Below are 56,274 nucleotides of genomic sequence, written 5' to 3' on the forward strand. Positions count from 1 at the left end.
TCACGCTGGCCGACGCGCTGCTCGAGAAGTTCGGCGGCGACTCGGTGGCCGAGGTCAAGCGCAACATCGCGTCCTACGAGGCCGCGATCCCGGACCACCTGCGCTGATGCCTGGACCGCGCATCGTCCTGATCGGCCCGCCCGGCTCGGGGAAGACGTCCGTGGGGCGCCGCCTCGCCGAGTCGCTCGAGCTCGCGTGGCGCGACACAGACGATGACATCGCCGCGACAGCCGGCAAGTCCATCCCGGACGTCTTCATCGAGGACGGGGAAGCCGCGTTCCGCGCCCTCGAGCGGGAGGCAGTGGCGACCGCGCTGGCGGAGCACGACGGCGTCCTGTCGCTCGGTGGCGGAGCGATCCTGGACGCGAGCACTCAGAACGTGCTCACTGCCTACACCGACGCCGGAGGCTGCGTCGTCTTCCTCGACGTGTCGCTCGCGGCCGCCGCGCCGCGCGTGGGATTCAACCGCTCGCGGCCGCTGCTCGTCGGCAATCCGCGCCAGCAGTGGCAGGCGCTCATGGACGCGCGCCGTCCGCTCTACGAAGGGCTGTCGACCCTCACCGTGAAGACCGACGATCTCACTCCCGAGCAGGTGGCCGAGGCGATCGAGGAGCTGGAGGCACGGCGATGAGCGCATCCATCGACACCCGCACCGTCGACGTCGCCACTGCCGCGCCGTACACCGTCACCATTGGCTCGGGCCTGCTTCCAGCCGCGGTCGACGCCCTGCCGGAGGCCGCCGTCCGCGTGCTCGTGGTGCACTCTGCGCCGATGCGCGAGCCGGCCGACCGCCTGCGTGCCCTCATTGAGGCGAGCGGCCGCACCCCGGTCCTGGCCGAGGTTCCCGATGCGGAGGCCGGCAAGACCGCCGAGGTCGCCTCGTTCTGCTGGCAGGTCCTGGGCAAGTCCGAGTTCACCCGCACCGACGTCGTGGTCGGCCTGGGCGGGGGAGCGGTGACCGACCTCGCGGGCTTCGTGGCCGCGTCGTGGCTGCGCGGAGTCGCCGTGGTGCAGATCCCCACCACGGTGCTCGCGATGGTGGACGCCGCCGTCGGCGGCAAGACCGGCATCAACACCGGGGAGGGCAAGAACCTCGTCGGGGCCTTCCACGAGCCGCTCGCCGTGTGGTGCGACCTTGACTTCCTGACAACGTTGCCTGCGAACGATCGAGTCGCCGGCCTCGCCGAGGTCGTCAAGGGCGGCTTCATCCGCGACCAGCGGATCCTCGAGCTGGTAGGCGAGCACGCATCGGCCCTCCGTGCGCAGAGCCTCACCGAGGACGCCATGGCCGTCCTCGCGGAGCTCATCACGCGCAAGGTCCAGGTCAAGGCAGACGTCGTCGGACAGGACCTCAAGGAGTCGCACCTGCGCGAGATCCTCAACTACGGGCACACCTTCGGTCACGCGATCGAGTACACCGAGCGCTACCAGTGGCGGCACGGCGCGGCCGTGTCGGTGGGCATGGTGTTCGTCGCGGAGCTCGCGCACCTCGCGGGCCGCCTCGACGAGGACGGCGTCGCGCTGCATCGAGAGCTGCTGACGTCGCTCGGCTTGCCCACCACGTACCGCAGCGACAAGTGGGACGCCCTCCACACCGCCATGCGCCGCGACAAGAAGACGCGCGGAGCGCTGCTGCGCTTCGTCGTGCTCAACGGCATCGGCAACCCGGTGCGGCTCGAAGGGCCTGACCCGGCGCTGCTGCTGGGCGCCTACGACGCCGTGTCCAAGGCTCCCGAGTCCGGGAACGCCGTGGCACTAGGCTGACGGACATGTCTACGGTCCTCGTCGCCAACGGCCCCAACCTCAACCGCCTGGGCACCCGCGAGCCCGAGAAGTACGGCTCGACGACCATGGACGAGCTCGCCGCTCACGCGATGCAGTGGGGGAGCGAGCTCGGGCTCGAGGTCGTCGTCCGGCAGTCGAACGACGAGGCCGAGCTCGTGGGCTGGATGCACGAGGCCGTCGACAACGGCTGGCACGTCGTCCTCAACCCCGCCGCCTTCACGCACTACTCTTACGCGCTGCGCGACGCGTGTGCGCTCGTGACGACGGCCGGCAAGCTCCTCGTCGAGGTGCACCTCACCAACCCGCACGCGCGCGAGGAGTTCCGCCATACGTCGGTGATCTCCGGCGTGGCCACCGGCACCATCGCGGGCCTCGGCATCGACTCGTACCGCCTGGGCCTCGAGGCCATCGCCGCCAAGGTGAGCTGACAGCCCCAGCCAGCGAGCGCATCGGCGCTACACAGGGCGAAGGCCCCGTCCGCTAGAATTGTCGACGGCCTCCGCGCGGCGCGCGGACTGACGCTGACACCTGACTGACAAGGACTTCACCCGTGGCGACCTCGAACGACATCAAGAACGGCTCCGTGCTCAACCTCGACGGGAACCTGTGGTCCGTCGTCGAGTTCCAGCACGTGAAGCCCGGCAAGGGCGGCGCCTTCGTCCGCACCAAGCTGAAGAACGTCCTCTCGGGCAAGGTCGTCGACAAGACCTTCAACGCTGGCACCAAGGTCGACTTCGAGACCGTCGACCGCCGCACCATGCAGTACCTGTACAACGACGGCGCCGGCTTCGTGTTCATGGACCCCGACACGTTCGACCAGGTGTCGGTCAGCCCCGAGGTCATGGGCAACGCCACGGACTACCTGCTCGAGAACGAGAACGCGACCATCGGCTCGCACAACGGCAACCCGATCTTCCTCGAGCTGCCCGCCTCCGTGGTCCTTGAGGTGACCTACACCGAGCCCGGCCTCCAGGGCGACCGCTCGTCGGGCGGCACCAAGCCCGCCACGCTCGAGACCGGCAAGGAGATCCAGGTCCCGCTGTTCCTCGAGCAGGGCACCAAGGTCAAGGTCAACACCGAGTCCGGCGACTACCTGGGCCGCGTCAACGACTAGTGGGCGCACGCACCAAGGCCCGCAAGCGCGCTCTCGACGTCCTCTTCGAGGCCGAGCAGCGCGGGGAGAACGCTGGGGACGTCCTGACGCGTCGCCTGCTCGACTCCGGGCGCGAGACGCCGCTTCCTGACTACAGCGCCGAGCTCGTGCGCGGCGTCGTGTCGCGGTGGGGCGAGCTCAACGCCCTGATCACCGACGCCTCGCCGGACTGGCCGCTCAAGCGCATGCCCGCGGTGGACCGCAACCTGTTGCGCATCGGCGCGTGGGAGCTGCTCTTCAACGCCGACGTGTCGGTGGCCGTGGCGATCGACGAGGCCGTCGAGCTCGCTCGCGACCTGTCGACCGACGACTCGCCGCGGTTCGTCAACGGCGTGCTCGGTCGCATCGCGCGAGAGGCGCCCGCGCTGGGCTCCGTGCCCGCGGAGGACGTCGAGGACTGACGTTCTCGTCGACGGCCGCATGAGGCGGCCGTACAACCTCCCGCCGCCCTCAGGCGTCTTGAGGGTAGGCAGCGCCGAGCCTCGGCGTGCGCCGTGGGGGAGGGCCGATGCGCTCGCTGGGTGCCGTGTCAGGCGTGGGTACCGCTGCTGTCCTGGTTCTCGCCGGGTGTAGCGGGGCGGGGGAGTCGCCGTCGGCGGGTGACGAGGACCTGGCTGGGGTGGTGACGACGAGTGCCTCACCGAGCGCTCCGCAGAGTGCCTCGGCTAGCCCGTCGCCGAACCCGTCGCCGAGCGCTGAGGCGACGGCGGAGGAGGGCTTGGCGAGCGCATCGGCTTCCTACCCGGCCGAGGTCACGCTGGTCCCGTCGCTGACGGACGAGCCGAGCGCGTACCCGTTCGGCATCCCGCCGCGCATGGTGCTGACGCTCGGTCCCGGGCGTGCGCTGACCGATGCCGAGCGTGAGGAGCTGCGCGGCGCACTCGACGCCGAGTGGCGGGAGGCCACCGTGACGGTTCTGGATGGGGATCACGCGGGCATGGAGGTGTCCTTCGGTGAGGTCGCCGTGCCGACCGCGTGGCACGAGGAGGACCTCGCCGAGCGCGACATCATCAACTACACGCCGCTGATGGTCGACTCCGCGGAGACGCCTGTGCTCGTCGACGGCACACCCGTCGCGGACATCGCCAAGGTGGACGACGAGACCTACGCCGGGTACGTCGTCGCGGGGCCGGGCGTGATGACGCTCGGCTTCCCCTTCGCTGGTCTTGAGGGCCAGCCAGGCGTCGCGGTCGGGATCCAGCTGGGCTGGGACGGTCCGCTCGAGTGCGTGCTCGTGGACCCGCTGCCGGCTGCGGCGGCCGAGGTCGACGAGTTGCCCTGCGAGGCCGAGGACGACACCTTCTGGGACTGGGGTGTTTCGAGCGTCTGGTTCGGGTGAGCGCGGTCGGTCTGTGAGGGCCGATGCGCTCCTTCCGGGGCCTGTCGTGTCGCCCCCGGTTGTGCCTACTGACTGCATTACCTGGGGTTTCTGTCGTTGTCAGACCCTGGTGGTGTGATGAGGGTATGAGTTCTTCGTCCCCTTCGACCGGCCTGGTTGGCACGGATGTGCTGGGCTGGGTGCGGGCTGCGTTGGGGTCGGGCACGGGGCTCGCTGGTGTGGATCTGGACGGTCTGGCGCAGTCGGATTTGCGGGCACTCGGTGAGGCGTTGGGGCGTGCCCGGCGTGAGCTGGATGTGATGGTGGCGAAGGTTGCTGCCGCGCAGGCACGCCGCTCCACGTCTGAGGATGGTGCGGCGGGGATGGCGCGTAGGAATGGCAAGCCCAGCCCGAAGGGGTTGGTGTCGGGTCAGACGGGAGGGTCGGAGTTTGATGCGGGCCGGCTGATCGATGTGGGCGAGATCCTTGACGACGCCGCCAAGCCGGCGCCAGAGCCGACCACCGGAGAGCGCTCTGGCGACGGTGGTGGTTCCGCGCCTGCGGGCGAGGAGCCGCCTGCGGGACCGAGGTTTGTGGTGTTGCCTGCGGCGGTGGAGGCAGCCGAGGTGTCCATCGAGGCCGCCTCCACGATCTCCCGGATGCTGAAGAACGTGTTCGAGACTGCTGATCCGGTCGCGTGGGTGGCCGCCGAGCGTGAGCTGGTGGCCAAGGCGAAGCTGCTGAACCTCAAGCAGCTGTCCCGGGTGGTCCGTCAGGTCGAAGCCGATCTGGACCGTAAGAGCCTGGCTCAGCGGGAGATGATCCAGCACGCCGACAGGTATCTGCATGTCATCGAGGAAGCCTCCGGCATGGTCAAGATCATCGGACTTCTCGATGTCGAGACCGCCGCCCCCATCAAAGCCGCACTCGATGCGATCGTCGGCAAGAGCTTGCAGGCGAAGCGTGACAAGACTGCTGTGACCGCCGATGAGCGCACTGTGCCGCAGATGCGTGCCGACGCCCTCGCACTGGTTGCCCGCCACATGCTCGCCGCCGACGACACCGTCGTGCCCCGCGGAGCGGCGACGCTGGTGATCCGCACCACCACCAACGACGTTCAAGACGCGATCGATGCTGCAGGACGCGGAGAAGCATCCGATGGTGTGGCGTCGGTGGATGGGTTCGGACAGCCCATCACCGCCGCCACCGCACGGCGCCTGACCGGCGACAGCGAACTGATCCCCGTGTCGCTGACTGCTGACGGTGCGGTGTTGAACCTGGGCAGGTCCAAGCGGCCGTTCAACCGGGCACAACGCCTCGCCCTGGTCGAACGCGACGGAGGATGCGCGATGTGCGGTGCACCGCCGAGCCACTGCGAGGCCCACCACATCCGCGAATGGGTCAAAGACAAAGGACCCACCGACCTCGACAACGGGCTCCTGCTGTGTTCGAGGTGTCACCACGACCTGCACCGCCAAGGCTGGACAGTGCACGCCACCCCCACCGAAGTGTGGTTCACCCCACCGAAAACAATCGACCCCGAGCAGAGACGCCGACCCGGCGGACGGATGCTCCACGACCACATCCCGCTCACCCCCGAAGCGCTCGAGGAACTCGAGGCCGCCGGCACCGACAGTGTTGGTGCCGCCACCAGCCGACGCCACACCACCACACCCATCGCCGGCACCAACCCCACCCACGACGGGCAGGAGAACTCCGCCCACGCTCAGCAAGCGAACTCTGCCGAGCCGGGCGTCAACGGGCAGAACGGCTCCACCCACCACGACTCCCAAGCACAGCACGGCTCGACCCACGACAAGCAGGACGGCTTGGACCTCGACGCCCTCACGGCCACGCCGAACGCCGAGCACCCGGCCAAGCACAGCTCAGCCTCGTGCGCCGCCGACGCGGGCATCGTCTCGATCCCAGCGGATAGTTCGGATGCACCGGCTCCCCGACGCGACGCTCGGGGGAGTGTTCGTGGCGTTACGAAGCCCAACGTCGCCAGCCAAGACCGAATCCGAGGCGCGCGAGACCGCACCCACCCGGCCCGGAACAGTGCGGTGAGGGCTTACGGCAGCGGTCGCACGGCGAACCCACGCTGTGCTTCGCCCGTGGAGGCGCGGTTCGCGCCGCACCTGGGACGAGCAATCGACGTCAGGGCAGGCGACATGGTCGGCGCCGGCGCCCGTGTCCAGGTAGTCTTTCCCGAGACAAGCACCGACATCCTTTAAGGACCGTCCAGAGAGGCGGGGAAGGAGGTCGCCAGGTGACTGGCACCGTACTCGGCGCGCCCGACATGGCGCGCGCCCTCACTCGCATCGCGCACGAGATCCTCGAGCGCAACGAGGGCCACGAGTCCCTCGTCATTCTCGGCATCCCGACCAGGGGAGTGCCCCTCGCCCAGCGGCTCGCGCAGCGCATCGCCGAGGTCGAGCCCGGCTTCGACGCCGCCGCCAACGCCGGCGCGCTCGACATCACCATGTACCGCGACGACCTGCACCGTCAGCCCACGCGCGCGATCGGCGAGACGACGCTGCCGGAGGCCGGCATCGACGACGCGACCATCGTGCTGGTCGACGACGTCTTCCACACGGGCCGCACCATCCGCGCCGCTCTGGACGCGATCAAGGACCTCGGCCGGCCGCGAGCGGTCCAGCTCGCCGTGCTGGTCGACCGCGGCCACCGCGAGCTGCCCATTCGCGCCGACTTCGTGGGCAAGAACCTCCCCACGGCGAAGTCCGAGCGCGTCGACGTCCACCTCGAAGAGATCGACGGGGTCGATGAGGTGCTGATCTCCGGCGCGGGTTTTAAGGACGCTGCTTCGAAGGACGCTGACGCGAAGGATTCCGGCTCGACGGAGGGGGAGAGCGCGTGAGGCACCTGCTCGACACCGACTCGCTCAGCCGCGAGGACGCCATCCGCATCCTCGACACTGCCGGACAGATGGCCGCCACGCAGGAACGGGAGATGCGCAAGCTCCCCACGCTGCGCGGCCGCACCGTCGTCAACCTGTTCTTCGAGGACTCGACGCGCACGCGCATCAGCTTCGAGGCCGCCGCCAAGCGCCTGAGTGCGGACGTCATCAACTTCTCCGCGAAGGGCTCGAGCCTGTCGAAGGGCGAGTCCCTCAAGGACACCGCCCTCACCCTGCAGGCCATGGGTGCCGACGCCGTCGTGGTGCGCCACTGGGCCTCCGGCGCCGCCCAGCGCCTGGCCGAGAGCGGCTGGATGCACGGCCACGTGCTCAACGCCGGCGACGGCACCCACCAGCACCCCACGCAGGCGCTTCTGGACGCGTTCACGATGCGCCGCCACCTGGTCGGCGGCGGCAAGGACTCCGGCGCCAACGGCAAGGCGCTCGAGGGTCTGACCTTCGCCATCGTGGGCGACATCCTGCACTCGCGCGTCGCCGGCTCGAACATCCCGCTGCTGCGGACGCTCGGCGCGAACGTCGTGATCGTCGCTCCGCCGACGCTGCTGCCCTACGGCATGACCGACCGCTCCGACATCGCCGTGCACTACACGCTCGACGAGGCCATCGAGGCGCACGACCTCGACGGCATCATGATGCTGCGCGTGCAGCGCGAGCGCATGACCGGCGGCGGCTCCGGCTTCTTCCCGAGCCCCGAGGAGTACACCCGGCTCTTCGGCCTCGACGGCGAGCGGCTGCGACGCCTGCCCGACCACGCCATCGTCCTGCACCCCGGGCCCATGAACCGCGGGCTCGAGATCTCTGCCGAGGCCGCCGACCACCCGCGGTCCGTCATCGTCGAACAGGTCAGCAACGGCGTCGCCGTGCGCATGGCCGCCCTGTACCTGCTACTTGCTGGAGAGGAGGCCGCGGAGTGAGCGCCACCACCGCGTCCCGCGCCTATGTCATCGAAGGGGCCTCGCTGTACGGCGAGACCACCGCGGACCTGGTCCTGGTCGACGGGGTCATCGCGTCTCTGAGCGCAGCCGATGCGCCCGCTGACTCCGTGCGCATCGACGCGTCCGGACTGGTCGCCCTGCCCGGCCTGGTCGACTTGCACACGCACCTGCGCGAGCCCGGTCGCGAGGACGCTGAGACCATCGAGACCGGCTCCCGCACCGCCGCGCGGGGCGGCTTCACCGCGGTGCATGCCATGGCGAACACGACGCCCACCGCGGACACCGCCGGTGTTGTCGAGCAGGTGTGGAGCCGCGGCCGCGAGGTCGGCCTGGTGGACGTGTTCCCCGTCGGCGCCGTCACCGTCGGACTCAACGGCACCCAGCTGTCCGAGATGGGCGCCATGGCCAACTCCCGCGCCCAGGTGCGCGTGTTCTCCGACGACGGCAAGTGCGTCCACGACGCGCTGCTCATGCGCCGCGCCCTCGAGTACGTCAAGACCTTCGGGGGAGTGGTGGCGCAGCACGCGCAGGACCCGCGCCTCACCGAGGGCTCGCAGATGAACGAGGGACTGGTCTCGGCCGAGCTCGGCCTCGCCGGCTGGCCGTCCGTCGCCGAGGAGTCGATCATCGCCCGCGACGTGCTGCTCGCCGGCCACGTCGGCTCCCGCGTGCACATCTGCCACCTCAGCACCGCAGGCTCCGTTGAGATCATCCGCTGGGCGAAGTCCAAGGGCATCGACGTGACCGCAGAGGTCATGCCTCACCACCTGCTGCTGACCGACGAGTCCGCACGGGGCTACGACCCCCGGTTCAAGGTCAACCCGCCGTTGCGCACCCAGGCCGACGTCGACGCGGTCCGTGCGGGCCTCGCCGACGGCACCATCGACATCGTCGCCACCGACCACGCGCCCCACCCCGACGAGGACAAGGACTGCGAGTGGGGCGCTGCCGCGATGGGCATGATCGGCCTGGAGACCGCCCTCGGCATCGTCCAGAGGACGATGGTGGACTCGGGCGCCCTGTCGTGGCGAGATGTCGCCCGCGTGATGAGCGAGACCCCTGCGCGCATCGGCCTCGACCACGGCCACGGCCGCCCCCTCGAGGTGGGCGAGCCGGCCAACGTCACCCTCGTCGACCCCCAGGCGGCGTGGACGGTCGAGCCGTCCGCCACCGCCTCGCGCAGCAACAACTCGCCCTTCGGCGGGATCGAGCTGCCCGGCCGTGCCGTCGCGACCTTCCTGCGCGGCGCCGCCACCCATCTTGATCAGCGCTTCGAAGGAGTGACAGCGTGAACGCCACCCCCGCAGTGCTCGTCCTTGAGGACGGGCGGACGTTCGAAGGCGGCGCATACGGCGCCACCGGCCTGACCCTCGGAGAGATCGTCTTCAACACCGGCATGACCGGCTACCAGGAGACGCTCACCGACCCGAGCTACCACCGCCAGATCGTCGTGATGACGGCGCCGCACATCGGCAACACCGGGGTCAACGACGAGGACAACGAGTCCCGCCAGATCTGGGTCGCCGGCTACGTGGTGCGCGACCCCTCCCGCCGCGCGTCCAACTGGCGCGCCAAGCGTGGCCTCGAGGACGACCTGCGCGATCAGGACATCGTCGGCATCTCCGGCATCGACACCCGCCAGCTCACTCGCATCCTGCGCGAGGGCGTCATGCGCGCCGGCATCTTCTCGGGCGACGCGCTCGCCCCCGGCGGGGAGCGCCTGAGCGCCGATGCGCTGGTCGCCCAGGTGCGCGCGGGGCAGGAGATGGCGGGGGCCCACCTCGCCGACGAGGTCTCGGTTCCCGACGCCTACGTGGTCGAGCCGCCCGAGGGCACCGAGACGATCGCCGAGGTCGTCGCCGTGGACCTGGGGATCAAGGCCATGACCCCCGAGCTGATGGCGCAGCGCGGCATCCGCGTCACCGTGGTGCCGTCGACCTGGACGGCCGAGCAGATCCTCGAGACCAACCCCGATGGAGTCTTCTACTCGAACGGACCCGGCGACCCCGGCGCCGCCGCGGGCCCGGTCGCCGCGCTCAAGCAGATCCTCGACGCCAAGGTGCCGTTCTTCGGGATCTGCTTCGGCAACCAGATGCTCGGGCGCGCGCTCGGCTACGAGACCTACAAGCTCCAGTTCGGCCACCGCGGCATCAACCAGCCGGTGATGGACCGCACCACCGGCAAGGTCGAGGTCACCGCGCACAACCACGGCTTCGCGGTCGACGCCCCGCTCGACGGCGACAGCGTGAGCCCCGCCGGCTACGGCCGCGTGAAGGTCTCCCACGTCTGCCTCAACGACAACGTGGTCGAGGGCCTCGAGTGCCTCGACATCCCCGCGTTCTCCGTCCAGTACCACCCCGAGGCCGCCGCCGGCCCCCACGACGCCGGTTACCTGTTCGACCGCTTCGTGGACGTCATGAAGGGAGCGCGCTGACGTGCCCAAGCGCGACGACATCACCTCCGTCCTGGTCATCGGATCGGGCCCCATCGTCATCGGCCAGGCCTGCGAGTTCGACTACTCCGGCACCCAGGCCTGCCGCGTCCTCAAGTCCGAGGGCGTGCGCGTGGTGCTGCTCAACTCGAACCCCGCGACGATCATGACCGACCCCGAGTTTGCCGACGCGACCTACGTCGAGCCGATCACCACCGAGGTCATCGAGTCGATCATCGCCAAGGAGCGCCCCGACGCGCTGCTGCCGACCCTCGGCGGCCAGACCGCGCTCAACGCGGCCATCGCCGCAGCCGAGGCCGGGATCCTCGAGAAGTACGACGTCGAGCTCATCGGCGCCAACCTCGAGGCCATCAACCTGGGCGAGAACCGCGAGCTGTTCAAGGGCGTCGTCGAGCGCTGCGGTGCGGACTCCGCGGCCTCGCGCATCTGCCACACCATGGACGAGTGCCTCGCCGCGGCCGAAGAGCTCAACTACCCCGTCGTGGTGCGCCCCTCGTTCACCATGGGTGGCCTCGGCTCGGGCTTCGCCTACGACGAGGAGGACCTGCGTCGCATCGCCGGAGCCGGCCTGCACTACTCGCCGACCACCGAGGTGCTCCTCGAGGAGTCCATCCTGGGGTGGAAGGAGTTCGAGCTCGAGCTCATGCGTGACCGCAACGACAACGTCGTGGTCGTGTGCTCGATCGAGAACGTGGACCCCGTGGGCGTCCACACCGGCGACTCCGTCACCGTCGCCCCCGCGATGACCCTGACGGACCGCGAGTACCAGCGCATGCGCGACGTCGGCATCGCGATCATCCGCGAGGTGGGCGTCGACACCGGCGGCTGCAACGTGCAGTTCGCCGTCGAGCCCGACACCGGGCGCCTCATCGTCATCGAGATGAACCCGCGCGTGTCGCGGTCCTCCGCGCTCGCCTCGAAGGCCACGGGCTTCCCGATCGCCAAGATCGCCGCGAAGCTCGCCCTGGGGTACACGCTCGACGAGATCCCCAACGACATCACGGGCTCGACGCCCGCGAGCTTCGAGCCCACGCTCGACTACGTCGTCGTGAAGGTGCCGCGCTTCGCGTTCGAGAAGTTCCCGGCCGCCGACCCGGTCCTCACCACCACCATGAAGTCCGTGGGCGAGGCCATGAGCATCGGCCGGTCCTTCACCGAGGCGCTCGGCAAGGCGCTGCGCTCGATCGACAAGCGCTCCGCCAACTTCCACTGGGAGGGCGAGGCGCCGTCGGGGGAGCAGATCGACGAGCTCCTGCAGGCCATCACCGTCCCCACGGAGAAGCGCTTCATCCAGGTGCAGCAGCTGCTGCGCGCGGTCCTCGCCGGCGACACGACGCTCGAGGCGATCTTCGACGCCTGCAAGATCGACCCCTGGTTCCTCGACCAGATGCTGCTGATGAACGAGGTGGCCCTGGCCACCGCATCGGCCCCCAAGCTCACCGCCGAGGTGCTGCGGGAGGCAAAGCGCCACGGCCTCGCCGACGCCCAGATCGCGGACCTGCGCCACTTGCCCGTCGAGGACGTGTACGCCGCCCGCGCCGAGTTGGGCGTCCTGCCCGTCTACAAGACGGTCGACACCTGCGCCGCCGAGTTCGAGGCCCGCACGCCGTACCACTACAGCTCGTACGACGCGGAGACCGAGGTCGCCCCGCGCGACCGCGAGGCCGTCCTCATCCTCGGCTCGGGCCCCAACCGCATCGGCCAGGGCATCGAGTTCGACTACTCGTGCGTGCACGCCGCGCTGTCGCTCAAGGACCGCTACGAGACCGTCATGGTCAACTGCAACCCCGAGACGGTCTCGACCGACTACGACACCGCGAACCGCCTGTACTTCGAGCCCCTGACGTTCGAGGACGTCATGGCGGTCTACGAGGCGGAGAAGGCCGCGGGCCCGGTGAAGGGCATGTTCGTCCAGCTGGGTGGGCAGACCCCCCTGAGCCTCGCGAAGCGCCTCGCCGATGCGGGCGTGCCGATCCTCGGCACCTCGCCCGAGGCGATCGACAACGCCGAGGACCGCGCCGCCTTCGGACGCGTGCTCGAGGAGGCCGGCGTGCCGGCACCCGCGTACGGCACCGCCCACGGCATCGACGAGGCCATCGACATCGCCGAGTCCATCGGCTACCCGGTGCTCGTGCGCCCGTCGTACGTGCTCGGCGGCCGCGGCATGGAGATCGTCTACGACCGCGAGCAGCTCGCCGACTACGGCACGCGCATGGCGGACATCGGCGACCACGCCACGGACGCGCCGCTGCTCATCGACCGCTTCCTCGACGACGCGATCGAGATCGACGTCGACGCCCTGTACGACGGCGAGGAGCTCTACCTCGGCGGCGTCATGGAGCACATCGAGGAGGCCGGCATCCACTCGGGCGACTCGGCCTGCGTGCTGCCCCCGGTGACGCTCTCCCTCGAGGAGCTCGAGCGGATCCGCCGCTCCACCGAGGCACTCGCGAAGGGCATCGGCGTGCGCGGGCTCATGAACGTGCAGTACGCGCTCGTGAGCGACGTGCTCTACGTGCTCGAGGCGAACCCGCGCGCGTCGCGCACGGTGCCGTTCGTGGCGAAGGCGACGGGCGTCCCGCTCGCGACCGCGGCCTCGCTGGTCATGACCGGGACCTCGATCGCGGACCTCAAGCGCGACGGCATCCTTCCCGAGATCGACGCGGCGCACATCGACATGAGCCAGCGCCTCGCGGTCAAGGAGGCGGTCCTGCCGTTCAAGCGCTTCCGCACCCACGACGGCCTCGTGGTCGACTCGGTGCTCGGCCCCGAGATGCGCTCGACCGGCGAGGTCATGGGCTTCGACGACACCTTCCCGCTCGCCTTCGCGAAGTCGCAGGCCGCGGCATTCGGCGGCCTGCCCACCGAGGGGGCGGCGTTCGTGTCCGTCGCGGACCGCGACAAGCGTTCGATCGTGTTCCCCGTCGCGCGCCTCCACGAGCTGGGCTTCGAGATCCTCGCGACCGAGGGCACCGCGCAGGTGCTCGGCCGCCACGGCATCCCCACCCGCGTGGTGCGCAAGTACTCGCAGGGCAGGGGAGCGGACGGCGAGCCCACCATCGTGGACCTCGTCAACGCGGGCGAGGTTCCGCTCGTCATCAACACGCCCTCGGGCCAGGGCGCGCGCGCCGACGGCTACGAGATCCGCGCCGCGGCCACCGCCGCCGACGCGGCCATCGTGACCACCACCCAGCAGCTCGCGGCGGCGGTGCTCGCCATCGAGGCGCGCCGCCGCGGACCCTTCGACGTCCTGAGCCTTCAGGATGCCGCCGGTGCCCGTGCGAGAAACGTCATCGCAGGTAACATGGCCTGAGAAGGCCGTACCCCAAGGAGGACCGCATGCGGTTCGGAGCCCAGCTCACGGACGCGATGGACCGGCTCGGTCCGTTGTGCGTGGGCATCGACCCTCACGCCTCGCTGCTGCAGGCGTGGGGTCTGGACGACACCCCCACGGGCCTCGCGGCCTTCGGCGAGACCGTCGTCGACGCCGCGAAGGGGACGGCCGCCGTGCTCAAGCCCAACGCCGCGTTCTTCGAGCGCCACGGCGCCAAGGGCATGGCCGCGCTCGAGTACGTGCTCGGCAAGGCGCGCGAGGCCGAGGTGCTCACCATCCTCGACGCCAAGCGCGGCGACATCGGCTCGACGATGGAGGGCTACGCGGACGCGTTCCTGCGTCCGGGCGCACCCTTCGAGTGCGACGCCCTGACCGTGTCGCCGTACCTGGGCTTCGGCTCGCTCGAGCCGGCCCTGTCGCTCGCTGCCGAGCACGGCAAGGGAGTCTTCGTGCTCGCGCTCACCTCGAACCCCGAGGGCAAGAGCGTCCAGCACGCGCGCTCCGCGGACGGCGAGCTGGTCGCCCAGTCGATGGTGCGGCAGGCGGCCGAGCGCAACGCGGGCGCGGAGCCCATGGGAGATGTGGGGCTCGTCGTCGGTGCGACGGTGGGCTCGGCGGTGTCGGATCTCGGCATCGGCCTCGAGGGTCTCAACGGCCCCATCCTTGCGCCCGGCGTGGGCGCTCAGGGCGGCACGGCGGAGGAGTTGTCCCAGGTATTCGGGAACTCTCGGCACCTCGTGCTCGTCAACCAGTCGAGGGGTGTGCTCCAGGCGGGCCCCTTCACCGAGAAGCTGCGCGGCGCCATCCAGGCGGCCGCACAAGCAGCGCAGCACGCGCTGCGGGCGTGACCCGCACGCGAGGAAGGAGGGACCGTGGCGACACCTGAACTGACCGACGAGCAGCGTGCGGCGGCCCTCGTGAAGGCGACCGCCGTGCGCAGCGCACGTCGCGTCTTCAAGGAGGAGCTGTCGCGTGGAGAGATGAGCCTTCAGGAGGCCATCTCCCGCGCCAAGGCCGACGAGGCTCTCGCCGGCATCCGCGTCCGTGATCTCCTGCAGTGCCTGCCGGGGATCGGGCCCAAGCGTGCGGAGTCCGCGATGGAGGAGATCGGCATCTCTCCCGCGCGCCGCATCCGGGGGCTGGGGACGCACCAGGTCGAGGCGCTCGTCGAGCGCGAGCATCGATGACCCGACTGGTCGTGCTCGCTGGTCCCACCGCGGTGGGCAAGGGCACTCTCGTGAGAGCCCTGCGTGAGCGCAACCCCGACATCTGGCTGTCCGTCTCCGCCACCACCCGGTCGCCGCGACCGGGGGAGGTGGATGGCGAGCACTATCACTTCGTCAGCGATGACGAGTTCTCCCGCATGATCGAGCGCGGCGACCTGCTCGAGTGGGCCACGGTCCACGGCACGCACCGCTATGGGACGCCCCGCGCGGCCGTCGAGGAGAACCTCGCCGCGGGAGTCCCGTCCCTCCTCGAGATCGACCTCCAGGGCGCGCGCCAGGTGCGCGCGGCCATGCCGGAGGCGCTCTACGTGTTCGTCGAGCCGCCGTCGATGGACGAGCTGGTCCGCCGGCTCGTCGGCCGCGGCACCGAGGACGACCTCGAGCGCGAACGTCGTCTGCGCACCGCCGAGGTCGAGATGGCGGCGTCGAAGGAGTTCGACGTCATCATCATCAACGACGACCTCGACACTGCCGTCAGCCAGCTCGAGGCGCTGGTCCTGAAGCCCGGCAAGCCGCGCGGCAATCGCGGCTGACGCGCGCCTCGCCCGCCCTCCGACGCATGCGCGGTACACTGGACGGCGGACTTTCCCCGATACGACAACTTCTGGAGTGAACCGTGGCCGGAACCGTGGCACAGCCCGAGGGCATCACCAACCCCCCGATCGACGAGCTGCTCGAGAAGGTGGACTCGAAGTACGCGCTGGTCATCTACGGCTCCAAGCGCGCCCGCCAGATCAACTCGTACTACGAGGCGCTGGGCGAGGGCCACTTCGAGAACGTGGGCCCGCTCGTCGAGGCCGACTCGACCGACAAGCCGCTGTCCGTGGCGCTGCGCGAGATCAACGAGGGCTCCCTGCTGGAGCTCGGCGACTCCGCCGAGTAACCCTCCACCCCCATGCGCGTCCTCCTGGGCGTGACCGGTGGGATCGCGGCCTACAAGGTCGCGTCCGTGCTGCGCCTGCTCGCGGAGGACGGCCATGACGTCCGGGTGCTGCCCACCGCGGCGTCCCTGAACTTCGTGGGACGCGCGACGTGGGAGGCGCTCTCGGGCAACCCCGCACCGACGGAGACGTTCGACGACGTCCCGTCGGTGCAGCACGTCCGGCTCGGGCAACGGGCCGATGCGGTGCTCGTCGCCCCCGCGACCGCCGACTTCCTCGCGCAGATGGCCGCGGGGCGCGCCACCGACCTCCTGGGCAACGCGCTGCTGGCCACCGAGGCGCCCGTCATGGTGGCGCCGGCGATGCACACCGAGATGTGGCGCGATCCGGCGACCCAGGCGAACGTCGCGACGCTGCGCGAGCGCGGCGTGCACGTCCTCGAACCGGCCGTCGGCCGGCTGACGGGCCCCGACTCCGGGCCGGGCAGGCTGCCCGACCCCGAGGACATCGTCGCAGCGCTGTACGCCCTGCTTGACGGGAGTCGCGCGGCGAACGGCGAGATCGCCACCGGCGCCGCCGCGGGCTGGGGCGACCTCGAGGGAGTGTCGCTCGTGGTCTCGGCCGGCGGGACCCGCGAGCCCATCGACGCGGTCCGCTACCTGGGCAACCGCTCGAGCGGCCATCAGGGCTTCGCCATCGCGGAGGCCGCACGGGAGCGTGGAGCGAGCGTCACCGTCGTCGCCGCCAACGTCTCGCTTCCGCTGGGGGAGGACGTCGAGCGTGTCGACGTCGAGACCGCTGCCGAGCTCGAGGAGGCTGTCACGGGCCTCGCGGGGAGCGCCGATGCGGTCGTCATGGCCGCCGCGGTCGCGGACTTCCGTCCGGCTCAGGCCAGCGACGTCAAGCTGAAGAAGTCCGGCACGGACGGCATGACGCTCGAGCTCGTCCAGACCGCCGATGTGCTCGCCGGCCTGGTCGCCGCCCGTCGCCCCGGTCAGGTGATCGTCGGGTTCGCCGCGGAGACCGGCGACGACGCGGCGAGCGTCCTCGAGCACGGCGCCGCCAAGGCCCGCCGCAAGGGCGCCGACCTGCTGGTGCTGAACGAGGTCGGCGACGGCAAGGGCTTCGGCACCGCGACCAACACGGTCACGCTGCTGTCCGCCGACGGCACCGTCGTCGGCGAGGCGAGCGGCACCAAGCTGTCGGTCGCGCACGCGGTCCTCGACCGCATCGGCGCTCTGCTGTCGCGCGACTGACCGTTCCCGGCGCCAAGCTGTCGGTCGCGCACGCGGTCCTCGACCGCATCGGCGCTCTGCTGGCGCGCCACTGACCGGTCCCCGCGCCCGCTACCCGTCGCCGGGTGCGGCAGCGTGTCAGACCGTCGTGGCGGAGCGTAAAGTCCGGCGGCGTGGAGGAGGCGCAACCCCACGTGTCGGCAGTGGCGGTGCGGACCGCATCCCTGGGGCGGGTCGCTGAGACCAGGTCAGTCGCGATCGCTCGCGAGCACGGCGGCGACGAGGTGAAGCGCCGCGTCGTACCCCTCCGTCCACTCGCTGGCTCGGGGACCCGCCACGTTGAGGATGAGCTCCGACCCGAGCCCGTCGAGCCAGGCGAGCACGCCCGGGACGTCCTCGTCCACGAGCACCGGACGCGTGAGCTCACGGGCCGATGCCACGGCGAGCGCGGTGCCGGCGGACTCGGCGCCGCCGGTGAGCACGAGCGTCGCGTGAGAGTCGCGCACGTTGAACCGGGTGCGCGTGGCGGGATCGGCGTCGACCGTGGGCTTGAGGCCGGGATAGTCGACGAGCACGCCCGGGTGGTGCGGCTTGTCCTCGGCCCAGCCCCTCGCAGGGCACCAGCCGCCGTGGATCACGCCGGCACGGATGGCCGCGTCGAGCGCTCCCCGGTCGACGCCCGTCTGGCCGCCCGAGATGATCCGCGAGACGCGTGCCATCGCCGTCTCCCTTCCCGCTTCCTGAGTGGCGGTTGAGCGCCGCCTGTTCGCGACGCTAGCAAGCAGGGCTCGACGGCGTGGGTGTCAGCAGTCCCGACTAGGCTGGCGTGCGTGACGAATCTTCGACTGTTCACCTCAGAGTCCGTGACCGAGGGCCACCCGGACAAGATCTGCGACCAGGTCTCCGACGCGATCCTCGACGAGATGCTGCGCCAGGACCCCGCCTCGCGCGTCGCGGTCGAGACGATGGTGACGACCGGGCTCGTGCACGTGGCCGGCGAGGTGACCACCGAGGCGTACGTCGACATCCCCGGCACCATCCGCGAGGTGGTGACCGGCATCGGCTACACCTCGTCGCGTGACGGCTTCGACGGCGACTCGTGCGGCGTCTCCGTGTCGATCGGCGAGCAGAGCCCCGACATCTGGCAGGGCGTCGGCCACGCGACCGACACGGACGGGTCAGAGATCGGCGCGGGCGACCAGGGCCTCATGTTCGGCTACGCGTGCTGCGACACCCCCGAGCTCATGCCTCTGCCCATCGCCATGGCGCACCGCCTCACCCAACGCCTCGCCCAGGCGCGCCGCGACGGCGCGGTCGAGGGCCTGCGCCCCGACGGCAAGGCGCAGGTGACCATTGGCTACGAAGACGACGTCGCGCGCACCGTCGACACGGTCGTGCTGTCGAGCCAGCACGCCGAGGGCATGGACATGGGCGACCTGCGCGAGGCCCTCGAGTCCGAGGTCATCGCGCCCGTGCTCGCGGGCTTCGACCTCGATGCCGGCGGCCACCGATCGCTCATCAACCCCACCGGGAAGTTCGAGATCGGCGGGCCCAAGGGCGACGCCGGCCTGACGGGACGCAAGATCATCGTCGACACCTACGGGGGCATGGCGCGCCACGGCGGCGGCGCCTTCTCGGGCAAGGATCCGTCGAAGGTGGACCGCTCGGCGGCGTACGCGATGCGGTGGGTCGCCAAGAACGTGGTCGCGGCGGGACTCGCGGACAGGTGCGAGGTGCAGGTCGCGTACGCGATCGGCACGGCGCGTCCCGTGGGGCTCTACGTCGAGACCTTCGGCACCGAGACGGTCGACCCCGCGCGGATCGTGGGCGCGATCCGCGAGACCTTCGACCTGCGCCCCGCCGCCATCATCGACGCGCTCGACCTGCGCCGTCCCATCTACCGCCAGACCGCCGCCTACGGGCACTTCGGGCGCGAGCTGGCCGACTTCACGTGGGAGCGCACCGACCGCGCGGAGGCGCTCGCCGCGGCATGCGCCTAGGACCACGGCCGTGAGCGGCGACCAGGCGCCCTCCGGAGACGCGCTGTTCGAGCTCGCACCGTCCGCCGCGGCTCCGGCCACCGACTCCGGCTCCGACCCTCGCGCCGGAGCCGGAGTCGGAGCCGAGGCGACGCGAGAGGCGCAGGCCGCTGGCGCGGTCGCGACGGTATGCATCGACAGCCCGCTGCCGCATCTCGACCGCCCGTTCGACTACATCGTGCCGAGGAAGCTCCGCGGCCAGGTGGGCGTGGGCTCGCGCGTGCGCGTGCCTTTCGCCGGCCAGCTCGTGAGCGCGATCGTCACCGAGCTCGGAACCGGCAGCGGCTTCAAGGGATCGCTGAGCGCCGTCCGTTCCGCGAGCGCGCGACCGGTGGTGAGCGCCGAGGGGATCGACCTCGCGCGTCGCGTGGCGCGGCGCTATGGCGGGTCGCTGTGGGACGTTCTGCGACTTGCGGTGCCGCCGAGGGTGGCGGCGGTCGAACGCCGCGACTGGACGGCTCGCACCGAGGACGACCGCGCAGACTACGCGGCGGCCCTCGAGGCGGCGGCCGGCTCGGGCGGCTCGGGCGGGGACATCGAGAGCGGGGGGTCCCTCGTCGGCGCGTGCGAGCGCGTCGTGTGGCAAGCGCTGCCCGAGGCGGAGCCTCGCGCGTCGGCGCCCGTGCACGCACTGGTGCGCGCCGCACTCGAGGCCGTCGTTGGGGAAGGTGGCACGGGCGCCGGTGGCACGGGTACCGGTGGCGTAAGTGCCGGTCGGACAGACGTCGCGCGTACGGAAGCGTCAGCCGCAGAAGCGCCACACGGACCGTCTGCCGCATCGGCGATCCTCGTCGTTCCCGATGCCCGCGCCATCGCGCTGGTGCTCGCGGAGCTCGAGCGGGTCGGGCTGCGGCGCTGGACGTCCCGCGGGGGAGGCCACGTCGCCGTCCTCGACCACGACGATGGGCCGTCGGCCCGCTTCGGCTCGTACCTCGCCGGGTTGCACGGTCACGCCCGCATCGTGCTGGGGACCCGGCCCACGGCGATGCAGCCCGTGCCGCGCCTGGGTCTCATCACCGTCTGGGACGAGGCGAACGGTGTGTACGAGGACCCCCACGCTCCGTACCCGCACGCGCGCACCGTGGCGGCGATGCGGGCCGAGGGCGGGTCGGCGCTACTGCTCGCCGGCTACGCCCTGAGCGCCGATGCGGTGGCGCTCACCGCGTCGGGGTGGGCGCGGCTGGCCACCGCGCCGACTGCCTCGGTACGAGACGCCGTCCCGGCCGTCGACATCGTCTCCGCCGAACGACGCGACCGCGAGGGCGGCGCCGGCTGGCACTGGATGCCCGGATCGGTGTGGCGGCGCGTCCGCGACGGCCTCGCGCGCGGCCCGGTCGGCATCGTCGTGCCGCGAGCGGGCTACGTGCGCGCCGCAGCGTGCGCCCGCTGCGACGCGTGGGCCCTGTGCCGGGAGTGCGACTCGCTGCTGATGGTCGCTGCGCACGGCACCGACCCCCGCTGCCAGGACGCCGGCCACCTCCAGCCCGACTGGCACTGTCCCGAGTGCCACGGCGCCGAGCTCAAGCAGGTGCGGCAGGGCGCCGACCGCATCGGCGAGCAGCTCGTGCGCATGCTCGGCGACGTTCCGCTCACCGTCTCGACGGCATCGGCTGGGGTGTCGGCCGACGGCGAGGTCGGCGAGGGCGTGGTCCTCGCCACTCCCGGAGCGCTGCCGGCGGTGGAGGGCGGATACGCGCACCTCGTCATCATCGATGCCGGCGTGGCCGCGAGCGCGTCGCTCGGCGGCGAGCTCAACGCTCTGCGATGGTGGCTCGGCGCGGCGTCCCTGGTGCGGTCGCGCCGCGACGGCGGCATGGTCTCCGTCGTGGGCCACCTACCTCCCGAGGTGGAGCGCGCCCTGAGCAGCTGGAGCCCCGCGGACGCCGCGACGACCGAGGTGGAGGAGCGGCGCGAGCTCGGTCTTCCACCGCATCGGCGCTACCTCGCCCTCTCGGGGGACGCCGACCTGGTGCTCCGCGCGACCGAGAGGGTGGCACTGGTGGCTCGTGACGCGCAGCGACCGCTCGAAGCAGCGGGCCCTGCGATTCCGTCCGTGACCGAAGTGCCGATCGACGGCGGCACCGGTCTGCTCGTCTCTCGCGGCGTCGCGCAGGGCGCGATCGACACCGTGCGGGCGCTGCAGCGCGAGGCATCGGCCGAGGGCAAGGAGCTGAGGATGAGGGTCGACGGACCGCTGGTCCTGCCGCGCTGAGGCGACTCGGCCTCGCCCTACGATGGACGCATGCGTCTGATCTTCGCCGGCACACCCGAGATCGCGATCCCCAGTCTCGAGGCCCTGGCCGAGCGGCACGAGATCGTGGCCGTGGTCACCCAGCCGGACGCGCGCGGCCGCCGAGGCAAGACGCTCTACCCGTCACCCGTCAAGGAGCACGCGCTCGAGCACGGGTACCCGGTCCACACCCCCGAGACGGCGAAGGATCCCGAGTTCATCGCCGCGATCGCGGACCTCGACGCCGATGCGGCCGCCGTCGTCGCGTACGGGCAGATCCTGGGTCCGCAGCTGCTCGAGGCCACCCGCCACGGCTGGGTCAACCTGCATTTCTCCCTGCTTCCCGCGTGGCGCGGCGCCGCGCCCGTCCAGCGCTCGATCATGGCTGGCGACGAGGTCACCGGAGCCTCGGCCTTCCTGCTGGACGCAGGCATGGACACCGGGCCCGTGATCGGGACGGTCACCGAGGCGATCCGCGGCTCAGACACGTCGGGCGTCCTCCTGGAGCGGCTGGCAACCATTGGCGCGCCGCTCCTGGTGCAGGCGATCGAGGCGCTCGGGGCCGGCGCAGCCTCGCCGGTCGCGCAGCCCGCAGACGGCGTGAGCCACGCCGCGAAGCTCAGCCGGGAGGACGCGTACGTGCGGTGGGACCGGCCGGCGCACGTCGTCGACCGTCAGATCCGCGGCTGCACGCCGGCTCCAGGCGCGTGGACCACGCTGCCCGACGGGTCGCCCCTCAAGCTCGGACCGGTAAAGGTGCGCGCCGACCTGCCGGCGACCGTGCCTGGCCAACTCGCGCAGCACGGCGACGCCGTGACCGTGGGCACGGGCGGGCACCCCGTGCAGCTGTCGTGGGTCCAGCCGGCCGGCAAGGGACAGACGGCGGTCGACGCCTGGTGGCGCGGCGCGCGCCTGGGCAGCGACGCGATTCTGGGAGAGGCATGAGCAAGAAGCAGCGGCCGCGGAAGCCCACCGGTGGTGCCGGGCGGGGCGGCGTCCACGGCAAAGGCGGTTCGGGCGGGGGCCGTCCCTCGCCGGCTCGCGAGGCTGCCTTCACGTGCATCGAGTCCGTGGTCTACGACTCGGCGTACGCGAACCTCGTGATGCCCGACATCGTCGCGAAGGCGGGCCTCGACGGCCGTGACGCGGGCTTCGCCACCGAGCTCGCCTACGGCGCCCTGAGGATGGAGCGCCTGTACGACGCCATCATCGCCTCGGCCGCGCGCCGCCCCGCCGAGTCGGTCGACAACTCGGTGCGCATCTGCCTGTGGCTGGGCATCCACCAGGCCCTCGCCATGCGCGTCCCCGCGCACGCAGCCGTGTCCGAGACCGTGGATCAGACCCGCCGTCACGCCGGCGCCGGGGCAGCCAAGTTCGCCAATGCCATCATGCGGCGCGTCACCGAGAAGGAGCGGGACGCGTGGCTCGCGACCGTCGCCGCCGGCACTTCACGCGAGGCGATGGGCGTGCGGCACTCGCACCCCGACTGGGTGGTGGCGGAGCTCGAGCGCGCCCTCGAATTGGACGGCCGAGCTGGCCAGATCGAGCAGCTCCTGGCCTCGGACAACGAGCCCGCGAAGGTGACGCTCGTGGCGCGGCCGGGGCTCGCCGACCGCGATGCGCTCGCCGCCGAGGTGGACGGCACTCCGGGCGAGCACTCGCCGTGGGCCGTCACCCTCGCCGGCGGCCGCCCGGGAGCCATCGCCGCGGTGTCCGACGGGATGGCGGCGGTGCAGGACGAAGGCAGCCAGATCGTCGCAGGCGCCCTCGCCGCGGCGCGCGACATCGTGCCGGGGGAGCGGTGGCTCGACATGTGTTCCGGGCCCGGCGGCAAGGCGGCGCTGCTCGGCGCCATCGCGGCGGAGAATGGCGGGTTCCTCGATGCGCTCGAGCTCCACCGCCACCGCGCCGACCTGGTGCGCCGCTCGGTGCGCGCGATCCCCGACGGAGTCGTCACCGTGCACGAGGCCGACGCCACGCGGTGGGGCGACGAGGGCACCTACGACCGCATCGTCCTCGACGCACCCTGCACAGGGCTCGGCGCGCTGCGACGCCGTCCCGAGGCGCGGTGGCGTCGCGAACCGGCGGACGTGCCGGACCTCGTCGCCCTGCAGCGCGACCTGCTCGCGCGCGCGGCGACGCTGCTCGCCCCCGGCGGAGTTCTGGCGTACATCACCTGCTCGCCCGTCGTCGAGGAGACGCGAGAAGTCGTGGCGGGATCGGACCTCGTCACGCTGGATGCGCGCAAGGCGGTCGCGGCCGTGACCGGCACCGGGCCCGAGGCGTGGGGCAAGGGTCCGCACGTGCAGTTGTGGCCGCACGTCCACGGCACCGATGCGATGTTCCTCGCGCTTCTCGAGCGGCCGGCCTGACGGGCGTCACCTCCGCTGCAGTCAGGTACTCGCCGCGCCACTAGGCGCGGCGGTCGCCAGCCGGTGCGACGGCGCTGGGTGTCACGTTCGCGGCTAGGCTCGACGCCATGGGCATCCAGATCGCACCCAGCATCCTGTCGGCCGACTTCGCGAACCTCGAGCGGGACATCCTGGCCGTCGAGAACGCGGACTGGCTGCACGTCGACGTCATGGACGCGCACTTCGTGCCCAACCTCACGTTGGGGTTGCCCGTCGTGGAGCGCATCGCGCAGGTCGCGCCGATGCCCATCGACACGCACCTCATGATCGAGGACCCCGACCACTGGGCACCCCGCTACGCCGAGGCGGGCGCCTCGTCGGTGACCTTCCACCTGGAGGCCGCGGAGAACCCCGTGGCGATCGCGCGAGACCTGCGCCGTCTCGGCGCGCGCGCGAGCGTCGCGATCAAGCCAGGCACGCCCGTCGACTCGCTACTCGACGTGCTCACGGAGTTCGACATGGTGCTCGTGATGACGGTCGAGCCCGGGTTCGGCGGTCAGGCCTTCATGCCCGACATGATGCCCAAGCTGCGCTCGCTGCGTGCCCGGGCAGACGAGCTCGGCCACGACCTGTGGCTGCAGGCCGACGGCGGCGTCGCGCGCGACACCATCGCGGAGGTCGCCGCGGCGGGCTGCGACGTGTTCGTGGCCGGCTCGGCCGTCTACGGCGCTGCGGATCGGCACGCCGAGATCGAGGCGCTGCGGTCGATCGCGCGCGAGGCGCGCACCGATGCCTGACGACGCACGCGCGCGAGCACGCGACGACGCCCCCGGGGCCGTCACGGAGGCGTCTCCGGGTCCGCTCACCGCCGCGGAGGGCATGGACCGCGCCGTGGCGCTCGCTCGCCGCGGGCCCGCGTACGGACCCAACCCCCGCGTGGGCTGCGTGCTGCTGGCCGCGGACGGCACCGTGCTCGGGGAGGGATGGCACCGGGGAGCCGGAACGCCGCACGCCGAGGTCGCAGCCATCGCCGATGCCGCCGCCCGCGGCAGCGACATCGCCGGTGCCACCGCGGTCGTCACCCTGGAGCCGTGCGCGCACACGGGACGCACCGGGCCCTGCGTGGACGCGCTGACCCAAGCGAGCATCGGCACCGTCGTGTACGCCGTCGCCGACCCCGGTGACGCCTCGAGCGGCGGCGGCGAGGTGCTGCGGGGGCGAGGGATCCGCGCCACCCTCGTGCCCCACGAGGGCGCCCACGCGCTCAACCGACGGTGGCTCGCCGCCATGAGGGCGCATCGTCCCTACGTCATCGCGAAGTGGGCGTCCACCCTCGACGGGCGCATGGCCGCCGCCGACGGCACCTCGTTCTGGATCACCGGCGAGGAGGCCCGCGAGCACGCCCACCGCGTGCGCGCGAGCGTCGACGCCATCGCGGTCGGCACTGGAACCGTCATGATCGACGACCCGTCGCTCACCGCACGTCCGGGTGGAAAGCAGGCGGATCACCAGCCGCTGCGCGTCGTGGTCGGCCACACCGACACCACGGGCAAGCGGGTCTGGGAGGGCGGGGGAGCGGTCGCGATCGACTCCCGCGATCCGCACGAGATCCTGGCCCAGCTGTGGGCGCGCGAGGTGCGCACGCTCATCGTCGAGGGCGGGCCGACGCTGCTCAGCGCGTTCCTGCGTGCCGGCCTCGTGGACGAGCTCAACGCGTACATCGCTCCGGCGCTACTCGGGGCGGGGCCGAGCGTGGTCGACGATCTGGGAATCGGAACCATGGCGGATTCGTTGAGAGGTCAAGCAGTGACATCCGAGCGTCTGGGCGCGGATACCCTTGTCACCGCGCTGCTGACGGAAGGAGTCTGAGTGTTCACCGGCATCGTCGAGGCCGTCGGCATCATCGAAGAGGTGGTCGACGACGGCGCTCGCTCGCGTCTGACCATCCGCTCGGAGGGCTACGGGGGCGACCTCGTGCACGGCGAGTCCATCGCCGTCGACGGCGTCTGCCTCACCGTCGCAGGTCAGGGCGAGGGCACCTGGGACGCCGACGTCATGCGCATCACGCGCAAGACCACCACGCTCGGCGAGGTGCAGCCCGGCCGCACCGTCAACCTCGAGCGCGCGCTGCGCGCAGACGGCCGCCTGGGCGGGCACATCATGCAGGGCCATGTTGATGGCCAGGCTGAGCTGGTCGCCCGCGACTCGCAGGCCGAGTGGGACGACTTCACCTTCGCCCTGCCCGCCGACCTCGTGCGCTACGTCGTGCCCAAGGGTTCGATCGCGCTCAATGGGGTGTCGCTCACCGTCGCGGCGCTCGAGGGCTCCCACGCGACCGTGTCGCTCATCCCGTCCACGCTGTCTGACACCACGCTCGGCGCGCTCGCGCTGGGCGACCTCGTCAACGTCGAGGTCGACGTGATGGGCAAGTACGTCGAGTCGATGCTGGCGGCGCGCTCATGACCGCCGCGCTCGTGGAGCTCGTCGAGCGGGCGCTCGAGGACCTGCGCGCGGGCAAGCCCGTGCTCGTCGCGGACTCGCACCACCGCGAGAACGAGGCCGACTTCATCATGGCCGCCCAGACCACGACCACGGAGTGGGTCGCGTGGGGCATCCGGCACTCGTCCGGCTACCTCTGCGCGCCCATGACCGGCCCTCGTGCGGACGCCCTCAACCTCCCGCTCATGGTGCCCAACAGCCAGGACCCGCGCCGCACCGCGTACACCGTGTCCGTCGACGCGACCACCGGCATCACCACAGGCATCTCCGCCGCCGACCGTCACCGCACCCTCCAGGTGCTCGCCGACCCAGAGGCGACCGCCGACGACGTCATCCGTCCGGGCCACGTGCTGCCGCTGCGCGCCGTCGCCGGGGGAGTGCTGCACCGGCCCGGGCACACCGAGGCCGCCGTCGACCTGTGCCGCCTGGCCGGGCTCGAGCCCGTCGGCGTCATCGCCGAGCTGGTCAACGACGACGGCACCATGATGCGCACCGGCGACGCGACTGACGTCGCGAACCGGGAGGGCCTCGTGTTCCTCACGATCGCCGACCTCATCGCGTACCGCCGCCACGTGGACGACCAGCCCGCGCCCATCGAGCCCGCGCCGCACCGCGTGGAGTTCTCGGGGGAGGCGCGCCTGCCCACCCGCCACGGCGAGGTCACCATCAAGGCCTTCCGCGACGCGCGCACCGGCGACGAGCACGTGGCGCTCACCGCGCCGGTGCCCGCCGGAGCCACGCCGGTGGTGCGCGTGCACTCCGAGTGCCTCACGGGCGACGCCTTCGGATCGCTCCGGTGCGACTGCGGCCCGCAGCTCGACGCGGCCATCGGGCGCGTCGCCGCGGAGGGTGGCGCGGTCGTGTACCTGCGGGGTCACGAGGGCCGCGGCATCGGCATCCTCGGCAAGGTCCAGGCCTACGCGCTGCAGGACGCCGGCCGCGACACGGTCGACGCCAACACCGACCTCGGCTTCCCGGTCGACCGCCGCGAGTACGGCGCGGCCGCCGCGATCCTTCACGCCCTCGACATGACGGAGGTGCGGCTCATGACCAACAACCCGTCGAAGGTCGAGGCCATGCGCGCCTCGGGCATCGAGGTCTCGGAGCGCATCCCGCATCACTACGGGGAGCACCCCGAGAACGCCGAGTACCTGCGCACTAAGATCGAGCGCATGGGACACCTGCTGGGAGACAACGCGTGAGCGGCGCCGGAGCGCCTCAGATGGAGGTCGACGGCCGCGGGCTGACCGTCGAGATCGTCGCCAGCCAGTGGCACACCGACGTCATGGACGGCCTCGTCGCGGGCGCGGTCCGCGCCGCGCAGGCCTCCGGCGCGCGCTACCGCGTCACCCGGGTCGCGGGCGCCTTCGAGCTCACCGTCGTCGCCGAGCGGCTCGCCCGCAAGGGCGCCGATGCGATCGTCGCCCTCGGCGTGGTCGTGCAGGGGGAGACGCCCCACTTCGAGTACGTGTGCCAGTCGGTCACGCTGGGCCTCACCGAGGTCGCCCGTCAGCACGCTGTGCCGGTCGGCTTCGGCGTCCTCACGGTCGACGACGTCCAGCAGGCGCTCGACCGCGCGGGCCTCGAGGGCTCCAAGGAGGACAAGGGCGCCGAGGCCGTCGAGGCCGCCCTGTCCACGGCCCTCACGCTCGCCTCGATCGCCTGACCGGGCCCGCAAGGCCCGACCCGGCGCCGCCGGAAGGGCGACGACACGTCGCGGCCCCGGCGAGCGCATCGGCCCTCCGCCGTCCTGGCGGTCGACTCTGGCTGGTGGTGCGTCCGAGAACAGCCTGTTGGATCGATGCGGGAGGAACGGGGAGTCCCGGTCCTCCCGTGTCGCGCATCCCCTAGGCTGGAATCGTGAAGACCTTCGACGAGCTGTTCGACGAGCTGTCCGCGCGCGCCCAGGAGCGCCCCGAGGGATCGGGCACGGTCGCGATGCTCGACAAGGGCGTCCATGCGATTGGCAAGAAGCTCGTCGAGGAGGCCGCGGAGTCCTGGATGGCCGCCGAGTTCCAGAGCTCGGACGAGGCCGCCGAGGAGATCTCCCAGCTCCTGTACTGGACCCAGGTGATGATGGTCGCGAAGGGTCTCACGCCTGCCGACGTCTACCGCCACCTCTAGCCCGTCACCGCCACACCGTCGCCGTGACCCCACCACCTGTCAGCCCCCGCACCTGAAGGACCCCCGTGCTCCGCATCGCCGTTCCCAACAAGGGCTCGCTGTCCGAGCCCGCCGCCCAGCTTCTGCGCGAGGCCGGCTACAAGCAGCGTCGCGACCCCCGCGAGCTGGTGCTGGTCGACGCCCGCAACGAGGTCGAGTTCTTCTTCCTGCGCCCGCGTGACGTCGCGGTGTACGTCGGCTCCGGCACCGTCCACGCCGGCATCACCGGCCGGGACCTGCTGCTCGACTCGGGCGCCGCAGCCACGGAGCACCTCGAGCTGGGCTTCGGCGGCTCGACGTTCCGCTACGCCGCCCCGGCGGACGCCGTCACGAGCATCGACCAGATCGCGGGCAGGCGGGTGGCCACCAGCTACCCGCGCCTCGTGAAGCACCACCTCAAGTCCTTCGGCGTCGAGGCGACCGTGGTGCGCCTGGACGGCGCCGTCGAGTCGTCGGTGCGCCTCGGGGTGGCCGATGTGGTGGCCGACGTGGTCTCGACCGGCACCACGCTGAGGGCGGCGGGCCTCGAGATCTTCGGCGACCCGATCCTCAAGTCCGAGGCGATCCTCATCAAGGGCCCCGACGTCGACGACGACGAGCTCGCCGTGCTGACCGGCCGCCTGCGGGGCGTCCTCATGGCGCGCCAGTTCGTGCTCGTGGACTACGACGTGCCGGACGAGCAGCTCGACGACGCGATCGCGGTCACGCCCGGCTTCGAGGCGCCCACGGTGACGCCCCTGCACGGCAAGAGCTGGCACGCGGTGCGGGTGATGATCCCGCGCAGCGAGGTCAACCAGATCATGGACCGCCTGCACGCGGCGGGAGCGCGCGGCATCCTCACCACGGAGCTGCTCGCGGTGCGGCTGTAGATGGCGGAGACGATCGCGGCCGAGCAGCGCCGGCTCAACCTGATGCTCGCGCTCAGCGCGACGCGTCATCGCCTCACGCGCGAGCAGATCCGCTCGCAGGTCGAGGGCTACGACACGGTGCCGTCCGGCGCGACCGACGGCGAGCGCAAGCGCGCCGACGCCGCGTTCGAGCGCAAGTTCGAGCGTGACAAGGACGAGCTGCGCCGCATGGGCATCCCGCTGCGCACCGTCACGGACCCGGCCCACAAGGACGACCTCGGCTACCGGATCGACGGCGACGTGTCCATGCCGGTGCTCGACCTGTCGGTCCGCGACGCGGCCGTGCTCGCGATCGCGGCGCAGTACTGGTCGGGCGAGTCCCTCGCCGCCGACGCGCGCCACGGCTACGCCAAGCTCGTCTCCGCGATCGAGCACGCCGACAGCCCCGCGTTGCCCTTCGGCGGCATGTCGACGTCGGGCTCAGGCGACGTGACCGCCGCCCTCGCCGAGGCCGCGAGCCTGCGCCAGCGCGTGCAGTTCGAGTACGCCTCGGCGAGCTCGCCCACGCGGGTGCGCACCGTGCAGCCGTGGGGCATCGTGCTGCGCGCCGGCGTCGAGTACCTGGTCGCCTGGGACGAGGACGCCGAGGCGCAGCGGGTCTTCCGGCTCGTGCGCGTGCTGGGTGCGGTCAAGGCCGTCGGCGACCCGGACGCCTTCGAGCGGCCGGCGACGATCCCGCTGGGGAGCCTGGACAGCGCCGAGACCCTCGCAACCGCCGTCATCGCGCTGCGGCCCGAGGCCGGCCACGCCCTGCGACGACGCGGCGAGGCCGCGGGCGTCGACTCCGGCTGGGAGCTGTTCCGCGTCGCGTACCGGCACGAGGACCTCCTGCGCGCGGAGGTGCTCGCCCTCGGTGGTGCCGCGCGGGTGATCGAGCCGACGACCCTCGCGGATTCCGTCCTGTCCCACGCCGCCGCCGCGCTGGAGGTGGCCCGTGGCTGAGACCTCACGCGACCGCATGGTGCGCATGCTCGGCATGGTGGCCTACCTCGAGGCGAACGGCCGGACCCCCGTCGCCGTCCTCGCCCAGCACTTCGGCGTGACCGCCAAGCGCGCCTCCGACGATCTGTGGACGCTCGGCATGAGCGGCATCCCGCCCTACCTGCCGGACGAGATGCTCGACTTCGACTTCGACGCGCTGGACGAGGGCGTGGCCGTGCTGCGCGACTCGCTCGGTGTCAGCCAGGTGCGCCTCAGCGGCCAGGAGGCCGTCGCGCTCACCGGCGCGCTGGCCACGCTCATCGCGGCCGGCACCGCACCCGACGGCGCCGAGGACGTGCTCGAGCGCATCACCGCCGCCTTCGGCGAGGTCGCCCCGGTCACCGTGCTCGGCGGCGACGACAGCCCTGCGACGGAGGTGCGCGACACCCTCGCGGGCGCCATCGCCTCCGGAACCGCCGTGCGGCTCACCTACGTCGATGCGAACGACCGCCGCACCGAGCGCGTGATCGAGCCGCATCGGCTGGTCGCGATCGACGGCATCGGATACGTGGAGTGCTGGTGCCGCAAGGCCGCCGACCACCGCACCCTGCGCCTCAGTCGCGTGGTGAGCGCCGATGCGCTCGCCGAGCCCGCGTCCCACGCGCCTTCCGAGCAGCACGGGTTCGACCTCGAACGTCGGTACGAGGCCACGGTGCGGCTCGCCCGGGCCGCCCGATGGGCTCTCGAGGACCTGCCCGGCGCCTCCGTGACGGACGACGGGGACACGGCGACCGTGACGTTCGGCGTCACCGACCCCGCGTGGACCGCGGGGCGCCTGCTGTCGGTCGCTCCGCAGCTCGTGAGCGTCGAGCCCGCCGAGCTGCGCGACGCGCTCGCGCGGCACGCCGATGCCGTCCTGACCGCGCAGCGCGCTTAGACTGTGGTGTCCGCCCGCTACTGAGGAGAACGCATGGGACCCCGCGAGATCATCATCATCGCCGTGATCGTCGTGCTGCTGTTCGGCGCCCCCAAGCTTCCGGAGCTCGCGCGCAGCATCGGCAAGTCGATGCGCATCCTCAAGGACGAGACCAAGTCCCTGACCGAGGACGACGACCAGGGCAAGGACAAGGGCGCCGCCAAGCCGGGCGCCGCGTCCTCCGAGGCTCCCAAGGCCTCGACGCCCGACGCCCCGCAGTCGACGGTCGACCTCCCCGACGACGAGGCGCGTGGCAAGTAGTCGCGCGCGTGGCGGTGACCGCGACGCGCGGATGCCGCTCGCCGCACACCTGCGCGAGTTCCGCAACAGGCTGATCCTCGCCGCTGCCGGCATCGCGGTCGGCGCGATCATCGGCTGGTTCTTCTACGAGCCTGTCTTCGACGCCCTGCAGAAGCCCGTCCTCGAGGCCGCCGAGCAGTCCGAGGGCCTCGTGTCCATCAACTTCTCGGGCCTCGTCACGGCGCTCGACATGCAGATCAAGGTGTCGCTGTTCATCGGCATCGTGCTGTCGGCACCGTGGTGGCTCTACCAGCTCTGGGCATTCGTGGCGCCGGGCCTCGAGAAGCGCGAGAAGCGCTACACGTTCGGCTTCCTGGGCACGGCGATCCCGCTGTTCGTCGGCGGCATCGCGCTCGCCTGGTGGGTGTACCCGCGTGCGGTCGACATCCTCACGGGCTTCACGCCCGAGGGCGGCTCGAACTTCCTCGATGCCCAGATGTTCATGACCTTCACCATGCGGCTGTTCCTCGCGTTCGGCATCGCCTTCGTGTTCCCGGTCGTCATGGTCTTCCTGTCCTGGGCGGGGATCGTCAAGCCGCGCACCTGGCTGCGCGGCTGGCGCTGGGCGGTCATCATCATCTTCACCGCCGCGGCCGTCCTCACGCCCACGCCCGACGTCTTCACGATGCTGATGATGGCGGGGCCGATGTCTGCCCTGTACTTCGGCGCCATCGGCGTCGCCTCGCTCAAGGGCAGGCTCGGAAGGCGACGCCGGACATGAGCGCTGGTCGTCCGTGACGACGCTGGGCGTCATCACCAATCCGACAGCGGGGTCGGGGAGGGGACAGCGATGGGGCGCCGAGGCGCTCGCGCTGCTCGCCGCGCGCGGCCACCGCGTGCGCGACCTCTCCCGCGGCACCTGGGCCGCCTCCCTCGAGGAGGCCCGCGGTCGCCATCGCGACCTCGACGCCCTGGTGGTCGTCGGCGGCGACGGGATGGTGCACCTGGGCGTGCAGGCGTGCGCCGGCACGCGGCTGCCGCTCGGCATCGTGGCGGCGGGGTCGGGCAACGACGCCGCCAGCTCGCTCGGGCTTCCCATCCACGACGTGCAGGGCGCGGTGGACGCGATCGAGCGCGGGCTCGACGGTGACGTCGCACGCATCGATCTCGGTCGCATCGACGGCCCGGGCGTGGCCGATCGCAAGGGGCGTCGCTACTTCTCCGCGGTGCTGTCCATGGGCATCGACGCCGCGATCGCCGCGTCGGGCAACCGCATGCGCCACCCGCGTGGGCCGCTCAAGTACAAGGTCGCGACGCTCAAGGAGCTGCCGCGCTTCCGCCCGTACGGCGTGCGCATCGAGGCGGACGGCGAGGCGTGGGAGCAGACGTGCACCCTCATCGCGGTCGCCAACGGCCCGGTGTTCGGGGGAGGGCTGTGCATCTCGCGCGACTCGTCACTTGTCGACGGGATGCTCGAGGTGGTGGTCGCGGAGGCGGTGACCCGGCGGCGCATCCTGCAGCTGTTCCCCAAGCTGTACGACGGCTCCGTCATCGACGAGCCCGAGGCGCGGGTCATCCGCGCCCGCCGCGTGCGCATCGGCCCTGCGGGCCCGTCCGCCGGCCACCCAGGTGACGGGCCCGCCGGCCCCGCCCCGGGCGGCGCGGCCCTGCCCGCCGCCTTCGCCGACGGCGAGCTGGTCGGGCCCGCGCCGCTCGACATCCGCGCCGAGCCAGGCGCCCTGCGAGTGCTCGGCGGAAGGCCGGATAGCCTGAGGGCATGAGCACTCCAGCGGAGCGCTTCGCCGCGGCGAAGGCACGGGCCCGGCACCAGGATCTGATCGACTTCGAGTCGAGCCTGTCGTTCCCGCTCGACGACTTCCAGCGTGAGGCGTGCGCCGCGGTCGCGGACGGGCACTCCGTGCTCGTCGCGGCGCCGACGGGCGCCGGGAAGACCATCGTCGGCGAGTTCGCCGTGCGCCACGCGGTCGAGCGTGGCGAGAAGGCGTTCTACACGACGCCCATCAAGGCGCTGTCGAACCAGAAGTTCGCGGAGCTGCGCCGCGTCTACGGCGAGGACCGCGTGGGCCTGCTCACCGGCGACACGTCGATCAACTCCGAGGCCCAGGTCGTCGTCATGACCACCGAGGTGCTGCGCAACATGATCTACGCCTCGTCACCCACCCTCGACAGCCTCGGTGCCGTGGTGCTCGACGAGGTGCACTACCTCGCGGATCGCTACCGGGGCTCGGTGTGGGAGGAGGTCATCGTCCACCTCGACGCCAAGACCGCGATCATCTCGCTGTCCGCCACCGTGTCGAACGCCGAGGAGTTCGGAGACTGGCTCACCGAGGTGCGCGGCGACACCAAGGTGATCGTGTCCGAGCGCCGTCCGGTGCCGCTGTGGCCGCACGTGATGGTGCGCGAGGGCATCTTCGACCTGTACGCACCGGGCGTCGACCCGCTGGACCCGGGGCCGACCCCGCGCCTCAACCCCGAGCTCGAGGCCATCACCAAGCGCCAACGCCACGAGTCCGAGGCGCGGTACCGCGGCCGGCGACCCGCGCGCGGCGGCAGGCGGCCTCAGGGCCGCCGCAGCCCACCACGCTTCGCCGTGGTCGACGTGCTCGACCGTCAGGCGCTGCTGCCCGCCATCGTGTTCGTGTTCTCGCGTGCCGGCTGCGAGGACGCCGTCGAGCAGGTGCGCGGGGCAGGACTGCGCTTGACGACGGACGAGGAGCGGGCCGAGATCGCGCGGATCGTCGACGAACGCTGCGCCGCGCTGCCCACCGAGGACCTCGGAGCGCTCGGATACCCGCGCTGGCGCGACCACCTCGAGGCGGGCATCGCCGCGCACCATGCCGGCATGATCCCGTTGTTCAAGGAGGTCGTCGAGCAGCTGTTCGCGGCGGGGCTCATCAAGGTCGTCTACGCGACCGAGACCCTCGCGCTGGGCGTCAACATGCCGGCCCGCTCCGTCGTCCTCGAGAAGCTCGTGAAGTGGGACGGCCAGGGGCACCAGGACCTCACGGCGGGGGAGTACACCCAGCTCACCGGCCGTGCGGGACGCCGCGGCATCGACGTCGAGGGCCACGCCGTGGTGGTCGAGCACCCGGGCTTCGACGCGGCCCAGCTGGGGCGCCTGGCGTCTCGTCGCACCTACCCGCTCATCAGCTCGTTCCAGCCGTCGTACAACATGACCATCAACCTCGTCGGCCGGTCGGGCGTGACGAAGGCTCGCGAGCTCCTGGAGCTGTCCTTCGCGCAGTACCAGGCGGACCAGTCGGTGGTCGGCAAGGCCCGCAAGGCGCGGGAGCTCGACGCGACCCTGGACGGCTTCCGCGAGGCGGCTGCCTGCGACAAGGGCGACTTCATGGAGTACGCCGCCCTGCGGGAGCGGCTGAACCGCCTGCAGAAGAACGCCGCGAAGGCCGCCTCGCGCCAGCGTCGCGAGGCCACCGCGTCGATGCTCGCGGGGCTCGCGCGCGGCGAGGTGGTGCGCATCGGCGGGGGCAAGCGAGCCGGCCTGGCCGTCGTCGTGACACCGGATGCCGACGAGGTGGCGCCGAGACCCACCGTCATCACCGTCGACGGGCGCCAGTTCCGCCTCGCGGTCTCGGAGCTGCACCACGGCGTCGAGAGCGTGGGCCACGTGAAGGTGCCTCGGCGCTTCGAGCCGCGAGACGCGCGGGCCCGCAAGGAGCTCGGGCAGGTCGTCCATGGCGCGCGGCACACGTTCGAGCTCGACGAGGTGAAGCGGTCCCGTCGTCCCGCCGGCCCCGACCGCGAGGTCGAGGACCTGCGCCGAGCGCTGCAGAGCCATCTCTGCCACCGATGCCCCGACCGCGAGGATCACGCGCGCTGGGCCGAGCGCCACTTCCGCGCCCGCCGCGACCGTGATCGTGTGGTGGGAGAGATCTCGCGCGCGACGGGTTCCATCGCGAAGGTGTTCGACCGTCGGTGCGACGTGCTGCGCGAGCTCGGCTACCTCGAGGGCACCGGAGAGGACACCGCGATCACCGACGCCGGCGTGAGCCTGCGCACGCTCTACTCGGAGAACGACCTCGTCATGGCCGAGTGCCTGCGCACGGGCGCCTGGGCGCAGCTGCATCCTCCGGCGCTGGCGGCCACCGTGTCGTCGCTGCTGTACCGCGGCAGGCGCGAGGACGAGGTGCGCACGCCCAAGGTGCCGGGTGGCCCGCGCGGCGTGCTCGGTCAGGTCCTCGCCGAGACACAACGCGTGTGGTCCCGCATCGACGACCTGCAGACGGACAAGGGCCTCCCAGAGCTGCCGCCGCCGCACTGGGGCATCGTCGGGCCGATCCACGGCTGGGCTCAGGGCAAGGGACTCGACACCGTGCTGCGCGACACCGAGATCGCCCCGGGCGACATGGTCCGCTGGTGCAAGCAGGTCATCGACGTGCTCGACCAGATCGCGCAGTCAGCCCCGCAGCCCCAGCTCCGCGCACGGGCCCACACGGCGATCGACGCGATGCGCCGCGGGGTCGTCGCGTACTGATCGCGGTGCTGGTCGCGCTCCTCCTGCGCGGCTGCGCGGGCCACGGGTGAGGCTCGCCTAGGCTTAGGCGCGTGACGTTTCTGCTGCGCCTGTCCGTCGCTGGGGTCGGAGGCCTGGCCCTCGCCGCGGCGTTCCCCGACCTGGGTTGGTGGCCGCTCGCATACGTCGGCCTCGCGGCGCTGTGGCTGTCGCTCGCTCGCGCGCAGGCCTGGGGCGGCTTCCTCTACGGCTGGGCTTTCGGCACCGCGTTCATGCTGCCGCACGTGTGGTGGGCGCACGAGGCCGTGGGCGCGATCCCGTGGGTCGCCCTGTCCGTCGCGTCCGGCGCCTTCTACGGACTGTTCGGCGCCGCGTGGGCGCACGTGCGCCGGTCGGGGATGCTGCGCGGCGGCGTCTGGGCGGAGGCGCCCGTGTTCGCCGTCCTGTGGGCGGGCATGGAGCAGCTCCGTTCCGTGGTGCCGTTCGGCGGCTTCCCGTGGGGCAGGATCGCGTTCTCGCAGCTGGACGCCTCCGTGTCCGCGCTGGCGTGGGTCGGGGGAGCGGCGCTCGTGTCGTTCGCCGCCGCCCTGGCAGGGGCGCTGCTCGGAGGCGGCCTCGAGGCGCTCATGCGCCGGCACCTGGTCACGGGCCTCGCTGCACCGATCGCCGGCATCGCCGTGGTCGCGTCCGGCATGGCCATCCCCCTGAGCCCGCAAGGGGAAGGGGAGGAGCTGCGCCTCGCGATCATCCAGGGCAACGTCGAGAATCCCGGGCTCGACGCCTTCGCCAACGCACGCGAGGTCACGGCGAACCATCGCGACGGCACCCTCGAGCTCGTCGCGACGGACCCCGGGCCCATCGACCTGGTCGTGTGGCCCGAGAACTCCGTCGACTACGACCCCCGCACGGACGCGGACTCCGCGGCGATGGTCACCGAGGCGGCGCAGGCCGCTGGCGCTCCCGTGCTGCTCGGCACCAACGACTACTCGCCGGACGACGGCCGCTACAACACCTCGCTCGTGTGGACGCCGGGCGGCATGGTGCTCGACACCTACGCCAAGCAGCGTCCCGCGCCCTTCGCCGAGTACATCCCCCTGCGCAGCATCGCGCGCAACTTCAGCGACGAGGTGGACCGCGTGACGACCGACGTGCTGCCCGGCGAGGGCCCGGCGACCGTCGACGTCCCCATCGCGGCGCTCGATCGCACGGTCACCATCGGCACCGTCATCTGCTTCGAGGTCGCCTACGACCCGATCGTCACCGGCTCGGTGGCGTCCGGCGCAGAGGTGCTCATCGTCCAGACGAACAACGCGTCCTTCGGCGACACCGCCGAGTCGACGCAGCAGCTCGCGATGAGCCGCCTGCGCGCCATCGAGACGGGCCGCTCGACGGTGCAGATCTCGACCGTCGGGGTGAGCGGCGTCATCGACCCGACGGGGCGCATCCTGCAGGAGACGGAGCTGTTCACCGCCGCCCAGATGTACGCGGAGACGCCGCTGCGCACGGACATCACGCCCGCGGTGCGCTTCCGGCTCGTGTGGCAGTGGCTGCCTCTCGTGGTCGCTCTTGGGTTCGTCGGGTCCGCGGTGTCCCGGCGGCTCGCGAACAGGTACGAATGGTGACGCGCACCCTCGTCATCATCCCCACCTACAACGAGCGCGACTCGCTTCCGGGCCAGGTGGACGCGGTGCGCGCGGCCGTGCCCGACGCCGACATCCTGGTGGTCGACGACGCGTCTCCCGACGGCACCGGCCGGTGGGCCGATGCGCGCGCGGCCGAGGACGGGCAGGTGTCCGTCCTGCATCGGCCCGGCAAGCAGGGGCTGGGAGCCGCCTACCTCGCCGGCTTCGCGTGGGGCCTCGAGCGTGGCTACGACGTGCTGGTCGAGATGGACGCGGACGGCTCGCACCGCGCGGAGGACCTGCCCCGCGTCCTGGGCGCGCCGGGCTCGTGGGACCTGGCCATCGGATCGCGTTGGATCCCCGGTGGAGCGGTCGAGAACTGGCCCGCGCATCGGCGCCTGCTGTCGACCGGGGCGAACACGTACGTGCGGCTCATGCTCGGCGTCCCCATCCACGACGCGACGGCGGGCTTCCGGGCGTATCGCGCCGACGCGCTGCGGAGCCTGGACCTCGCCGGCGTCGAGTCCCAGGGCTACTGCTTCCAGGTGGACATGGCGTGGCGCGTCGTGAAGGACGGCGGAACCGTCGTGGAGGTTCCCATCACCTTCGTCGAGCGCGAGCAGGGACAGTCCAAGATGTCCGGCGCGATCATCCGTGAGGCCCTCGTGAAGGTCACCGCCTGGGGAATGAAAGAACGCGCGACGCAGATGCGTCGCGCGTTCGGGGGAGGGTCGCGCTAGCCGATGCGGCCGGCGCGCAGGAGCTCGAGGCGCTCGTCGAGCAGGTCCTCGAGCTCGGCGATCGAGCGGCGCTCGAGCAGCATGTCCCAGTGGGTGCGCTGAGTCTTCTCGTCCTTCACCTCGGGGCGGTCGCCGTCACGCAGCAGCGCGAGCGAGCCGCAGTGGCACTCCCACGACAGGGGGACGTCGGCCTCGACCGAGAACGGAAAGGTCAGGACGTGCCCGTTGGGGCAGTCGTAGTGGACGTCGCGGCGCTCCGCGAGCTCCGCATTCGCCGGGGTCTCCATGCTCTGGGTTCCCAGTCGCATGCCACGCAATGCTCGATCAGCCATGTCAGCCTCCCTCTCGTCGCGGACGGGGTGGTGTCCGCCCTTGAGGAACGTCCCTGGTGCGGCTTATGTTCCCTCGACGGCGTTCCCAGTCGCGGGAACGGCCGAAGCGGGCACGAGAAGGCGCACCGCGAGCGCTCCGAGCGCCGCGCCGACGAGCTGCGCACCGATGAAGGGCAGCACGGACGACGGCGCGATCCCGGCGAACGTGTCGGTGATCATGCGGCCCACCGTGATCGCGGGGTTGGCGAACGAGGTCGAGCTCGTGAAGTAGTACGCGGCGCCGATGTAGGCGCCGACGGCCGGCGCGATCCACGCCGTCCGTCGCGCACGGACCAAGAGGAAGATCGTGCCGATCAGGCCGGCCGTCGCCACGACCTCGGCGAGCAGGTGCGGCGCGGTCGCTCGCTCGGTGGTCGACCAGGTCGCCGGGCCGAGGTCGAACATGAGGTTCGCGACGACCGCACCCGAGAGGCACCCTGCGATCTGCGCCGCGATGTAGAGCGCTGCCTCGGACGCGCTGCGGTCCTGGGGGGCGAGCACCCGCTCGGCGAGGGTGACGACCGGGTTGAAGTGCGCACCGGAGATTCCGGCGAAGACGGCGATGAGCACCGCGAGCGCGAGCGCAGTCGCATACGAGTTCTGCAGCAGCTGGAGCCCGACGTCCGTGGGGGAGAGGGAGGCGGCCGCGATCCCCGAGCCGATCACCGCTGCGGCGAGCCCCGCGGAGCCGAGGTACTCCCCGAGGAGCCGGCGGGCCGTCGCTGCCGTCACGCCAGGAGGTCGGCGAGCAGCGCCTCGACGCGACCGCGGATCTCGTCTCGGATGGGCCGCACCGACTCGATGCCCTGCCCAGCCGGGTCCTCGAGGACCCAGTCCTCGTAGCGCTTGCCGGGGTAGTAGGGGCAGGCGTCGCCGCAGCCCATGGTGATGACCGCATCGGACGCCTGCACCGCCTCGGGGGTGAGCACCTTCGGCTGCTCGGCACGGATGTCGATGCCCTCCTCGAGCATCGCCGCCACGGCGGTGGGGTTGATCTGGTCGGCTGGCATCGATCCCGCGGACCGGACCTCGACGCGCCCCTGGCTGAGGTGGGTCATGTATCCGGCCGCCATCTGGGAGCGCCCGGCGTTGTGGACGCAGACGAAGATCACGGAAGGCTTGTTCTCGCTCATGCGGCCAGGCTTCCGCAAACATTGACGACTGTCAATATCGACAAGTGTCGATGTGGTGAACTAGGGTGGCGCGCATGGCGATCGGCGAGAACCTCCTGGCGGACGATGCCGTGTGCTCCCCGGGTTCGCCGCTGACGCTGCCTCAGGCGCCCGACGCCTCGCTCGCCGGCTCGCTGCGCGTGCTCGCTGACCCGACCCGCCTGCGCATCGTCCAGATCCTGGCCGCGAACGGCTCCGTGTGCGCGTGCGACCTCGAGCCGCCGCTCGGGCTCAGCCAGCCCACCGTGTCGCACCACCTGCGCCAGCTCGTCCAGGCGGGGATCGTCGAGCGCGAGAAGCGGGGCACGTGGGCGTTCTACCGCGTCACACCGGGGATGATCGGCGCGATCGCCGAGGACCTCGGCGCCATCGAACGCGCCTGACGCCCGACGGGCCAAGGGTCGAACGTGCGTGAGGTTGGGCGCGCCCGCGGTCCGGCGCGCCGCGCCGATCACTCGTGCGCCGCGGCCGCGAGCCATGACAGCGCCTGCGGCGCGTGCTCGAGGATCGAGATGTGTCCCGCGTCGGGGACGAGCCGCAGCTCCGCGCCCATCCTTGCGGCGAGCCAGCGACCGTGAGCGGGCGGCACGATGCGGTCGGCCTCGCCGTGGACGACGAGCACGGGGGCCGTGATGGCGTCCACCTCGGCGCGCCAGTCGCGCACGTAGGCCATGTCATCGTCGATCGCGCCGTCGAGGTCGTCGGGCCCCATCGCCCCCGCGACGCGTCCCAGCCACTCCCAGCCCTCGTCGAGGGAGCGCAGGTCGGCCGCCGTGAACTCGGGGTCGTAGCCGTCGTCCTCGGCGGCGCGACGTTCGGCGTCGCCCGCCTCGGCGGCCGTGAGGACGCGCCGCCCCGACGCGATCATGCCGTCGTACCAGTCGATCCCGTCGGCGTCGCGCGGCGCGAGGCCGGCGATGACCGCCGCCGCGACCGCACGGGGATCGGCACCAGCGCATGCCAAGGCGTGCGGGCCACCGCCCGAGTACCCGAGCACGGCGTAGCGGTCCAGGCCGAGCGCATCGGCCGCGTCCGCCGTGTCGCTCGCGACGTCGCCGACGCGGCGGCCTGCCAGCCGCTCCGACTCCCCGTATCCCGGGCGATCGACGCCCAGCAGCCGCAGGTGGAGCTCGTCAGCGAGCGCGAGGAGGGGCGCCGGCGGCTCGCCGATGCCCGGCGTGCCGTGATGCCAGAACACCGCGAGAGATGGGCCCGAGCCGCGGGTGCCGGCGTCGTGCAGGCGTAGGCGCCGGCCGTCCGAGGCCGTGATCGAACGCGTCTCGATGCCCATGTCGGGAGCCTAGCGAGGCCCTCTCGGCCGCGCGAGTCTCGGGAGCCCGGCGCTGTCCGAGCAGGACCGCACCCACGATCGCGGCGGCACCCGCGAGCTGGACCCACGACAGGGCCTGGCCGAGGGCGACCCACCCGAGCGTCGCCGCGACCAGGGGCGCGAGGAAGGCCAGCGTGCTGACCTGGCCCGCGGGAAGCGCGAGAACGCCGCGGAACCACAGCACATAGGCGACCACGCCGCCGAGGACGCCGAGCCAGGCGTAGCCACCGACGTTCGCCCAGGTGAGGTGAGACGGCAGGCCTTCCAGCACCAGCATCGGCGCCACGAGCACGGCGCCGCCCCAGACCAGCTGCCAGGCCGTGAAGGACAGCAGGTCGACCGGCCGGCCCCACCGCTTGGTGAGGACCACGCCGAATGCGGTCGAGGCGCCCGCCGCGAGGCCGGCGAGCACCCCCACGAGGTCGACGGAGGCGTCGGGGGTGAGCACCAGCAGCGCGACGCCCGCGAGCCCGACGCCGGCGGCGACGAAGGTGCGCGCACGCGCGATCTCGTGCAGCACGACGACGGCGAGCACCGCGACGATGAGCGGGTGCACGGCGCCGAGCGTCGCCGCGACGCCCCCGGGAAGCCGGTACGCCGACACGAAGAGCAGCGCGAAGAACGCGCCGATGTTGAGGACGCCGAGCACCGCCGACCGCCACCACCACGCCCCGCGGGGGAGGGTGCGGGTGAAGGCCAGCAGGACGAGACCGGCGGGCAGCGCGCGGAGGACCGAGGCGAGCAGCTGGCGGTCGGGCGGGAGGAGCTCCGTGGTCACGAGGTACGTGGTGCCCCAGAGCGCTGGGGCGATCGCGGTGGCGGCGATGAGGCGGGTGCGGTTCATGGGGACTCCTGTATCTTGATGTCAAGATATATCACATCCTTTGATGTCAAGATATTCCGGAGGGGACATGGACGCGGTCGGGTACTTCGTCGAGCAGTGGGCGCACGAGCGTCCGGAGCTGGACGTCTCGCCTATGGCGACCATCGGCCGGCTGTCGCGCATGGCGGCCGTGGTGCAGACCAAGCTCGACGCGGTGTTCGCCGAGCACGACCTGCAGTCCTGGGAGTTCGACGTCCTCGCGTCGCTGCGCCGGTCGGGGGAGCCGTACTCGCTTACGGCGGGCGAGCTGGATCGCACGATGATGATCACGTCGGGCACCACGACGCACCGCATCACCCGGCTCGAGGCGCGCGGCTTCGTCGAGCGCGTGCGCGACGAGGACGACAGGCGAGTGGTGCACGTGCGCCTCACCGACGAGGGCCGGCGCGTGTGCGACGTCGTCCAGGACGCGCATATGGCGAACGAGCGGGCGATCCTCGACCTGCTCGGCCCCGCCGACCTCGAGCGCCTCCGCTCCGGGCTCGAGGCGCTGGCCGAGGCGCTGGGCGACGTGCCGCCCGCGCATCCTCGCCGGTGACATTACTTGAGGCTTCAAGTATCGTGGGGGAGTGACGACTTCACTCTCCGCCGACACGGCGATGGGCGCCGTGACCCTCAAGGTGTCCGATCTCGACACGATGATCGCGTACTACCGCGACGGCGTGCTGCTCGACGTCCTGAGCGAGGGCGGGGGAGCCGCGGTGCTCGGCAGGCACGGCGTGCCCGTGGTGGTGCTCGAGCACGCCCCGGAGCTCCCGTTCCCCAGGCCCGGCAGCGCGGGACTGTTCCACACCGCGATCGTCTTCGACTCCCGCGGCGAGCTCGCGCGCTCGCTGCGCTCGATCGCGCTGCGCTACCCGGGGACGTACACCGGCAGCGCCGACCACCTCGTGTCGATCGCCTTCTACATGACCGATCCGGAGGGCAACGGCGTCGAGCTGTATTGGGATCGCGAGCGCACCGCGTGGTCCTGGACGCACGGGCAGGTCGAGATGAGCTCGCTGTACGTGGATCCGAACGGGTTCCTGCAGGAGCACCTCGACGTGGAGACGGCCGATGCGCGCGCCGGCATGGCAGCGGCACGCGTGGGCCACGTGCACCTGTCGGTGGGCGACGTGGCGTCGGCACGTGCGTTCTACGCCGATCACCTGGGCTTCGACGTGACCGCCTCGCTGGGAGATCAGGCGCTGTTCGTCTCCGCCGGCGGGTATCACCACCACATGGCGATGAACGTCTGGGGCTCTCGCGGCGCCGGGCTGCGGGCGCCCGCCCTGGGGCTCGGGCTGGTGCGCATCGAGGTCCCCTCGGCCGACGCGCTGGGCGAGGCCGGCGAGCGACTGCGTCACCACGGACACCAGACGGCCGACGACGGGCGAACGCTCGCGGTGGACGACCCGTGGGCCAACCGCATCGTGCTCGGCGTCGGCGGCGCCTAGGGTGCCACAGTGATGTACAGGGTTGCCGGGGCGTCCGATGTGGACGCGCTGTGGACCATGCTCGGCTACGCCTTCGACTGGCGGGGGCGCGGCGACCTCAGCCTTGAGGCCCTGCGCGACGCGCCACACATCGCGCACTACGTGAGCGGGTGGGGACGTGCGGGCGACCACGGGATCCTCGCCGAGACCGAGTCGACGGTCGCCGGCGCGGCCTGGGTGCGGTTGCTCACGTCCAAGGACCCGGGCTACGGGTACGTCGCGGACGACGTCCCGGAGCTCTCGATGGCGGTCGCACCTGAGTTCAGGGGCCGCGGGCTCGGCAGAGAGTTGCTCACGCGCGTGATCGACGAGGCCACGACTCGAGGCGTACGCGCGATCAGCCTGTCGGTGGAGGACGGCAACGAGGCCGCGCGTCATCTCTACGAAGCGTCGGGGTTCGTCGTCGTGGGACGCAACGGCGGCTCCGACACGATGGTCACGTCTGTGGACCGCAGAGGGCGGGATGGACGTGCCTAGCGGCGACCGCACATGGCCCGCCGCTGAGGAGCTCGCGGCGCCGGGGCTGACCCTGGAGCCGCTCAGCGCCGAGCACACGGGCGAGATGGCGCGTGTCCTCGCGCCCGTCGAGCTGTACGCGTTCACCGGAGGTGCGCCTCCCACTCAGGGCGAACTCGAGCGACGTTATGTCAGGCAGTCTCGTGGGCATTCGCCAGACGGCACCCAGGGGTGGCTCAACTGGATCGTTCGCGACCACGCGACGGATCAGGCGGTGGGCTACGTCCAGGCCACGCTCGACATCGACGACGGCGCGATGGCGGCAACGGTGGCATGGCTCGTGGAGCCGTCGTTCCAGGGTCGCGGGATCGCGAGCTCTGCAACGGCGGCGATGCTGCGCTGGCTGCGCAGCCAGGACGTGCACGACATCAGGGCGCTCATCACGCCCGGGCATGAGGCGTCCGAGGGCGTCGCGCCGCGGGTCGGCATGAGGCCGCTCGAGCGGATCGAGGACGGCGAGACCGTCTGGGTTGCGTAACGCCGATAATGCACATTATGTCATTTCGCCGACTGGTGGCGAGAGGTGCGTGTTCACGCCGCACGGGTGCCCGCCACCACCCCGCCGGTGCGCTGCTGCTCGCTCCCGGCACGGCGTGACCCGGCGCGACCGGGCACCGAGGCGCGGACGGGACCGCGCGCGTCGTCGGGCGGCTAGCGCTGCAGCATCACCACGTCGGACTCGTCCCGGCCACCCACGGTGAAGGTGCGGGAGCCGACCACCTCGAACCCGCATCGGCGATAGAACGCCTGCGCTCGGGCGTTCTCGTCGTTCGTGCCGAGCCACACCGGCAACGGACCGTGCTTCGCGACGGCAGCGTCGATGGTCGCCTCGAGCAGGCGCACCGCGAGGCCACCGCCCTGGACGCCCGGCAGCGCGTAGATCTTGGACAGCTCGTGGATGCGCGCCGTGTCGATGCCAACCGCATTGAGTGCCTCAGCTGCCAGCGCGTCCCCGCACGGGCCCGTGACGACGAGCGCGTACGCGCACAGCCCCACCGCACCGTCCGCGACGAGCACCGTGCAGTCGTCTCGGTCGATCCAGCCGCGGATGACCTCCGCGCTGAGCTTGGTGCGCACGTGCTCGGCGATGGCCGCGGGGGTGGTGCTCGGCGGGCACGCGAGCGGGAAGGTCGCCGCAGCGAGATCCACGAGCGCGTCGAGATCGCGGGGCGCGGCGCGGCGGAGCTCGATGGATGCGTCTGTCACGCCTGGCAGTGTGCCATACGGTGCACCGCCGTCAGTCCTCCGCTGCGGTCCCTCCCCTGGGGTCAGACGGCCGCGACCGCCCTCAGCTCGGTCGCGAGCCGTCCCGCCCAGCCACGTGCCGCGGCGAAGTCGCGGAAGTCGCCGCGCGGAGGGTTGAGGGCCCTGATGATGGCCTTCTCCCCCACGTTCAGCCGCTCGTAGTCGAGCGCACCCGGGAAGCGCTGGTGCTTCCTCGCGCCGACGTCGCGAGCGAGCGCGTCCGCCTCGTCGAGGCCTTGGCCCGGTCGGACCACGGTCTCCATCCCGCACGAGAACATGTACACCTCGCGGCGGCGCAGCTCGACGAGGTGATCGCGGATCAGCTCCGAGGCGTCCCGGCGCCACAGGCCTCCGTAGACCGCGCTGCCGACGACGACGGCGTCGTAGTAGGTGACGCTCAGCACGTCGCAGGCGTCCTGGACGTCGACCTCGAAGCCGCTCTCCTCGAGCACGCCCGCGATCGCGTCCCCGACCTCGCGCGTCGAACCGTACTTCGAGCCGGTGGTGACCAGAACCTTCATGACGACCTCCCTGGGGTGATGAGCCCAGTCTCCCGCCGCCGCCGTCGCGTCTCGAGGGACCTACGTCCCCGGCGGGACCGCGCCTACTGAGCGAACGCCGTCGTCGTCAGGAAGGCGTGCAGCTCCGCCCGCCACACCTGCCAGGTGTGCGCTCCCGGAACGTTCGTCTCGGTGACCCGGCCACCCGCCTCGCGGTAGGCCGCCGCACGCTCGGGCGACGAGTCGGCGATGCCGACGATCCCGTCGTCGACGCCCACCCCGACATGGATGCCGGCGGCCTGCCGGACAGCCCTGCGCGCCTGCGCATCGAGGCCATGCCACCCTTCGGGCACGGGGGCGGCCGACCAGATCCCGTACCAGGCGAAGAGCTCAGGATGCCGCTCGAGCAGCCCAACGGCCAACGCCCCGCCCATCGACAGACCACCGAACGCGCGGTGATCGCGCTCCGACGAGACGTGGAACGCGGACTCGACGTACGGCAGCACGCCCGTGGTGAGCTCGTCGACGTAGGCGGCGTGGAAGGCGGCGGAGCCGGTCGGCTCGTCCGTCAGTCCGCCGAAGTCGGTGGTCACCGCGACGATAGCCGGGATGTCCCCGTCCGCGATCGCGTGATCGAGGATCTGCGCTGCGCGGCCGTCGGCGAACCAAGCAGTCTCGTTCTCCCCCATGCCGTGGGACAGCACGAGCAGCGGATACGGCTCGGGGCGATCCGGGTCGTACCCGGACGGGAGGTAGACGCCGAGCGCACGCTCGCCCTCAGGCGCCGTCGAGAGCGCCGACGCATACGTATGGTGCTCGAGCCGTCCCCTCTCCCCCTCGGCGGCGTCGCTCTCGTAGCCCACGTCGTAGGTGGGATGCTCGGAGTCGGAGGGGACGTACACCTGGCTCGTGCGCTGGTGGCCCGCTCCCTCTTCCCCGGCGAACGGCGGAGGGTTGGTCGGATCGAGATGGCCGCGGCACAGCGCTGCGCGTTCGCACTCGCCCTCCACGAACCCGTAGCTGTAGGTCCCTGCCGGCATCGCGGTGGCGAGCTCCCACCAGCCGTCGGGCTGGAGCTCCAACGCCGCCGGTGGCTGGGAGACCAGCGGGTGCGACACATCGCCGGGACGCCAGTCGTCTCCGAGGCGAGCGTCGTGGCCGAGGGTGCGCGTAATGGCGTCGGGCGACGTGAAGTACGCGTCGCCCACGAGGCCCACCGCCTCCGCGTCGGGTGCCCAGTAGCGGAACGTCACCTCGTAGCCGGTCGGCGATCGCTCCGTGGGCGTCACGATGACGCCGTCGCCGCTCACCTCGCCGCTCACCTCAGCGGGCTCCGACGAGCAGGCAGCGAGGACGCCGACAACCAGTGCGGTGACGGACCACGCCAGACCCCGACGGGGCACCGAGGGACCGCGCGTCACTGGACTCACCCCCCTGCCGACCGAGTTCCTCGATCGTAGACCCGGCGGGCGCGCCGCGACCGGCTCAGCCCACCTCGAGGATCAGGTCCCCTCCCCCGAGCGTCATGGTGCCCTCGAACGCGATTCGCTTGACCGTGCCAGCGATCGGCGTGGTGATCGCGGACTCCATCTTCATGGCCTCGATCAACGCGACGGTCTGACCGACCTCGACGGCATCGCCCTCGGAGACCGTCGGCGCGACGGCGCCCGAGAACGGGGAGCCGATCGACCCCTGTCGTGCCGGGTCGGCCTTCTCGCGCGCCACGACCTCCACGGCGGCCGACTCGTCTCGGACCTGGACCGGCCTGATCGAGCCGTTGTAGGTGAAGATCGCCGTGCGTTCGCCGTGGTCGTCGGGCTCGCCGAGCGCCTCGAGCGACACGATCATGCGCACGCCGCGATGCAGGTCGATGCTGACCTCCTCGCCGCTGCCGATCGACATGCCGTACAGGTACCGGAACGTGTCGACCACGGAGATGTCGCCGTACCGGGCGACGGCCTCGTCGAAGTCCTTGGCGGGTCCCGGGAAGAGCAGATGGTTCAGGCGGCGGCGGCGCTCGGGACCGGCCGATGCGAGGGCCGCCCGGTCGTCGTCGCTGAGGTCCTCTCGCGCGCGGCCCTCTCCCCTGCCCTCGAGGGCCTTGGAGCGGAACGGCTCGGGCCAGCCGCCCGGCGGGTCGCCGAGCTCGCCCTGGAGGAACCCGATGACGCTGTCGGGAAGGTCGTAGCTGCCCGGGTTGTCCTCGAAGTCCGCCGGATCCGCGCCTGCCGCCACCAGGTGCAGCGCGAGGTCGCCTACGACCTTGGACGAGGGCGTGACCTTGACGAGACGGCCCAGGATGCGGTCTGCCGCCGCATACATGTCCTCGATCTGCTCGAACTTGTCGGCCAGGCCCAGCGAGATCGCCTGCTGGCGGAGGTTCGAGAGCTGGCCGCCGGGGATCTCGTGTCGGTACACACGACCCGTCGGTCCTGGCAGACCGGACTCGAACGGCGCGTAGAGCTTGCGCACGGCCTCCCAGTAGGGCTCGAGGTCCTGAGCCGCGGCGAGCGAGATCCCCGTGTCCCGCGACGTGTGCTCGAGCGCGGCCACGAGAGCGCTCATCGGCGGCTGGGACGTGGTCCCCGCCATGGCCGCGGACGCCACATCCACGGCGTCCACCCCGGCCTCCGCCGCGGCGAGGAGCGTGCCGATCTGGCCGCCGGCAGTGTCGTGGGTGTGCAGGTGCACGGGGAGGTCGAATCGACGGCGCAGGGCGTCGACGAGCATGTACGCGGCGGCCGGGCGCAGCAGTCCCGCCATGTCCTTGATCGCGAGCATGTGGGCGCCGGCCTCGACCAGCTGGTCCGCCAGTCGAAGGTAGTAGTCGAGCGTGTAGAGGTCCTCGTCGGGCGCGATCATGTTGCCCGTGTAGCACAGCGTCGCCTCGGCCACGGATTGACCGGTCGCGCGCACGGCCTCGATGGCGGGGCGCATCTGCTCGACGTCATTCAGGGCGTCGAAGATGCGGAAGATGTCGATCCCGGTCTCGGTCGCCTCCTCGACGAAGGCGCGCGCCACCTCATCCGGGTACGGCGTGTACCCGACGGTGTTGCGTCCCCGGAGCAGCATCTGGAGCGCGACGTTGGGCACCGCCTTGCGCAGGTCCTCGAGGCGCAGCCAGGGGTCCTCCGACAGGAAGCGCATCGCGACGTCGTAGGTGGCGCCGCCCCAGCACTCGATCGACAGCAGATCAGGAGTCATGCGGGAGACGTGGCCGGCGGCCTTGACGAGGTCGTAGGTGCGCACGCGGGTGGCGAGCAGCGACTGGTGAGCATCGCGCATCGTCGTGTCGGTCACCCGGAGAGCCTTCGCGGCGCGCAGCTCCGCGGCGAAGCCCTCGGGGCCGAGCTCGAGGAGCCGCTGGCGCGACCCTGACGGAGGCTCTTCGGTGAGGTCGATGGCCGGGAGCTTGGAGGCCGGCTGCAGTGCGGCGGCCGGAGGCTCGCCGTGCGGGCGGTTGACCGTCTGGTAGCCCAGGAACGAGAGCAGCTTGGTGGACCTCTCGGCGCTCTCCGGCACCTCGAGCAGCTGCGGACGCTGCTCGATGAACGCGGTCGTCACTCCCCCGGCACGGAAGTCCGGGTCGTCGACGACGGCACGGAGGAAGCGGATGTTGCTCGTGACGCCGCGAATCCGGAACTCGGCGAGGGCGCGCGCCGAGCGTCGTACGGCGGTCTCGAAGTCGTGTCCGCGGCACGTGAGCTTGACCAGCATCGAGTCGAAGTGTCCTGTGACCGTGTGCCCCGCCATGCCGGTCGCGCCGTCGAGGCGGATGCCCGCACCGCCCGGCGAGCGGTACGCCAGGATGCGGCCCGTGTCCGGAAGGAAGCCGTTCGTGGGGTCCTCGGTCGTGATGCGTGTCTGCACCGCGAAGCCCTTGGTGCGGATCTCCTCCTGGACGATGCCGATGTCTTCGAGGGTCTCCCCCGAGGCGATCCTCATCTGGGCGCTCACGATGTCGATGTCGGTGACCTCCTCGGTCACCGTGTGCTCGACCTGGATGCGGGGGTTCATCTCGATGAAGACGTGCTGGCCCGCGCGCTCCCCCTCGGTAGCGAGCAGGAACTCGACGGTCCCGGCGTTGCGGTAGCCGATCGACTCGGCGAAGGCCACGGCGTCCCGACACAGGGCCTCGCGGATCTCCGGGTCGAGCGCGGGCGCCGGGGCGATCTCCACGACCTTCTGGTGGCGCCGCTGGACGGAGCAGTCGCGCTCGTAGAGGTGGACGATGTTGCCCTCGCCGTCGGCGAGGATCTGCACCTCGATGTGCCGGGGGCCGAGCACGGCCTGCTCGAGGAAGACCGTCGCGTCTCCGAAGGCGTTGCTTGCTTCGCGCATGGCCGCAGCCAGCGCGTCGGGAAGGTCCTCACGCCGCTCGACGCGGCGCATCCCGCGTCCGCCACCTCCGGCGACGGCCTTGACGAAGACCGGGAAGCCGATGCGGTCCGCGGCCTCGACGAGCTCGTCAGGGTCGGTGGAGGGCTCGGAGGAGTCGAGCACCGGCACCCCCGCGGCACGCGCCGCCTTGAGCGCCGCGACCTTGTCTCCTGCCTGCGCGAGCACCTCGGGCGGCGGGCCGATGAAGGTGATCCCCTCCTCCTCGCAGCGCCGGGCGAGATCCACGTTCTCCGACAGGAAGCCGTACCCCGGGTAGATCGCGTCGGCGCCGGAGAGCTTCGCGACGCGGATCATCTCGTCGATGTCCAGGTAGGCCTTGACGGGATGGCCCTCGACCCCGATCTCGTATGCCTCGTCCGCCTTCACCCGGTGCTCGGACAGGCGATCCTCGTGCGGGAAGACCGCCACGTGGCGGGCGCCGAGCTCGTAGGCGGCGCGGAACGCGCGCACCGCGATCTCGGCGCGGTTGGCGACCAGGACTTTAGAGAACATTGACTTCCCTTCGACGTTCGCCTCAGTCTGCCAGCCAGAACGCGCCCCGTCATCGCCGACGGGCGGGAAGGTTTCGAAAGTTGCTTAGAAAATACTGGTCAGCTGGCGTTGGTGCGCTTCGCGCGCCGCATCGCGAGCTCGTCAACTTCATCGGAAGTTGCCGCGGGGACGTCGCCGCGGTCCGCGGGAAGCGCCGACAGCGAGCCCTCGAGCTCGCGCCAGACCTTGCCCAGCGCGATGCCGAAGACGCCCTGGCCACCCTGGACCAGGTCGATGACCTCGTCGTCGGAGGTGCACTCGTACACCGAGGCGCCGTCGGACATGAGGGTGATCTGGGACAGATCCTCGATGCCGCGCTCGCGCAGCGTGCTCACCGCGGTGCGGATCTGCTGGAGCGACACGCCCGAGTCGAGGAGGCGCTTGACCACCCTCAGGACGAGGATGTCGCGGAACCCGTAGAGGCGCTGCGTGCCTGAGCCGGTCGCGGACTTGACGCTCGGCTCGACGAGCCCGGTGCGGGCCCAGTAGTCGAGCTGACGGTAGGTGATCCCCGCCGCCTTGCAGGCGGTGGGTCCGCGGTAGCCGGCGTTCTCGTCGAGGTGGGCGAGGCCGTCGTCGAAGAGGATGCCCTGGTCGCGCACCGGGGTCACGTCCTGACCGCCCTGCTCCGCCATCGCGTCTCCCTCGTAGCTCTCGTCCTCAACGGTAGGGCCGGGCCCCACCGCGGTCAACGACCCCCGCCGACGTGGCGCGCAGTCCGTTGACCGTCCTTGCTGTCGTTATCGGTCGATCTGGGCGTGCACACAAGCCGAGAACAGCGCGACCGCCGCATCGGCGCGGTGGCGCACGATCGCATCGGCGCTCTCGTCGTCTCCCCTGCCCCGGCGCGGGCGCGCGGCGTCGCGAGCGAGGTCGGCCTCGCGGCCGGCGGCGCGGGCGAGGCTCGTGAGCGATCGGGGGTCCGCTCCCGCGGACAGGTAGGCCGCGCCGGCGGTCACGAGCGGCACGCAGTCGTGCTCGTACCGCGCCGGTCCGGTCGTGGAGATCAGACCCGCGCCATCGAGGGCATCCACGACCTCCGGCTCCACTCCCGCCGCCTCGGCGAGCTGCGCGCGCGTCAGCTGCGCCGACGACTCCGTGACCGCGCGGGGGCCGATGGCTTGGTGGACGCGACCGGCGTCGAGGTCGGCGAGCTGCGTCGCGATCGCCTGGAGCGGCAGGTACTCGTCCCGCTGGCGGCGTAGGACGAATCGGAGCCGCTCCACGTCAGCGGCCGAGTACAAGCGGTAGCCTCCGCCGGAACGGTGAGGGCTGACGAGGCCGTTGGCGTCCAGGAAGCGGAGCTTGGACGGCGTGAGGGCGGGGAACTCGTGCACGAGCTGAGCCAGCACGTCGCTCACCCGCAGCTCGGGGTCGTGGGACAGCTGCTGCGGCCACGGGAGACCCTGCGCCGCGCCTCGCTCCTGCTCGCGCTCGGGCCCCTCGTCGGGAACCAGCGCCCGGAGAGCCGTCATCGGATCAGCCGACGGAACCGGGGTAGAACGTCATGCGGTACTTGCCGATCTGGACCTCGTCGCCCTCGTGAAGCTCCGCCTCGGTGACGCTCTCCCGGTTGAGGTACGTGCCGTTGAGCGAGCCAGCGTCCTGGACCAGGAAGCGCTTGCCGTCGCGCACGAAGCGCGCGTGCTCGCGGCTGACCGTCACGTCGTCGAGGAAGATGTCGCCGGAGACGGAGCGACCTGCGGTCGTCACGTCGACGTCGAGCAGGAATCGGGCGCCCTGGTTCGGTCCGTGGTGGACGATCAGCAGCGCGCAGGCCTCGTCGAGCGCATCCACTGCGGTCTGGTCCTGCGGCGACATCCGGTGCGGCGCGTGCTCGTCCGAGACGATGGGCGAGTCGAGGGACATCGTGCGTTCCACGGGGCTCTCGTCGTACGTCATCGCTCCTCCTTCCGTGGTCGGGCTGACCTCATCATCCTAGGCTCTGAGGCGCGGTCGCGACAGACTCGCCGCCGGTGCCGCGATGCATCCTCGAGGCGATGTCTCGCACGTAGCCGATGCCGGAGATCCAGTACAGGACGGCCGCCGCGCACGCTCCCACGACAGCCGCGACGTGGACCGCATCCCAGCGCTCGAACGCGACGAACGCCAGCGGCAGCGCGACGTAGAGGCCAGCCGTCGCGCACTTGCCGACGAAGGTGACGTGCGGCGGCTTCGCGCCGCGCCTGCGGCCCACCAGCAGCGCGATCCCGACCATGGCGTCGCGGACGAGGAGCACGACGACCAGCCACCACGGGATGATGTCGCGCAACGCGAGACCCACCACGACCACGGCCGTGAGGAGTCGGTCTGCCGCGGGGTCGAGCATCCGCCCGAGCTCCGAGACCTGGTGCCACCGACGCGCGAGGAAGCCGTCCAAGAAGTCGCTGATCCCCGCAGCGGCGAGGGCGGCGATCGCCCAGCCGTCGTACCCGGCGATCAGCAGCCAGCCGAAGATGACGATGAGGCCGATGCGCACGAACGAGACCACGTTCGGCACGGTCCAGATGGTCGTCGCCGGGTGTGCGGGCGTGCCCGTCTCGTCCGTCGTCCCCTCGTCCGTCGTCTCTGCGCTGTCGCCCACGGAGGGGGAGTCTACTGGTCCTCACCCTCCGAGGCGATGACCTTGTCGACGGTGGCGGCGGCGATGCGGTTGGCCTCGTCCTCGCTCGCGCCGCGCGCGAGCTCCTTCGCCTTGATCTGCTCCATCTTGTAGCGGCGGGTGTCGACCGCGTGCTCGTCTCCCATGACCGACTCCTTCTCTCGAGGCTCGACCTGCTCCAACATCTCCAGACTAGGGCGGGCGGCGGCGCGGCGCAGGGCGAGACGGGGCTTCGGCCCGACCCGCCTCGAGGCTCGCCTCAGCGCGCGGGCGCGCCCGTCCCTAGGGTGGGAGCCATGCTCATCGAGAGCCGCGGTGCATCCCCGACGATCCATCCGAGCGCGTACGTCGCGCCCTCGGCCGTCGTCTGCGGCGACGTCAGGGTCGGCGAGGGGTCGCGCATCCTGCACGGCGCGGTGCTGACTGCCGAGGACGGGCCGGTGACGATCGGCGCGCGGGTCGTCGTGATGGAGAACGCAGTGATCAAGGGGCGCCGCGCGCACCCAGCCGTCGTGGGCGACCACGTGCTCATCGGGCCGCACGCCCACCTCAACGGAGCGACGGTCGAGTCCGAGAGCTTCATCGCCACCGGCGCGTCGCTCTTCCCCGGCTGCCTCGTGCGTGAGCGCTGCGAGGTCCGTGTCAACGCCGTGATCCAGGTCAACACCGCGCTCGCGCCCCGGTCCGTCGTGCCGATCGGCTGGATCGCGGTGGGCGATCCGGCTCAGCTGCTGCCCGCCCACGAGCACGCCGAGATCTGGCGCATCCAGGAGGGGCTCGACTTCCCGGGCACGGTCTACGACGCCACCCGCACGTCCTCGATGGAGGAGATCATGGCGAGGCAGTCCGCGTTCTACGGTGAGCACGCGAACGACGTCGTGATCGACGATGCCGGGCGCGAGACGTCCGGCGAGGACGAGCGCTGAGCTGGACCGCTACTCGACGACGTAGGTGTCGTACGTCTCGATGACCGTCCGGATGCGCTCCAGCGCCTCGTCGTCCAGGCCGGCGTCGCCGGTCACCTCGTGGAGGGCGTCGAGGGCGAGGTTGCCGTACTTGTGCCCGGCATCCTCCGGCACAGCCGTGCTGAGGATCAGGTCGATCACCCCCTGGAACGCCGTGACCACCGGGATCCAGGTCATGTCCGTGGAGATCTCTGGCGACCGCTGGCCAGGCTTGAGCCACTCGGGCTCGGACCAGATCACGCTCGGCCCGATCCAGACGATCGGGTCGGTGCCGTGCTGGAGGTACGCGACGCGCGTCTCGGACCAGGTGCCGCCGAGCTCGGCGAGGCCTCCCCACTGCGCCGCCCAGCGCACGTGCTCGCCACCGTCGAGCACCGGCAGGCTGTAGGGGCTGCCGTCATCGCGGGCGTCCTGGAAGGCGCTCCACACCGGGGTGAAGCTGGGCGTTCCGGCAAGGACGGCGCCCTGCGTCTCGCTCATGAGCGCGTCGCCCGACGCGTAGGCGGACTGGATGCCGAACGAGCCGAGGCTCAGCCCGTACACCAGGAGCTGGGGACGGTCGTCGGCGGGGAGCTCGTTCCACCACGCCGTGACCGCACGCACGAGCGCCGTCGTGCCGTCCTGCGACAGGTCCGGCGTCAGCAGAGCCGAGACGGGGCTTCCCGTCGCGCCGTACTGCTGGGCGACGATCGCGGTGTCCCCCGCGTGCAGGTACTCGAAGCCGTCCAGCGCCGCGGGATCGAGCCAGCCCGAACCCGTGGTGCCCGCGACCATCAGCACCGACCTCTCCGCGGCGCCCGTGCGCTCGAGCTCCTCGACGGCGAGCTGCGCACGCTCCTCGAACGTTCCGGGGGCGTCGATGCCGACGTAGACCCGGATCGGGTCCACTGCGGTCATGCCCGTGACGGCCTCGATCTGCGTCACGGTGGGTCCGCCGCCGACGATCTTGGCGCCCGCCTGGCCCACCTCGTCCCACGCGACGAGGCTCGCATCGCTGCCGGACCTGAGCGGGCTCGTCGGCTGGGGGAACTCAGGATCGTAGGCTCGGTTGCGCTGCACCGACACCGCGGTCAGCAGCCACGACAGCACGCTGAGGGCGAGCGAGGCCACGACGAGCATCCCCACCAGCGTCACGACCCCGTCCAGGAAGCGCGAACGCCGGCGCTCACGGTCTCCCGGGATCCAACGGACCGAGAGCCGATGCAGGGCCCGCCAGCCGCGGGCGACCCCGCGCCCGATGCTGAACGCCAGCGTGGCGCCCGCCGCGTAGAAGATCGCGCCGACGAACCAGTCGAAGCCCGAGGTCGGGGCCTCGCCGACGGCCTCCCTCACCGAGTTCTGCCATCCGACCGCAAGCGGCATGAACGCCATGGCGACGGCGAGCCCGATGGCGGTCACCAGCCACCACGGCGCCTCGGCCGACGGTCGCAGCCGTCCGCGGCTGATGACGACCGCGAGCCTCCACAGCCCGACGCCGACGCCGTAGCCGACGGCGAACGCCAGGCCGCTCACGAGGCCCTGGGCCCAGTTGGGGCGAGGCAGCAGCGACGGCGTGAGGGACACCAGCAACGCGAGCACGCCGACGACGGCACCCGCGATGTCGAGCTGGTGCTTGGCCTTCGGCAGGCGCTCGAGAATGGGCACTCGCATGGTCTCTCCTCGCGCGGGACCGCCCCGCTCCGGGCACCACAGTAGAGGCGCCGGTACCTCCAGCACGTCCCGGCGCGCGGACGACACGCGGCGCGTCAGGCGCTACGCACGGCCGGTGGAGACGACCCTGTCGGCCGTACGCTCCGCGGCCTCGAACGGCGTGCCGTAGCGGTGCGCGGTGATCGAGATCGC

60 protein-coding genes (2 of these 60 running past the window's edge) are annotated in these 56,274 nt (G+C 71.6%); 43 read left to right on the forward strand and 17 right to left on the reverse strand.

The annotated features are described in order from the left end of the window. The 18 genes from aroC to coaBC form a co-directional block, all read left to right on the forward strand. Nucleotides 1-107 carry the 3' end of a chorismate synthase gene (gene aroC, locus B7K25_RS01840; RefSeq protein WP_084103677.1) on the forward strand. The gene continues 1,078 nt to the left of window position 1, outside the view, so only the last 107 of its 1,185 coding nucleotides appear in the window; the start codon falls outside the window, past its left edge; its stop codon occupies nt 105-107. Next, on the forward strand, nt 107-631 hold the full coding sequence (locus B7K25_RS01845) for a shikimate kinase (protein WP_084103679.1): 525 nt from the start codon (nt 107-109) through the stop codon (nt 629-631). Before aroC ends, B7K25_RS01845 begins: the two co-directional genes overlap by 1 nt. Next, nucleotides 628-1,764: a 3-dehydroquinate synthase gene (gene aroB, locus B7K25_RS01850; protein WP_084103681.1), complete on the forward strand. Its 1,137-nt coding sequence runs from the start codon at nt 628-630 to the stop codon at nt 1,762-1,764. Before B7K25_RS01845 ends, aroB begins: the two co-directional genes overlap by 4 nt. A 5-nt stretch (nt 1,765-1,769) precedes the next feature. After that, nucleotides 1,770-2,213: a type II 3-dehydroquinate dehydratase gene (aroQ, locus tag B7K25_RS01855; protein WP_084103683.1), complete on the forward strand. Its 444-nt coding sequence runs from the start codon at nt 1,770-1,772 to the stop codon at nt 2,211-2,213. Between the two features lie 122 nt (nt 2,214-2,335). After that, nucleotides 2,336-2,899, forward strand: coding sequence for an elongation factor P (gene efp, locus B7K25_RS01860; RefSeq protein ID WP_084103685.1), 564 nt, complete (start codon nt 2,336-2,338; stop codon nt 2,897-2,899). Next, entirely contained in the window at nt 2,899-3,339 is a 441-nt protein-coding gene (nusB, locus tag B7K25_RS01865) for a transcription antitermination factor NusB (RefSeq protein ID WP_084103687.1), read from the forward strand. Before efp ends, nusB begins: the two co-directional genes overlap by 1 nt. Before the next feature lie 317 nt (nt 3,340-3,656). Beyond that, complete coding sequence (locus tag B7K25_RS13635; protein WP_159450086.1) at nt 3,657-4,277, forward strand: hypothetical protein; 621 nt, start codon at nt 3,657-3,659, stop codon at nt 4,275-4,277. Nucleotides 4,278-4,402: 125 nt separating this feature from the next. Next, the gene (locus tag B7K25_RS01875; protein ID WP_084103689.1) at nt 4,403-6,490 is read left to right on the forward strand and encodes an HNH endonuclease signature motif containing protein; all 2,088 of its coding nucleotides are present in this window, start codon (nt 4,403-4,405) and stop codon (nt 6,488-6,490) included. Between the two features lie 35 nt (nt 6,491-6,525). Then, on the forward strand, nt 6,526-7,134 hold the full coding sequence (gene pyrR / locus B7K25_RS01880; protein ID WP_255376115.1) for a bifunctional pyr operon transcriptional regulator/uracil phosphoribosyltransferase PyrR: 609 nt from the start codon (nt 6,526-6,528) through the stop codon (nt 7,132-7,134). Next, nucleotides 7,131-8,108: an aspartate carbamoyltransferase catalytic subunit gene (locus B7K25_RS01885; RefSeq protein WP_084103691.1), complete on the forward strand. Its 978-nt coding sequence runs from the start codon at nt 7,131-7,133 to the stop codon at nt 8,106-8,108. The genes pyrR and B7K25_RS01885 overlap by 4 nt, the downstream gene beginning before the upstream one ends. Beyond that, complete coding sequence (locus B7K25_RS01890; RefSeq protein WP_084103693.1) at nt 8,105-9,421, forward strand: dihydroorotase; 1,317 nt, start codon at nt 8,105-8,107, stop codon at nt 9,419-9,421. The genes B7K25_RS01885 and B7K25_RS01890 overlap by 4 nt, the downstream gene beginning before the upstream one ends. Beyond that, nucleotides 9,418-10,563 (forward strand): glutamine-hydrolyzing carbamoyl-phosphate synthase small subunit, encoded by a 1,146-nt coding sequence (gene carA / locus B7K25_RS01895; RefSeq protein ID WP_234988034.1) that lies wholly within the window; start codon nt 9,418-9,420, stop codon nt 10,561-10,563. Before B7K25_RS01890 ends, carA begins: the two co-directional genes overlap by 4 nt. Before the next feature lies 1 nt (nt 10,564). Then, nucleotides 10,565-13,894: a carbamoyl-phosphate synthase large subunit gene (gene carB / locus B7K25_RS01900; protein ID WP_084103695.1), complete on the forward strand. Its 3,330-nt coding sequence runs from the start codon at nt 10,565-10,567 to the stop codon at nt 13,892-13,894. Nucleotides 13,895-13,920: 26 nt separating this feature from the next. Next, nucleotides 13,921-14,763, forward strand: coding sequence for an orotidine-5'-phosphate decarboxylase (gene pyrF / locus B7K25_RS01905; protein ID WP_084103697.1), 843 nt, complete (start codon nt 13,921-13,923; stop codon nt 14,761-14,763). Nucleotides 14,764-14,787: 24 nt separating this feature from the next. Beyond that, nucleotides 14,788-15,102 carry an integration host factor, actinobacterial type gene (gene mihF, locus B7K25_RS01910; protein WP_084103699.1) on the forward strand — a complete coding sequence of 105 codons (315 nt, stop codon included), beginning with the start codon at nt 14,788-14,790 and terminating at the stop codon, nt 15,100-15,102. Further along, nucleotides 15,099-15,674 (forward strand): guanylate kinase, encoded by a 576-nt coding sequence (gene gmk / locus B7K25_RS01915; RefSeq protein WP_084103701.1) that lies wholly within the window; start codon nt 15,099-15,101, stop codon nt 15,672-15,674. The genes mihF and gmk overlap by 4 nt, the downstream gene beginning before the upstream one ends. An 83-nt stretch (nt 15,675-15,757) precedes the next feature. Next, entirely contained in the window at nt 15,758-16,024 is a 267-nt protein-coding gene (rpoZ, locus tag B7K25_RS01920; protein ID WP_084103703.1) for a DNA-directed RNA polymerase subunit omega, read from the forward strand. Between the two features lie 12 nt (nt 16,025-16,036). Continuing rightward, nucleotides 16,037-17,278: a bifunctional phosphopantothenoylcysteine decarboxylase/phosphopantothenate--cysteine ligase CoaBC gene (gene coaBC, locus B7K25_RS01925; RefSeq protein ID WP_084103705.1), complete on the forward strand. Its 1,242-nt coding sequence runs from the start codon at nt 16,037-16,039 to the stop codon at nt 17,276-17,278. Between the two features lie 227 nt (nt 17,279-17,505). Here coaBC and B7K25_RS01930 read toward each other — a convergent pair whose 3' ends face one another. Then, nucleotides 17,506-17,976, reverse strand: a complete 471-nt coding sequence (locus B7K25_RS01930; RefSeq protein ID WP_084103707.1) for a YpsA SLOG family protein — start codon at nt 17,974-17,976, stop codon at nt 17,506-17,508. A 111-nt stretch (nt 17,977-18,087) separates the two neighbouring features. Between B7K25_RS01930 and metK the strand changes: the two genes are divergently transcribed. From metK to B7K25_RS02025, 19 genes are all read left to right on the forward strand, one after another. After that, complete coding sequence (gene metK, locus B7K25_RS01935; protein ID WP_084103709.1) at nt 18,088-19,257, forward strand: methionine adenosyltransferase; 1,170 nt, start codon at nt 18,088-18,090, stop codon at nt 19,255-19,257. Between the two features lie 10 nt (nt 19,258-19,267). Next, entirely contained in the window at nt 19,268-21,508 is a 2,241-nt protein-coding gene (locus B7K25_RS01940; RefSeq protein ID WP_084103711.1) for a hypothetical protein, read from the forward strand. A gap of 30 nt (nt 21,509-21,538) precedes the next feature. Next, nucleotides 21,539-22,471, forward strand: coding sequence for a methionyl-tRNA formyltransferase (gene fmt, locus B7K25_RS01945; RefSeq protein WP_084103713.1), 933 nt, complete (start codon nt 21,539-21,541; stop codon nt 22,469-22,471). Next, complete coding sequence (locus B7K25_RS01950; protein ID WP_084103715.1) at nt 22,468-23,898, forward strand: RsmB/NOP family class I SAM-dependent RNA methyltransferase; 1,431 nt, start codon at nt 22,468-22,470, stop codon at nt 23,896-23,898. Before fmt ends, B7K25_RS01950 begins: the two co-directional genes overlap by 4 nt. A gap of 107 nt (nt 23,899-24,005) precedes the next feature. Continuing rightward, nucleotides 24,006-24,674, forward strand: coding sequence for a ribulose-phosphate 3-epimerase (gene rpe, locus B7K25_RS01955; protein ID WP_084103717.1), 669 nt, complete (start codon nt 24,006-24,008; stop codon nt 24,672-24,674). After that, nucleotides 24,667-25,746 carry a bifunctional diaminohydroxyphosphoribosylaminopyrimidine deaminase/5-amino-6-(5-phosphoribosylamino)uracil reductase RibD gene (gene ribD, locus B7K25_RS01960; RefSeq protein WP_084103719.1) on the forward strand — a complete coding sequence of 360 codons (1,080 nt, stop codon included), beginning with the start codon at nt 24,667-24,669 and terminating at the stop codon, nt 25,744-25,746. Before rpe ends, ribD begins: the two co-directional genes overlap by 8 nt. Next, a complete protein-coding gene (locus B7K25_RS01965; protein ID WP_084103721.1) occupies nt 25,747-26,340 on the forward strand; it encodes a riboflavin synthase in 594 nt (197 codons plus the stop codon). Beyond that, nucleotides 26,337-27,578, forward strand: coding sequence for a GTP cyclohydrolase II (ribA, locus tag B7K25_RS01970; protein ID WP_084103723.1), 1,242 nt, complete (start codon nt 26,337-26,339; stop codon nt 27,576-27,578). Before B7K25_RS01965 ends, ribA begins: the two co-directional genes overlap by 4 nt. Continuing rightward, nucleotides 27,575-28,042: a 6,7-dimethyl-8-ribityllumazine synthase gene (ribH, locus tag B7K25_RS01975; protein ID WP_084103725.1), complete on the forward strand. Its 468-nt coding sequence runs from the start codon at nt 27,575-27,577 to the stop codon at nt 28,040-28,042. The genes ribA and ribH overlap by 4 nt, the downstream gene beginning before the upstream one ends. Before the next feature lie 194 nt (nt 28,043-28,236). Continuing rightward, nucleotides 28,237-28,500 carry a phosphoribosyl-ATP diphosphatase gene (locus B7K25_RS01980; RefSeq protein ID WP_084103727.1) on the forward strand — a complete coding sequence of 88 codons (264 nt, stop codon included), beginning with the start codon at nt 28,237-28,239 and terminating at the stop codon, nt 28,498-28,500. 65 nt (nt 28,501-28,565) lie between these two features. Beyond that, nucleotides 28,566-29,408, forward strand: a complete 843-nt coding sequence (hisG, locus tag B7K25_RS01985; protein ID WP_084103729.1) for an ATP phosphoribosyltransferase — start codon at nt 28,566-28,568, stop codon at nt 29,406-29,408. Beyond that, entirely contained in the window at nt 29,409-30,389 is a 981-nt protein-coding gene (locus tag B7K25_RS01990; protein ID WP_084103731.1) for a YafY family protein, read from the forward strand. Next, nucleotides 30,382-31,305, forward strand: coding sequence for a YafY family protein (locus tag B7K25_RS01995; protein WP_084103733.1), 924 nt, complete (start codon nt 30,382-30,384; stop codon nt 31,303-31,305). Before B7K25_RS01990 ends, B7K25_RS01995 begins: the two co-directional genes overlap by 8 nt. A gap of 33 nt (nt 31,306-31,338) precedes the next feature. After that, nucleotides 31,339-31,605 (forward strand): Sec-independent protein translocase subunit TatA, encoded by a 267-nt coding sequence (gene tatA, locus B7K25_RS02000; protein WP_084103735.1) that lies wholly within the window; start codon nt 31,339-31,341, stop codon nt 31,603-31,605. After that, the gene (gene tatC / locus B7K25_RS02005; protein WP_234988035.1) at nt 31,595-32,365 is read left to right on the forward strand and encodes a twin-arginine translocase subunit TatC; all 771 of its coding nucleotides are present in this window, start codon (nt 31,595-31,597) and stop codon (nt 32,363-32,365) included. Before tatA ends, tatC begins: the two co-directional genes overlap by 11 nt. Before the next feature lie 13 nt (nt 32,366-32,378). Beyond that, the gene (locus B7K25_RS02010; protein ID WP_084103739.1) at nt 32,379-33,365 is read left to right on the forward strand and encodes a diacylglycerol kinase family protein; all 987 of its coding nucleotides are present in this window, start codon (nt 32,379-32,381) and stop codon (nt 33,363-33,365) included. Beyond that, nucleotides 33,362-36,100 (forward strand): RNA helicase, encoded by a 2,739-nt coding sequence (locus B7K25_RS02015; protein WP_084103741.1) that lies wholly within the window; start codon nt 33,362-33,364, stop codon nt 36,098-36,100. Before B7K25_RS02010 ends, B7K25_RS02015 begins: the two co-directional genes overlap by 4 nt. Nucleotides 36,101-36,171: 71 nt before the next feature. After that, nucleotides 36,172-37,701 (forward strand): apolipoprotein N-acyltransferase, encoded by a 1,530-nt coding sequence (gene lnt, locus B7K25_RS02020; protein ID WP_084103743.1) that lies wholly within the window; start codon nt 36,172-36,174, stop codon nt 37,699-37,701. Then, nucleotides 37,695-38,441: a polyprenol monophosphomannose synthase gene (locus tag B7K25_RS02025; RefSeq protein WP_084103745.1), complete on the forward strand. Its 747-nt coding sequence runs from the start codon at nt 37,695-37,697 to the stop codon at nt 38,439-38,441. Before lnt ends, B7K25_RS02025 begins: the two co-directional genes overlap by 7 nt. On the opposite strand, the gene B7K25_RS02030 is transcribed toward B7K25_RS02025, so the two are convergent. The 3 genes from B7K25_RS02030 to B7K25_RS02040 all read right to left on the reverse strand — a co-directional run bounded on the left by B7K25_RS02030 (nt 38,438) and on the right by B7K25_RS02040 (nt 39,945). Then, nucleotides 38,438-38,773 (reverse strand): RNA polymerase-binding protein RbpA, encoded by a 336-nt coding sequence (locus tag B7K25_RS02030; protein WP_084103747.1) that lies wholly within the window; start codon nt 38,771-38,773, stop codon nt 38,438-38,440. The genes B7K25_RS02025 and B7K25_RS02030 overlap by 4 nt on opposite strands. Nucleotides 38,774-38,836: 63 nt before the next feature. Continuing rightward, the gene (locus tag B7K25_RS02035) at nt 38,837-39,544 is read right to left on the reverse strand and encodes an aquaporin (protein ID WP_084103749.1); all 708 of its coding nucleotides are present in this window, start codon (nt 39,542-39,544) and stop codon (nt 38,837-38,839) included. Then, the gene (locus tag B7K25_RS02040; RefSeq protein ID WP_084103750.1) at nt 39,541-39,945 is read right to left on the reverse strand and encodes an arsenate reductase ArsC; all 405 of its coding nucleotides are present in this window, start codon (nt 39,943-39,945) and stop codon (nt 39,541-39,543) included. The genes B7K25_RS02035 and B7K25_RS02040 overlap by 4 nt, the downstream gene beginning before the upstream one ends. A gap of 74 nt (nt 39,946-40,019) precedes the next feature. Between B7K25_RS02040 and B7K25_RS02045 the strand changes: the two genes are divergently transcribed. After that, nucleotides 40,020-40,367: a helix-turn-helix transcriptional regulator gene (locus tag B7K25_RS02045; protein ID WP_084103751.1), complete on the forward strand. Its 348-nt coding sequence runs from the start codon at nt 40,020-40,022 to the stop codon at nt 40,365-40,367. Nucleotides 40,368-40,435: 68 nt separating this feature from the next. On the opposite strand, the gene B7K25_RS02050 is transcribed toward B7K25_RS02045, so the two are convergent. After that, on the reverse strand, nt 40,436-41,182 hold the full coding sequence (locus tag B7K25_RS02050; protein ID WP_234988036.1) for an alpha/beta fold hydrolase: 747 nt from the start codon (nt 41,180-41,182) through the stop codon (nt 40,436-40,438). Continuing rightward, a complete protein-coding gene (locus B7K25_RS02055) occupies nt 41,118-42,158 on the reverse strand; it encodes an EamA family transporter (RefSeq protein WP_234988037.1) in 1,041 nt (346 codons plus the stop codon). The genes B7K25_RS02050 and B7K25_RS02055 overlap by 65 nt, the downstream gene beginning before the upstream one ends. 67 nt (nt 42,159-42,225) lie before the next feature. On the opposite strand from B7K25_RS02055, the gene B7K25_RS02060 reads away from it, so the two are divergent. From B7K25_RS02060 to B7K25_RS02075, 4 genes are all read left to right on the forward strand, one after another. Then, nucleotides 42,226-42,735 (forward strand): MarR family winged helix-turn-helix transcriptional regulator, encoded by a 510-nt coding sequence (locus B7K25_RS02060; RefSeq protein ID WP_084103753.1) that lies wholly within the window; start codon nt 42,226-42,228, stop codon nt 42,733-42,735. Nucleotides 42,736-42,796: 61 nt separating this feature from the next. Next, on the forward strand, nt 42,797-43,633 hold the full coding sequence (locus tag B7K25_RS02065) for a VOC family protein (protein ID WP_084103754.1): 837 nt from the start codon (nt 42,797-42,799) through the stop codon (nt 43,631-43,633). A 12-nt stretch (nt 43,634-43,645) separates the two neighbouring features. After that, nucleotides 43,646-44,149, forward strand: coding sequence for a GNAT family N-acetyltransferase (locus tag B7K25_RS02070; RefSeq protein WP_084103755.1), 504 nt, complete (start codon nt 43,646-43,648; stop codon nt 44,147-44,149). Next, complete coding sequence (locus tag B7K25_RS02075) at nt 44,136-44,666, forward strand: GNAT family N-acetyltransferase (RefSeq protein ID WP_084103756.1); 531 nt, start codon at nt 44,136-44,138, stop codon at nt 44,664-44,666. Before B7K25_RS02070 ends, B7K25_RS02075 begins: the two co-directional genes overlap by 14 nt. Nucleotides 44,667-44,839: 173 nt before the next feature. Here the strand turns inward: B7K25_RS02075 and B7K25_RS13640 are convergent, their stop codons facing one another. The 9 genes from B7K25_RS13640 to B7K25_RS13645 form a co-directional block, all read right to left on the reverse strand. Next, nucleotides 44,840-45,394: a GNAT family N-acetyltransferase gene (locus tag B7K25_RS13640; RefSeq protein ID WP_159450087.1), complete on the reverse strand. Its 555-nt coding sequence runs from the start codon at nt 45,392-45,394 to the stop codon at nt 44,840-44,842. A gap of 62 nt (nt 45,395-45,456) precedes the next feature. Next, nucleotides 45,457-45,954 (reverse strand): flavodoxin domain-containing protein, encoded by a 498-nt coding sequence (locus B7K25_RS02085; RefSeq protein WP_084103758.1) that lies wholly within the window; start codon nt 45,952-45,954, stop codon nt 45,457-45,459. 83 nt (nt 45,955-46,037) lie between these two features. Next, nucleotides 46,038-47,354, reverse strand: a complete 1,317-nt coding sequence (locus tag B7K25_RS02090; protein WP_084103759.1) for an alpha/beta hydrolase-fold protein — start codon at nt 47,352-47,354, stop codon at nt 46,038-46,040. 64 nt (nt 47,355-47,418) lie between these two features. Then, a complete protein-coding gene (locus B7K25_RS02095; protein ID WP_084103760.1) occupies nt 47,419-50,826 on the reverse strand; it encodes a pyruvate carboxylase in 3,408 nt (1,135 codons plus the stop codon). Between the two features lie 98 nt (nt 50,827-50,924). Continuing rightward, on the reverse strand, nt 50,925-51,500 hold the full coding sequence (locus B7K25_RS02100) for a MerR family transcriptional regulator (RefSeq protein WP_084103761.1): 576 nt from the start codon (nt 51,498-51,500) through the stop codon (nt 50,925-50,927). Nucleotides 51,501-51,605: 105 nt separating this feature from the next. Further along, nucleotides 51,606-52,340: a MerR family transcriptional regulator gene (locus tag B7K25_RS02105; protein ID WP_084103763.1), complete on the reverse strand. Its 735-nt coding sequence runs from the start codon at nt 52,338-52,340 to the stop codon at nt 51,606-51,608. Nucleotides 52,341-52,344: 4 nt separating this feature from the next. Next, nucleotides 52,345-52,767, reverse strand: a complete 423-nt coding sequence (locus tag B7K25_RS02110; protein ID WP_084103765.1) for an FHA domain-containing protein — start codon at nt 52,765-52,767, stop codon at nt 52,345-52,347. A gap of 31 nt (nt 52,768-52,798) precedes the next feature. After that, entirely contained in the window at nt 52,799-53,449 is a 651-nt protein-coding gene (locus B7K25_RS02115) for a CDP-alcohol phosphatidyltransferase family protein (RefSeq protein ID WP_144018807.1), read from the reverse strand. Nucleotides 53,450-53,460: 11 nt separating this feature from the next. After that, entirely contained in the window at nt 53,461-53,613 is a 153-nt protein-coding gene (locus B7K25_RS13645; protein WP_159450088.1) for a hypothetical protein, read from the reverse strand. Nucleotides 53,614-53,763: 150 nt separating this feature from the next. On the opposite strand from B7K25_RS13645, the gene B7K25_RS02125 reads away from it, so the two are divergent. Then, nucleotides 53,764-54,393 (forward strand): gamma carbonic anhydrase family protein, encoded by a 630-nt coding sequence (locus B7K25_RS02125; protein WP_084103769.1) that lies wholly within the window; start codon nt 53,764-53,766, stop codon nt 54,391-54,393. Nucleotides 54,394-54,402: 9 nt separating this feature from the next. Here the strand turns inward: B7K25_RS02125 and B7K25_RS02130 are convergent, their stop codons facing one another. Together B7K25_RS02130 and B7K25_RS02135 are read right to left on the reverse strand one after the other, a co-directional pair. Continuing rightward, nucleotides 54,403-56,082: an alpha/beta-hydrolase family protein gene (locus tag B7K25_RS02130; RefSeq protein WP_084103771.1), complete on the reverse strand. Its 1,680-nt coding sequence runs from the start codon at nt 56,080-56,082 to the stop codon at nt 54,403-54,405. Nucleotides 56,083-56,184: 102 nt separating this feature from the next. Continuing rightward, nucleotides 56,185-56,274, reverse strand: the final stretch of a protein-coding gene (locus B7K25_RS02135) for a proline dehydrogenase family protein (RefSeq protein ID WP_084103773.1). It continues 3,396 nt past the right edge of the window; only the last 90 of its 3,486 coding nucleotides appear in the window; the start codon falls outside the window, past its right edge — the gene reads right to left on this strand; it ends in the stop codon at nt 56,185-56,187.

The sequence above is a fragment of the Demequina sp. NBRC 110056 genome, from assembly GCF_002090155.1.
In the GTDB taxonomy this organism is placed as follows: domain Bacteria; phylum Actinomycetota; class Actinomycetes; order Actinomycetales; family Demequinaceae; genus Demequina.

Coding starts and splice junctions, on each gene's coding strand:
- B7K25_RS02055 (WP_234988037.1), bottom strand. CDS start 42,158: ATGAACCGCACCCGCCTCATCGCCGCCACCGCGATCGCCCCAGCGCTC.
- tatA (WP_084103735.1), top strand. CDS start 31,339: ATGGGACCCCGCGAGATCATCATCATCGCCGTGATCGTCGTGCTGCTG.
- B7K25_RS02040 (WP_084103750.1), bottom strand. CDS start 39,945: ATGAGCGAGAACAAGCCTTCCGTGATCTTCGTCTGCGTCCACAACGCC.
- B7K25_RS01875 (WP_084103689.1), top strand. CDS start 4,403: ATGAGTTCTTCGTCCCCTTCGACCGGCCTGGTTGGCACGGATGTGCTG.
- gmk (WP_084103701.1), top strand. CDS start 15,099: ATGACCCGACTGGTCGTGCTCGCTGGTCCCACCGCGGTGGGCAAGGGC.
- B7K25_RS02075 (WP_084103756.1), top strand. CDS start 44,136: ATGGACGTGCCTAGCGGCGACCGCACATGGCCCGCCGCTGAGGAGCTC.
- B7K25_RS02125 (WP_084103769.1), top strand. CDS start 53,764: ATGCTCATCGAGAGCCGCGGTGCATCCCCGACGATCCATCCGAGCGCG.
- B7K25_RS02130 (WP_084103771.1), bottom strand. CDS start 56,082: ATGCGAGTGCCCATTCTCGAGCGCCTGCCGAAGGCCAAGCACCAGCTC.
- B7K25_RS02045 (WP_084103751.1), top strand. CDS start 40,020: ATGGCGATCGGCGAGAACCTCCTGGCGGACGATGCCGTGTGCTCCCCG.
- B7K25_RS01845 (WP_084103679.1), top strand. CDS start 107: ATGCCTGGACCGCGCATCGTCCTGATCGGCCCGCCCGGCTCGGGGAAG.
- B7K25_RS02060 (WP_084103753.1), top strand. CDS start 42,226: ATGGACGCGGTCGGGTACTTCGTCGAGCAGTGGGCGCACGAGCGTCCG.
- aroQ (WP_084103683.1), top strand. CDS start 1,770: ATGTCTACGGTCCTCGTCGCCAACGGCCCCAACCTCAACCGCCTGGGC.
- ribA (WP_084103723.1), top strand. CDS start 26,337: ATGACCGCCGCGCTCGTGGAGCTCGTCGAGCGGGCGCTCGAGGACCTG.
- B7K25_RS02065 (WP_084103754.1), top strand. CDS start 42,797: ATGGGCGCCGTGACCCTCAAGGTGTCCGATCTCGACACGATGATCGCG.
- B7K25_RS02015 (WP_084103741.1), top strand. CDS start 33,362: ATGAGCACTCCAGCGGAGCGCTTCGCCGCGGCGAAGGCACGGGCCCGG.
- pyrF (WP_084103697.1), top strand. CDS start 13,921: ATGCGGTTCGGAGCCCAGCTCACGGACGCGATGGACCGGCTCGGTCCG.
- ribD (WP_084103719.1), top strand. CDS start 24,667: ATGCCTGACGACGCACGCGCGCGAGCACGCGACGACGCCCCCGGGGCC.
- B7K25_RS01930 (WP_084103707.1), bottom strand. CDS start 17,976: ATGGCACGCGTCTCGCGGATCATCTCGGGCGGCCAGACGGGCGTCGAC.
- B7K25_RS02105 (WP_084103763.1), bottom strand. CDS start 52,340: ATGACGGCTCTCCGGGCGCTGGTTCCCGACGAGGGGCCCGAGCGCGAG.
- coaBC (WP_084103705.1), top strand. CDS start 16,037: ATGCGCGTCCTCCTGGGCGTGACCGGTGGGATCGCGGCCTACAAGGTC.
- B7K25_RS01950 (WP_084103715.1), top strand. CDS start 22,468: ATGAGCAAGAAGCAGCGGCCGCGGAAGCCCACCGGTGGTGCCGGGCGG.
- B7K25_RS02030 (WP_084103747.1), bottom strand. CDS start 38,773: ATGGCTGATCGAGCATTGCGTGGCATGCGACTGGGAACCCAGAGCATG.
- B7K25_RS02085 (WP_084103758.1), bottom strand. CDS start 45,954: ATGAAGGTTCTGGTCACCACCGGCTCGAAGTACGGTTCGACGCGCGAG.
- B7K25_RS02095 (WP_084103760.1), bottom strand. CDS start 50,826: ATGTTCTCTAAAGTCCTGGTCGCCAACCGCGCCGAGATCGCGGTGCGC.
- B7K25_RS02110 (WP_084103765.1), bottom strand. CDS start 52,767: ATGACGTACGACGAGAGCCCCGTGGAACGCACGATGTCCCTCGACTCG.
- aroB (WP_084103681.1), top strand. CDS start 628: ATGAGCGCATCCATCGACACCCGCACCGTCGACGTCGCCACTGCCGCG.
- B7K25_RS02100 (WP_084103761.1), bottom strand. CDS start 51,500: ATGGCGGAGCAGGGCGGTCAGGACGTGACCCCGGTGCGCGACCAGGGC.
- B7K25_RS13645 (WP_159450088.1), bottom strand. CDS start 53,613: ATGGGAGACGAGCACGCGGTCGACACCCGCCGCTACAAGATGGAGCAG.
- fmt (WP_084103713.1), top strand. CDS start 21,539: ATGCGTCTGATCTTCGCCGGCACACCCGAGATCGCGATCCCCAGTCTC.
- B7K25_RS02070 (WP_084103755.1), top strand. CDS start 43,646: ATGTACAGGGTTGCCGGGGCGTCCGATGTGGACGCGCTGTGGACCATG.
- B7K25_RS02025 (WP_084103745.1), top strand. CDS start 37,695: ATGGTGACGCGCACCCTCGTCATCATCCCCACCTACAACGAGCGCGAC.
- rpe (WP_084103717.1), top strand. CDS start 24,006: ATGGGCATCCAGATCGCACCCAGCATCCTGTCGGCCGACTTCGCGAAC.
- B7K25_RS01990 (WP_084103731.1), top strand. CDS start 29,409: ATGGCGGAGACGATCGCGGCCGAGCAGCGCCGGCTCAACCTGATGCTC.